Here is a 43,558-nt window from a genome sequence, read left to right on the forward strand (position 1 = left end):
CTGGGTTTGAAAGGGAAGCCCCGCCATAAGGTCCGCTGAAAAGGATGCGGGGAAATAGCGGGCCGTTTGCGCCAGGGCTATGCGGCATTGGGCTGCTGAACCGTTTCGGTGAACCGCTTGCCGAGCATCTTTCTCTAAAGATTGAATGCCCAGACTGATCCTGTTCACCCCCCTGTCCTTGAGCATGGCAAGCAAAGCATCATCCAACGATTCAGGGTTTGCCTCTACCGTGACCTCCATAGGCCATGATGGAAAAAGGCGGTTACAATGGTCAAGAATCATTTTTAGCCTTCGCCAGCCCAGCACCGAGGGGGTTCCGCCTCCGATATAAAGGGTTGGAACTGAACTAATGTTGTAATGATTACATACCCTCTCTAGCTCGGTTTGCAGAACTGCGGCAAATTGATCAAGAGCTGTTGACGGGGCAAGTTCTGAATAAAAATCACAGTAATCGCAATGGGAGATACAGAAGGGAATATGGATGTAGAGGGAAGCAGTCATTTCAAAGGGCTTTCTTACAATTTACCGATCCTGGGAAAAGGCCAGTATCGGAAAATAGGTTTGCCGCGAAGGTCTGTTATCGGAACAGGACCCCAGGTGCGTGAATCGTTGCAGTCCCTGCGATCGTCAGAAAGCACAAAGCATTCGCCTTCATTGAGGTGCAGCGGCCCGAACTGCGCAGAGAAAGGAAGTTCTTCTCCTGCGGCAGCTGTATTTTCAGGCACAATAATATCATAGGCAACCCCGCTGAGTTCAAACTCAGTTAAGGTATAGTTCTGTTTTGCAGGTTTTATACGGACCACATTGTTGATGATGGAGACTTCATCCCCGGGAAGGGCGATAATACGCTTTACAAACAGGCGTTTGGGATCTTCAGATGGATTAATTTGTTGGGCAGTAAAAAAGTCAATTATATTATCCCAGAGGCGAATATACCAACTCTGCCGCTCTGTAGTAAAGGATTTTTCAAGCACCACAAGGCTTCCGCGTTTATAGGGGAACCATGAATTTTCTTCATCCTTAGGGAAGAGACGGGTAGACAATGCAAAGCCTATATCACCGACCGTAAGGGCTTTTTCCATAGAACGGGATTCTATGCGAAAAGAAAACACCAGGTAGCTGGAAATAAAAAGATACAAAAAAAAGACCCCAATAATCCACGAAAGGGCTAACAATATCCGATGACGTTGATGCCGCTGTGCGGTGTAAGAATACCGCTGCCATTTCTTATAAATCATAGTAGACCTTTATTTTATAAGCCCAAAACGGGAGAGGGGCCAGTATTTTATTGCACCCTGCCCCAAGACTCTGCTCAAACGGACTGGGCCGAAATACCGCCCATCCCGCGAATTATCCCGGTTATCGCCCATGGGGAAAATACGGCCCTCCGGAACGTACCATCCAAGCCGAAACCGGGTAGACAGCATCGTGTAGCGCCGGTCCTGGGGATTTGCAGCCTGTAAAACCGAAATACGAGATCGTTCATGTTCTAGATAATCTGGGTAACTCATATTTGCAGCATTTTTTATCTGGTCCTGTAAATACTGGGGAACAGCAAGGCCAAGATCAGAAAAGGCTGCCATTCGCCCCGCGGCCTGAAGCGCTGGATAGGTCGATACATCCATCAACCTGTTAATAGGGTGTTCTGCATTGTTTGACTTAAGATACTCTCGTTCGGAAACCACCCTGGTCTCGCCGGGAAAGAGGAAATACATTTCGCCCTGCTTCATGGTTAGGGTATCACCGCTCATGCCGACTGCCCGTTTAATAAGGAAATGGGCTTTCGGAGAACCATTTTCATCACGGTCAATATCGACCAGCGAAAGGGTAAGCATATACAGAACCCTTTGAAGCACGTCAAAGGCCGGACCCCGTGAAATATATGAAGGGTTTTCGAAAATAATGACCTGGTTCCGCTGGGGCTTAAAAGGGCTGGGAAGCTTACCAAAACCAGGCAGCAATTCGGGGCCATAGACCAATTTGTTTACAAAAATGCGATCCCCAATCAGCAGTGTGTCTATCATGGAACCGGATGGAATCTGGTACGCTTGAAACAGATATTGATTGATGAGCAGTACCATCCCGGCGGCCCATAAAAAAGCTTCGATCCAGTCGAGTATGGGGTTTTTAGCCTTTTGTTTTTCCTTTTTTATCCGTAATTTTGCCTTCCGGACCGTAAGGACCCTTTCGGTAAACCGCTGCACAGTGATAAAAAAATCCTTGCCCTGTTCCATAGACAAAACCTACCATGAAGGGCCATCGTTGACAAGGTCTATCTGCCAACTTATAATTCGCCCATGTTTGGATTTAACAGAAAAAAAATTGAAATTACCCCCGAAGATCAGGTTTCGTTAAAACCCGTGTTTGGCATACAACCTGGAATATATCTTACAGGCCTCTATTTGATAGTTCTATTGGGACTGCTTTTTATGCTGCTTGTCTATCCAGGGCTCACCAAACGGGGTTCCTATTACACGATTCGTACCGAACCGTCCGGAGCTGCAATCAGAATTGATGATGTATACCAGGGAACCAGTCCCTGCACTATATTTGTTCCCCAGGGAAAACGGACTATAACTGCCGTGCTTCCCGGTTTTACCTCCGCAGAGTCTAAGGTAAATTCAGGTAACCGCCTCTTTGCTTCCCTTCTTTTCCCGATACGGAAGCAATTATTTGTAGAACTAAAAACAAACGACCCTCTAGAAACCGTACTTGAAGGGGCAAAGGCTTTCAGTGCCTGGAGTTTTGCGGGAGAACCCAGCGCTACCTACCAGGTGCCCATGGTACTTTCCGAAGCCATGTACCGCGGAGCACACTTAGCCGCAACAAGCGGCAAAGCCGAAGCACTAAAGGGGATCCTTGCTGCCTCTAGCCGCTTTGCAAACACTTCTGTTGCCTTGCGGGATCTTTCCCGGGCCATCTTTCTTGCCGCAGCTTCTGGCCAAGCTCCTTCGGGACTTGCACTGCTTTCGGCCATTCAGGATAGCCTCAGCTACCTTAATGACAATCCAAGTTCTGCCCGCTGGCTGGGAACCGTACTGCCCTCTAACAGCGCCAAGGTACTTACCGATTCTGCGTGGTATAAGCAAGCCGCATCGGACCCACAAATCTCTCTTGGTGTGTTAAAAAAGGAATCGGTGCGTTTAGGGAAAAAAATCAGCATTGGTCCAGTGCAGTTCTGGGAAATTAAAGGGGAAAATCAGATCTATTATATGGCTGAACGGGAAATAAGCCAAAAAGACTGGGACGCCTTTGTGGCAGAAAACCCCAAATGGGCAAAAAGCAATAAAAACAGCCTTGAATCCCAAGGTCTTGTGGGACCCGACTACCTTGAAACGCCAGAAGACAGCGCCTTCCCCGCCGGGGCCGCCCCTGGTGTTTCCCGCTTTGCCGCCGAGGCTTTCTGCAAGTGGCTCGATACTAAGGTGACGCAGGGAAACCGCCAAGTAAACGGCTCAGTATTTCGGGTAAGGCTTCCCACCGAAGCCGAATGGTATATCGCCGCAACCCAGTTCGGAAACCAGGCGTTTGCTCATATAAACGGCGGCCTTTGGGAATGGTGTGCTGATCCCTTCGTCCCCTTTCCGGACCTAAAGGCTCCAGAACTCTACCAGAAAAGCCTTGGGTCCCCTGAATATGTTGTTAAAGGCGGTTCGTGGGCTAATAAAACCCAGAGCATACAGCCTGAAACAAGGGCATCCCTTCCTCCAGACTCATCTTCTCCCTTTGTAGGGTTCCGGCCAGTGTTCGCAATCGAGGTTCTGAATGAGTGAGGCTGTTAAAATCATCGCGGTGAACCGCAAGGCCCGCCATGACTACTCGGTTGATGAAACCTATGAATGCGGTATTGTCCTCATGGGAACTGAAATTAAATCTATCCGGGATGGAAAAATTTCATTTCCCGATGCCTGGGCAGAAGTTGAAAATGGTGAAATATGGCTCCGTTCTTTTCGCATTGCAGAAAACCCTTTTTCATCCGTATTCAATCACGATCCGGACAGGAAAAAAAAGCTTTTACTTCATAAAGATGAAATTAAAAGGATAGCCCGCAAGGTAGAAGAAAAAGGTTATACTCTCATTCCTCTCTCATTCTATTTTAAAAACGGGAAAGTCAAGGTAGAATTAGGCTTATGCAAGGGGAAAAAAGCCTTTGACAAACGGGCGGATATACGTGAACGGGATATACAACGGGAAGTATCCAGGGAGTTCAGAGAGAAATTGCATTAACGAGGAGGGGCTTATAGCACAATGACCAAACGGAATGCTGCCCTGTGGGTTTTGTTTTTCAATATAAGCCTTTCCATTTTTGCTCAAAAAACGCTACCAGTGCTGGCTATTTTGCCCTTTACGGCCCCTTCAGAGCTGGCTCATGAAGGACAGCAAATCGAAAAATTGGTTCAAAGCTATACCACCCAGCTTGGGCTTTTCCGTCTTGTTGCCCCGAGCGATCGGGACAAAATACTGTCTGAATGGGAATTTTCTTTAAATATATCGGCCTCACAGAAAATCGGAGATCTACTTTCTGCTGATTTCCTTCTGCAGGGGAATCTCGGCACCCTTGGAAGCAACTACCTTCTGACCTTGGAAGTTATAAAAGTTAAAACGGGAGAGAAAATCAGTTTTTCTTCGATAGAACCGGATATAGATTCACTCTCTGCTAATCTAAAATCTCTGCTATTAAAAACCTATATGCAGCAAGCGGATACAACAAAGGCGAACTCAGTATCTGTACAAAAAGCGATAACCAGGGAATCTGATATTATTGGCACATGGCAGGGAGATAAAGGTATAGAAATAGTACGACTATTTCCCGGTGGGTATGGACAGGCTATTTTTACTTCTGGAGCCAAAATGGAGCTTCGCTATAAAATTGAAAACGGAAGCTTGATCGTAGTTCAGACATCGCCTAACATAGACCGATATTACCACCCGCTCCCCTATAAAATAGCAAGTCAAATGGTTAAACAGGCCCAACCCATGCGTTGGATCTTTTCTGAATATAATAATACATCTCTTATCGGCAAGAAGATGAGCACCGGTGTCCGTTATGATGGAGAAAAAATAATAGAAATTATCCATGATACGGAGCGCACCGCGGAATGGGTGCGTACCGCCAATTAAAACCGCTTTTTTCCAGCCTTCTTAGATCCAGCGCCAAATAAAAGACAGAAAAAGAATGTAATGAGTCCGCTTGCAAAACCAATTATGCGCAGTTGCGACTCACCCAGGATAGCCTCAGGGTTTTCCGATCGAACCAGACCGCCGACAACTACACGGCTTTTAAATACCGAATCAGCTCCTGAAATTCGGATAAAATATTCCCCCGGTTTACCATACCCTAAATCCCGAGCCAACACCTCTAGGGTTTCCCGGTCATATAACAATGAATTGACCGAATAACTTAGATTTTGCCGAATTTGTTCAAGTTCTTCTAAATTCTTTTCTAATCTTGCTTTTTGCAATTCCAAGCGCTTCATAGAAGAAAGACCTGTCGGTCCGTATAAGTAAGAGAAAGTAGAATATACCGCGACAGCCACCCAGAGGGAAAGCATGATGTATCGAAGCTTCATTACTTGATTTACGGATTTATACACATAAGACTTTAGCAGTCTCCATTGACAAGTACAGATAGGTTAGATACGATTAATGAATAGAGATGTATTAATTTTTTCATGCTAGTGTCGATATTTAGAAGTAAAAGGGCCCCTCTGGCCATTGGGCGAGAGAAACCTTTGTATCCTAAGGCGGGAGAAGGTAATGGCAATCGATAAAGATCCATCTATTTTTACAGATCGTTCAACTATAGGCTCATCTGAAGAACTGGACGAATACGGAGTCTGGGTAAAAAGCGAACCAAAGGATGTATCTGACACTATGAAAACCGAAAAAACTACAGAAATCGATTCTTTGTTGGACGATTCCTTTGAACCTTCTCTTCCGGACATCGAAGATCTGCCCGATCTGGAGATGGATACTTTTTCAGATCTGGACTTGCCCGAAGCTAAAGATACGGAAAAAGTATCAGAGAGCACCGAGGCAAAGGCTGAAACCTTGCCTGATTTCGGAGATCTGTCTGAACCGGAGGATTTTTCTGTTGAAGAATTGCCAAAGGCATCAGAATCTAATAGTCAATTTGAAGAATTAAGTTCCTTTGAAGACTTGGACTTTGCAAGTTTCGAAGAAGGTTCGTCTAAAGCAGAAGAAAAACAAGAAAGTTCTAAAAATATTGAATATAAAAAAGAAGAAAAAAAATCCTCGTCATCCGATGAATTTACTGAACTTTCAATGGATGATTTTCTCGACTCCGAAAGCTTTGAAACAGAAACTGTCTCTGAACAAAATGAAAGCGAAGAAGAACCGCTTGACATTGATCTCGAATTTAATGAGTCCGTAGACCTTAATATGATGAGCGCTGAACATGCTACGGATATTGGGACAGTCAGCGAAGCAAAGGATACAGATTTAAACCTTGAAACCGTTTCTGATTTTGATGATTTCTTAAGCGATTTGGGCGAAGAAAGCGAAGAGAGCGAAAAATCACAAGAAGTTCAGAGTCAAGAAGTGCTTTCGGAATCTGAACAAGAAGAAAAACCGAGTGATTTTAATGACATAGAGGCGGTTCATAAGGAACTTGAAGAAACCGCTGCGAGTATAGCGGAAAGACCGCAACATGAAAGGATTGTAGCAGCAGAGCCTAAACAGGGAACTACGGTTGATCTATCTACTCAGCTGCTCATGAAGATAGCCGATGAGCTTTCATCAATTAAAAAAGAACTCTTTACTTTGAAAGAAGAATTAGCTGTTTACAAGGGTAATGTTCCTCAAGCTGCTCCTGCCGAAGCAGAACAGGAAGAAAAAAGCAGCGGCTTTTTTGATGATGAAGAGGATGAAAAAATTGCCCTCACCGGTGATGAACTAGATAATATCCTTAATACTGCCGAGTTTACCGAAGAAGCCGGAGCTGTTATTACCGATGTGGAAGATACAGATTTAATTGATTCATCCGAAATTGAGCCAAAGGTAGAGGCTGAAACAGTTGAAAGTTTGGAATTACCCAAAACTCCAGAAACTGTTAATGAAACCCTTTCTGAATCCTTCCAATTGGATGACTCGGCGTTTCTCAGTGATAAGGAAGATCTAATTTCTGAAGACCTTTCCGATATTTCTGCAAGCATTTCCGAAAGTGCCCCTGTATCTGAAGTCGAAAAAACAGAACAGATAGAAGAAGAAATTGTTGAATTGCCAATGGATGAAAATCTAGCAACTCTCCAAGAAGAAGGGGTGAGACCAATAACCGAAGCGCCTGAAGATATCAGCTATCTCGAAGAGGAGCTAGAGTCAACCTCATTCGAAGATTCTTCTCAGCTTGATTTATCTGAGGCTGTTATAGAAGAACCCGATTTGAGCGGTATTGTTTTGGAAGAGCACCCCCTGGAAGAACCTTCTATTGAAGATATCCATATCGATCTTGATACTGAAGAAGTACTGCATGTGGAGGATCAGGGTTCTGATCTCACTGAAATCGAAGTCCCAGAAGAGGATAATATCGAACTCTTGGATCTTGAGACTCCAAGCATAGAAGAAGAGCCGCTTCCTGCAGAACCTACAATAGAAGAAACGCTGCCTCGCTTTGAAGATCTTGAAGAAATCTCTACCCCAGTACAGGAAGAAAGTTTCGAAGAAGTCATTCCTGAGGGTTTTGTAGTAGAAAGCGAAGAAGCTGAGCCAATTGAATTGTCACAGGCTCCCGCAGAAGAAGAGGTACTTGAAGAAATAGAAGAAGTAGCTCCGGCGGTTCAACAAGATAGCGCTCCCACTTCTACTGCAAAACCAGCTGTTTCACCGGATTTAACACAGGAAATAAGGGCAGTCCTTTCATATATGGATCAACTCCTTGAATCACTGCCTGAAGAAAAAATAGAAGAATTCGCAAAATCCGAGTATTTTGAGACCTATAAAAAGCTTTTTGAAGAATTAGGTTTGGCATAATGGGATTATTGCAACGGGCCGCAGGCGCTTCTGCCGTTTATAAACCGGATCCAATGGCAGAAGCGCTGGTGGAAAGAATTATACGCTTAGCTCCAGCTAACAACAGAATTTACACCGTATTATCTCTTTTAAAAACCTATACACCGTTTCAAGGTGCCATTGTGCTTGAACAAAGGGATAATATATGTACTGCCAAGGAAATTCTTGGGCTTGATATTCCCTCTTTTTCTGTACCGATGCCCGAGATTACTTCTCTTCTTCCTTCACAAGAAGGTGCTTGGTTTTCAGCGGATTTTATAAAAAATAAGGATATTTTTTCTCATACCTATATAAAATCCGCCCGGGCTTATTTATTGCATAGATCCTCCGAGAGGTCTCTCAGTATAGTATTTCTTGAAGATCCAGAAGAAAAAATTGCTTACGCTGACCTGTCATGGATACTGGAGCATATTCGCTCTCTTTTTTTAACCGATATAAAAAGCGAAGACAAGCGATGGAATCCTTCTGAATGGATACACACGGTATTTTCAGAACTACTCCAGCCGGGGGCCACCTTATCCTTTGGCATATTCGAAAAACCTCAGAATCTAGAAGCCCTCGAAAAAGCTCTTGGTAAAAAAGCCCGTCTTCATATGCTCGACGATCAAAGACTGCTCGTCGTTACAGAAAGCGCTATAGATCCGCAGCTATTATTTCATCGTATTCAAAACAGCTTTAATATCAAACTACTAGACTCCTTCGAAACTGCCGATAGCCTTGTGGCACTTGAACGTATTGCATGAACTTAAGTTTGGTACCAAGCCGCTCTGGCCCTCCAACGTTAATTTCAGAAAATAAATATATACATTCTCCCTATGATCCGCTGCATGAAGCGCAGCGGTTTGTAAGAGCACTTGAAATTCCTGAAAATACTGATTTCATTATTCTGTTAGAACCTGGGCTTGGTTATATTATTCCTTTTCTTCGTGAAACATATCCATATATAAAATTACTTGTCATACATATTTCTGATTTTTTTGTTTCATGCCCTCATACACATGACCGAGAAGGAACAGGGGTCTGGAATCCCTCATGCTATCTTGATGTAATTTCCTTTCTTGAAAAAGAAATACCTGAAGGATCTCAGACATATTTGTGTATATGGAAGCCCTCTGAAGCAGCTTTTGGATCCGCATATCAGGTATTGCTCAGGAAAATAAAACAATTTCTTGATCGAGAAACAGCAAACAATAGGACCACAAAGGCCTTTGGTAAAACCTGGCTCAAAAACAGCTTTAGGAATTTAACATACTTAAAAAATCCAATCTTTTTTGAACCTGGTTCAATACCTTGTATCGTAGCTGGCGCAGGGCCAAGCTTGGAGGAGGCTATACCGCTCATTGTCAAAGCGCTGCAGCAAGGCCCCCTTTTGATAGTAGCAGCCGCATCTGCAGTGCCAGCATTGCTTGAACATCGTATTGTACCCACTTTATCGGTTGCTACCGATGGGGGGACCTGGGCTGCCTTTCACTTGTTTGATCAATTACGCAGGGTCCGTCAAATTTCAACGCAACAGTCCAATTCCCTGCCCTTTTCTTTGGCGGTCATGTTGTACGCAAAAACCTGCTCCCAGGCAGCCCAGGTCCCCCAGATCATCATTAGCGACGGAAGCCAATGGCAACAGAGATTTCTGGCTCTGCTCGGAATACCTTTTTTGCAATTGCCGCAACGAGGTACCGTGTCTGCAACGCTTATCGATCTAGCTCTTTTTCTTACAACCGGAAAAATCTATATCACTGGTATGGATATGGGCATCCGGGATATTCAAACACATGCACGGCCCTATGGTCTTGATTTTTATCTCGAGGAAAGGGTCAACCACCTATCTCCACTCTATAGTATTAAATTCACAAGATTGCACAATGGTGCAAATACTCAAGCCTTGGATGTGTATGCCCACTGGTTCGATTGGTATTTTGCAAATAACCGGGATCGGATCTCCGTTCTCGGATCAAAACATCCCCGTTTCTCGATGCTGCCTGCTTCTGAGAACATTTATTGGGATGTATCTACTGAACCGGCATTCTATGGAATGTCAAGTAAAATACCAATAGAGCAGTATAGTCCCACATCCTTAGTATCCTTGTTCTGTTCAAACATTTTACATTCCGAAGATAATGAACAAATGCGACAGGAATTAAGCTATCTCATTACAGGAAGAAGAATACATTTATCTGTTCCAGAAATTGAAAAAGAATTGACAGAACTATTTACTTGAGGAGATCCTTATGAACAGGGCTGAACTCTTTGATCGGAATCTTTTGGCACTGCATCTGAAAGCCCCAGATTTATGTGCCAGGCTCAGCAATGCGGAGACAACATTAGGCTTTTATAATCTAGTTAATTCAAAAAGTAATCTTCCTGTACCTTTTATTAAAAGAGAGCGACCCCTTCACTCGTTGTTTGATCCCTCTAAAGAGGCCGAACGGCTCATTGCTACGGTACAAAATTCTGGCTTTCTTATTTTATTTGGTCTTGGCGGAGGCTACCATGCACAGGCAGCGCTTCAACGCAAAGATATTCAGTCTATTGTTATTATAGATTTTAATCTTAACGCCTGTGCAGAGCTCTTATCGCTCATCGATTATGTTTCTATTCTCAGTGATCCTCGTGTTACCCTCATTGTGGATCCAAACCCTGAGATGCTTTTTAATTACATAGTTTCCGTATATAAACCTGCACTGCACGGAGGAATACAGGTTATTCCCCTCCGATCCCGGGTAGATGCGGATCCAGAACCTTTTAGAGAAGCCTATGAAACGCTGCAAGACTGTATACATACGATTTCCGAAGATTATTCGGTACAGGCATATTTTGGCAGGCCCTGGTTTTCGAATACGGTAAGAAATATTTTTATTGCCGAAAAACATTCAAAAGCTATTTCCATGGGACGGGATGTTTCAGTTACCGCGGCGGGGCCTTCCCTTGAAATACAACTTCCTCACCTCTTGCAGAATCGCAAAAAGACATATATTCTTGCAACCGACACATCCTTGCCAGCCCTTTTAGAACATGGGATTGAACCGGATGCGGTGATATCTATTGATTGCCAGCATATCAGTTATTATCATTTTCTTTCTGGAATTCCTAAACATATTCCCCTCTTTCTTGACCTTTCAAGTCCTCCCGTGGTAGCCAGCGTTTCAGAAAATACCTGCTTTTTTTCTGGCGGGCATCCGTTTACTCGATATATTTCTGAATATTGGAGACCCTTTCCGCTGGTGGACACCTCGGGCGGTAATGTTACCTATGCCGCGGTAGCCCTGGCTAACCAGCTCGGTGCCAGCACTATAACACTGTACGGCGCAGATTTTTCCTATCCAGAAGGTGAATCCTATGTACGGGGCACATATATTCATAAACTCTTTGCTAACAAGCAGGATCGTCTGCATCCGGCTGAGTCATCATTCAGTGCCTTCTTATTTAGAAACATACTTCTTACCAAAGTTGATTCAGAAACATCATGGAGATATGAAACAAAACCGCTTATAAGCTATCGCAAAAAACTGGAAACCCTTGCAAACCACCTTGAAGCACAGCTTGTCATTATGGAAGGTAAGGGTGCGCCCATATCTGTTCCTCAGAAATTACATAGATCCAAAAGGGGGCTTATCAAAAGTGTGTTTACAGCAGGGGCAAGCCATACAACAGGCAGTGAGTTTTTGCATTCCTATGCCAAGATAGTAGAAAAAATGCCTGACCTTCTTGTACCGCTCCCACAGTATATGATGCAGCTTTCTGAAACAGAACGGGATGTTTTTACCACCCTACTCCCCCTTGCAGCCTTTCTCAGAAGAAAAAATCCGGATATCCCGCTTCATATGCTTTTTGCCAAAGTGAAGGATATGACGCTCCAGCAGCTTTCTCCGTTTTTATCTTTTAGTGCCAAATAATAGACGCATAACCAACAAAGGAATCAGAAGCATACACATCCCTGCTTGTTCCATAAGCCAGCAGTTCTGGCTTGAGGGTTTTATTCAGTTCACCAAACCCCATAATTCCGAGGACTGCCCCGACAGAACAGGCTGCTAAATCATTTGTAGCTTTCTGCAATACAGTTTCCCTGTCCATCGCTAAAATGGCTTTGATGAAGGATGCATCGTTTTCCTTAGTAACCCATTGGTAAGCAGTTTCACCGTCTCCCATGGGGGTAAAATCATAATTCGGCCCATAATGGGTGAGATCTGTGGAACCCACAACCCTAATATCTTTGTGGTGAGCGGCAGCTATGGCTGCAATAGTTTTTCCCAGTTCATAGGAAATCATATTAGCGGGCATACGCATCCATAGTAACTGAGATTCGGGAAACAAGTAGTGCAAAAAGGGTAATTGCACCTCTACGGTATTATCCTGAAACACATCGGCTTTACATTGAATTTTTTCTAAAAGAATATTCCTAAAACTTACATCGATGGGAAAAATTCCAAAAGGTGTTTCTGCACCGTCTTCCATAAGCATAAGCGGTTGCTGAGACGGGCCAAGATGTCCACCTAAAACAACAATAGTTTCTGGATCTTTTTTAAGGCTTAAAAGTGCGGATAGTGCTATAGAACCAGAAAAAGTCCACCCTGCGTGAGGTACAATACAAGCGATTGCATCTTGTTCATTGAATTTTTGAGATGAATAGCTAGCCCGTACACGAGAAATAAAGGTTTCTATAGATGCAGGCGTTTGCGGATACCAACCGGACGGAAGTACTGGTTTTCGTACCCTCATTGGATTCTCCTTTGCTCTATACTATTATTGTAGCATGAAATAACAAAAACGTATATAATATCTGTATGCGGACCAAGTATACTACCATTGTAGCCATAATATGTGGAATTTTGTATGTTTCAGCCCTGCTTTTTGCCATACTTACCATTAGCAATTCTATTAAAGAAAGAAAAGCTCAAGCACAACAGGATTTTCTTTCCCTCACCGATAAGGCTGCCGCCGCGGCAGTACTCGGCTTTATGGCAGACCCCTTCCGGGAATCGGTTAAAGATACCTTAGAATCATCCTCAGTATTGGCAGCCGTCATGATTTCAAATGGAGATGGAGTGGTATACGCGATTGAAAAAAAGCCTGGCTACCTGGTATGGATCGATGCAGAACCTCAATTTGTACAAAATTTTGGACTTACCAAACCTCCCTTTGTTCGTCCTATACCAGTGGAAGGTTACCGAAATGTCACCGTCAGCGCAGTGGCTGAAGAGATAGATTACAATTTGATTAAGAAAATTTTACTAAATAGCCTGCTTGCTATTCTCATTGCCTTGGTACTGGCTATAGGTACGGTAGCATTCTCAGGTACATCTGAAACAGCAGCCGAAACTGAGCCAATCTATGATAGTAAAGGTGTGAATAAGCAAACTAGTCCATCGAATCCTCTTATGGATGACCTCCCCTTTGAAATTCCAGATATGGATGCTACGGTTTTTAAGCCCGCGGTAGAGGAAGTAGCATCAGATTGTAATTGTAAAGACAGCCCGCGGGGGCTTTATACCCCACTGCTTTCAGTAAGTTGGGAAGATTACACAAAAGAACGGCTCGAAGCGGAACTGCATCGGAGCGCCTCTTTTGAACAGGATTTAACGGTATTGATTATTGCGTTTCCAGAACTTACGTATGCAGATTATCCAGACCTCTTTAAAATGATTGCCGATCATATTGTTGCATTTTTTACATTCCGGGATCTTATCTTTGAATGGAAAGGTAATGGTTTTTGTATCCTGCTACCAAATATCGATCTGGATCACAGTTTTAAAATGGCAGAAGAGTTCAGCAATAAGCTTTTTTCAAAAATAAACTCAGAAGTGCTGCGCCGCACGATATGGGGGATCGGTTTAAGTTCCCGATCGGGCAGGCTGCTCGATGCGGACCGGCTTTTGCTGGAAGCTTCCCGAGCTTTAGAAAAGGCCCTGGAAGATAAAAAATCACCTATTGTGGCCTTTAAAAGCGATCCTGAACGGTACCGGGCATATATTTCTTCAAAAACCTGAGCCAATTTCAAAAGTCTGTTACTACGCTTTGCGATTGCTTGCGGTTGCATACTGATTCACAGAGAAAGCATGCAACCGTTTTGAAAGAACTTCTATTGCTCTGTTTTTATAAAATATGCGCTCTCTTTTACAATTTTATTAAATTGCCATTCAGATAGCTGATACATATAGGGAGTGTCAGTAACGGTTGCCCAATGAGAACGGCTTTCATGGTCGGATATTATAGTTATCTTTTTAGTCCTTCCATCTCCTAGTTCTAGGGTGATGATTGTTTTGTCTACTCGAGCCTGTTCATTAATAGTGTCGACAAAATCATCGCCGCTGGCATTTATAAGGTCCTGGATATATGAATCAATTTTTTTTGTATCCAGTTCTTTAGAATTAAGGTTTCCTCCAGCACCGCTCCAAGATGCCTGGCCTGTCCTGCTAAGGCTAAAATTACCCGATGCATTTCCAGAACAGCTTATTTTTTGAACGAGTTCAGATTTTAAACCCTGTGTACCAGTTTGGGGGAAGAGACGTAAATCATACCAAGACTGGGGACTACTCTGTATGTAGGAGCTAAACTGGTCTTCTATAGATTTGACAACATCCGAGTTAGCGGAACGGAAATATATTTCTTTACCCGTTGCATCAGGATTACCAAAATAAAGATCCAAGACAGGCTTTTCTGTATTTTCATCCCACATGGTAATATGGCTCGCAGATGCCCCTAGACCGAGCCGCTCATGAGCCTGGGCAGTAGTTGCACGAACAGGAATAATAAATGAATTCCCAAAGGGTTTTAACATATCTTCGATACGCTGGTTTTTTACAGGATATTCTTTAGACTCTCGGCTCAGATACCATTGACCGGTTCTTTTAATAAACGTGAGTTCCTGCAAGTCAGCGTTTTTTATAGCAATTTTTGTTACTTTCTGAATAGTTTGCTTTTCTAGTAATCTGCTAGTAGACTGTCTGACAAATGTGGTATCTGGATTAAAAATAAAGGTGCCTATCAATAGTAACAACAGTACAACGCCCAGGGCACCAAGGATTTGAATCTTATGCTGATACTGCATGATGAGCCTCCTTGGATTGCAGCATACGTTTTCGTTTTACATTACGGTATACGCCAAGCCCAATTATAATCAGGGGTATAAAAATTATATTTATCAGCTGAGATAGAAGTGCTGCACGGGACCGCTCATCAGGATCGGTAATTTTGTTTAACCGGCTTGTGGCGGGCAACCTTGTACGTATAGATAGAATATCACTGTCATTCCCGAGCCAGTCCGCAGCCTGTACAAGAAACTCGAGATTGTTGCTGCTGTTTGTATATTGTACCAGTGTAGTCGGAAATTCGCTGTCTCCGATAACGATGAGTCTCCCTTCCTTAGAGTCTTGTGACATATCGGGGAGCATTTCCTTTGATCCCTGCTTAAGCGGTTTTGCTTTACCATTAAAATAGCTGGGAAACTTACCAACTAAGGCTGCCCCAAGGGTGTACTGGGACTTCGTTTTACCAGATTCACTGGTAAACAAGGACTCCATATCAGGGTTTGTTACAAAATCCTTTGTCATTAACCAGGCATCCTTAGTACTCGAGAAAAGAGTATCATAACTTATTCCAGCAGGAGGATTTACCGCGATCGGGCTCGCCCAAAAGAGGTCCAGTCCACCGAAGCGGGCCGTAAGCGGATGTTTACCGTTACTGTTTTGCGGAAGCACAACAACCCAGTGAGGATACCGTACGAGTTTTACCTGAACCACACCAGAAAGAGCCATAGATTGATAGGGAATCGTAAGGTTTGCTTTGTCAAGCACAAGCTGTTTTTCAATCCTCACTCCATAGGTTTCAAGCATTTTAAGGAGCCCCTTATCTTCCACAGCCCGAGCTTGCAGATTTGAACGGGAATCTACAAATACACCATCCACTGCATACAGAATCTTTCCTCCATTCTGTAAATAGTAATCCAGACGGTACAGGTCCCAGTCATCAAAATCTTCAGTGCCTCCAAATACAAAAATTCCTGAGAGGCTCTGAGGAATTTCATCTCCCTTGTAAAGCTGGCGGACCTTATAGCCTGCCTTTTGAAGCATCTTGTCTACATACTGATAATCGGTTGTCCAGCTTTTATCCGCGTCTCCGATGAGTACACCGATTTCCCGATCATAGTTTTTTACCATGCTGCGGATACGGGAAGTAATATCGTATTCCAACGTATCGGTAGAAAACACCACCGGTAGTACTTCAGTCTTATCAAGATATTCGATAACAATACCCGTATAAACCGTTGCTACGCTTGCCTGATCCTGTTCTACGGTCTGTATCTGCTGCGGTTGTATTCCAAGCCGTTCAACAGATACGGCCATGCTGGTTTTAACCGGGTCTTTTACAACAAACCTTATTTTTCCTTTTGACTGGGCTGCATATTCATGGAGCAGGTCCTTTATTTCGCCAGGAACCGGATGCATTTTAACCAATTTATCCGAAACAAAATAAGTTATGGTTACCCTTTCTGGTATTTCCTTATAAATATTCCGTGATACTTGAGAAAGTGTAAAAGATTTGTTTCTGGTTATATCAAACCGTACATAGATTCGCTGTGCATTGAGGAGTCCAAGTACAAGGACCGTTAATGTAAGGATGGTAATGATTATAGCTTGTTGTTTTTTCATGATTTAACTCCATTTTCTAAATTGCAGAATCCTTGTATTCACAAAAAGCAACAGCACTGTAACAAGCAGAAAAAACAACACATCTCTGCTATCAAGAATTCCCTTGGCAAAACTTTCAAAATGAAAGGCTAGTGAAAAATAATTCAGAAAATCTGCAAGCAACTTTGGTAAATCTATAAAACTCGTAAGCTGGTTAATAAGCATAATCGCCAAAAGAACTACCACACCGCCGAGAAAAGCACTAATCTGATTTTTTGCTAAAGAAGAAAAAAGGAGTCCGACGGAAATAGCGGCCATTCCAAGCAGCAGAGTTCCCACATATTCACTTATAAGGACACCTTTATCAAAGTCCCCAAGCGGAAAGAGGCTTAATGGCACACTGAGGGTTAACAAGAGGGCAATAATAAGAATGACGCAGGCGGATATGAATTTTCCAAGTACCAGATCCCATTCAGAAAAGGGCATGGTTAACAGAATTTCTGCCGTTCCAGTTTTTCGTTCCTCAGCCCAGCTTTTCATAGTAATGGCAGGGATTAAAAAGGTATAAACCAGGGGAATAATCTGAAAATAGGGACGCAGGGAGGCAGAATCAAGGCTGAAAAATCTTTGAAGATAAAAGAAACTTACATTGGTAAAAAAGATAAAAAACAACCAGACACCATAGGTTGCTGGACTATTTAAGGCTGATTGCAGCTCCTTTTTGGCGAGGGCTATTGTTTGATTGGAAAAGCAGTTCATTTTTCTTCTCCTTCTCGCGTAAGCTGTACAAAGATATCCTCAAGACTAAATTTTTGGTGTTCCATATGGATAATCTTATATCCACAGTCAACAGCCCAATCAAAAAGGGTTTCACCAAGTATAGGAGCAGTGACAGATGCTCCTTTATTTTCATCAACATGAACTACTTTTAACGAAAGTCCCCCATGGTCAAGCCTTGCTGAATCTTGAAGTCTAAAGGTATTACCTTTGAAAACAAATTGGGAGGGCAATACTTCTGGGAGCTTTCCCGTTAAAACCAGGTGCCAGCTTTCCTGGCCTTTGAGTTGTTTTCCGATTTCAGCACTGGTGCCTTGGGCTGCGATCTTTCCCTGGTGAATAATAATAACCTGGGAGCAAACCGCCTCGACTTCCTGGAGGATATGGGTAGAAAGGATAACGGTTTTACGCCTTCCCAATTCCCGGATGAGGTTTCGAATTTCTAGAATTTGGTTTGGGTCTAGCCCGGTGGTCGGTTCATCCAGAATAAGAATCGGTGGGTCATGGATAATAGCCTGGGCAAGCCCAAGGCGCTGACGATAGCCTTTGGAAAGCGTTTCTATGGGTTTGTTTTCCACGTCCTTAAGAGAACAGATATTAATTACTTCGTTGATACGGTTCGCCCTTTGTTGTTTTGGGATTTCCCGGGCCTCTGCCACAAAAGAAAGGTACTCAAGGGGCGTGAGATCCCCATAGGATGGGGCGTTTTCTGGAAGATACCCAATCCGTTTTTTGATTTCTTCTGGGTGTTCTTCCACAGATAGTCCATCGATTCGGGCTGTGCCTGAGCTTGGGTAATGATACCCTGTCAGAATTTTCATAATAGTGGTCTTTCCAGCCCCGTTTGGTCCTAATAAGCCAATAACCTGGCCGGTACCAACCTGGAAAGACACATTCCGAACAGCCTGAACCTTCCCGTACTGTTTTGAAAGTTGCTGCACTTCTATCATGTGTTTTCTCCTATCCTAAAAGATAAGAAAAAATAAGACACTTCGATGGTTACAATGATCAATCTTCGTATTCTATGGGAAACACAGCTCGATCTCGAGAAAGCACGGTTCTCGGGAAGATAGCTTGGGCTTCCTTGAGCAGCTGTTTCAGATTATGTTCCGTATATCGGGGACTGTAATGGATGAGGGCTAATTGCTTTATTCCTCCCGCCTGGGCTGCAATGTGGGCAGCCTGCTCTGCAGTCATATGCTTTTTTTCTTTTGCACTTTCAATCAGTTCTCGCTCAAACATTCCCTCGCAAACAAAAAGGTCTGAGTTAGCGACCTCTTGAGCTATTTCGGGGAATGCAAGCGTATCGGTTACATAGGAAAACTTCCGGCCCTTCCGTATTTCTCCGAGTACTTGTTCCGGGTAAACCATTATGCCATCACTTGAAAGCACCGGTTCCCCGTTCTGCAGTTTAGACCACAGCGGACCCCGCGGGACTTTAAGGGCCTCCGCCTTTTCTGGATGAAAAGCCCCCGGCCGTTCATCCTCTTCAAACACATAGCCTACACAGGGCTTAGTATGCCGTAAGGGGAATGCCCGTATATGAAATGAATCGCCCTCATATACGATGCCCGGCTCATTGATTTCCTTAACGACAATTTCATAGTTGATGTACATATCAAGAACCCTGCGGCTTGATTCAATGTATTCTGCGATTTTTGGCGGACCGATAATTGTTAAGGGATCATCCCTATCAACTTGAGAGGATAGCATAAGAATGCCTGGAAGACCCGTAACATGGTCCGCATGGGTATGGCTAATAAAAATGGCGGATATTTTTTTCCAGCGCAAATTGAGTTTTCGCAGAGAAACCTGGGTTCCCTCACCCCCATCAAATAGAAACAGTTCACCTTCCCGTCTTAACAGCACGGAGGTAAGAAATCGGTTGGGAAGGGGCATCATGCCACCGGTACCAAGGATAAAGGCTTCTAAGTTCATAGGATCCTCGTTTATTGTCCCCTGCTTAGGGCGCGCAAGGCCTTTCTGAAAGATCGGATATTTTTCCTGAAAGACTCAGCATATCGAAACATATTTGTAATAAGCGGTTTATACGCGTAATCCCAGCTGCCGCTCCGATGTATTATCTGCCCGCCGAATCCTGTTTTGAATCTATACAAACCAGCCATGGGATGCCGTGGATTTTCTTCCGGGGGAATCCCAAACAAGTCGTAGCGGAGACAGCCATTTTCATGGGCATCCTGTATAGCCTTCCATTGAAGCGCATAGGGCGCCATGAGGTTGCGTTTTACATCTGATGAAGCACCGTAGAGGTAGGTTGCTTCTTCTCCTCTGAATAAAACAATAATTGCCGCGAGGGCATCTCCCTCATGGGTGGCCACATAAAGCCTCAGGTCCTGACTTCCATCGCGATATTCTTTACCATGTTCAAATAGCGTTTTGTAGTAATTTATCCCATGAATGGCTATCTTATCGCGCCGCGCGGTGGTCTTATACAGTTCATAAAAAAGATCAAGCCCCGCTTCGTCCATACGGATTACCGTGACCCCTTTTTTTCCTGCGAGCTTTATATTGTACCGCCATTTTGGTTTCATAGAGGCAAGGATCTCTTCAGTAGATTTGCTTACATCAATGATAACCGTATCTGGAGGCTGTACATCCGCTCCAGAGCGGACAAAGGGGCCTGTTATGAGAGGGGGTACCGCATATTCTCCGATGGTAAACCAAGGCGGGTCAAAACGAATAAAAGCCGTATCATGGGGTAATGCATCCCGCAGGGCTTGGGCTAAATCAAGCAGGGCCTGATTCCTTTCCTCTTGCGAATCGGGAAATTGGGCAGGTAATTCCGGTCCCAGGGGTACATAGGCAAATGAGACTCCTGGACCAAGGCGGCGCCGAATTACCAACAGGGGCAGCTTTCCCCCTTCCCCCCAATCTACCAGGAATGAACGGGCGTTCCACCCAAAACGGGCCTTAAAGCTGCCCCAAAAGCCGGACTGTAAAAAACTTTTCGCCCCGTCACAACGACCTAATTCGGTTGGAACTACGGAACGAAGACTATAGGACGCCGTCTGGGGCATCAACCAACCTCGCCTTGGAGTACCCTTTGTGTGGCTAAAGGTTTGCCGTTACAGATCAGGGGCTCCTTATCCACTAAAATGGTGCCATTTTCAGCCACAATGGGCATAGAGAAGAAGGTATCAATATCAATTTCTGCAGGTGGAACCGGCAATGCTATGTGGCCAACCTGTATACGAGTTCCTGGTTCAGCAAAACCTGCATCCAGGACTTCTACAGACTCGGTGCCGTCACTGTTGTGGGCAGAAGCCGCAAGAAGCATGCCCTTGCTCTCGACACCCCGGAGTTTTGCAGGCTTGAGGTTATACACCAGCACAATGTGTTTGCCCAGCAGTTCCTCTTCTTTGTAATAAGGTACAAGACCAGACACAATCGTTCGGGTCTCTCCTCCTCCTACATCCAGCGTCTCTATATAGAGCTTATCCGCCTTTGGATGCCGTTCTATGCTGGTAATTTTTGCAACCCGGAGATCTACCATAGATGCAAATTTATGCGCCAGGTTTTCTGATATTTCGGGAAGCGGCTTATCAGCCTCACTGTGAGCTACTGTAGAAGTAATAGTGGCTTTTGATGTGGTATCCATGTTCTGTCCTTTTTCACGGTCATGTCTTTCTTTCTGGCTTCCTGAATATCGATCACGGAGGGTTTGCACTAAATCATCTTCCAGTTTGTTGAATAAGACTTCCGGATTATGTACCGCTTCTAGTCCAGTGAGGGTGCCAAGATCCTTACAGGAAAGGCCTCCTTTACCAATGGTAAGACCAAAGAAGGAAGCAAGCTTTTCCGCACTGCCCGGAATATAGGGATGAATGAGGATTGCCAAGTCCCGTACAACATAGCAAAGGTCGCGGATGAGACTTGCAGCCCGGGCAGGATCTTCCTTTCTAGTCTTCCAAGGCTCACCGTCCTGGAAGGTCTTATTGGCAAAAGATGAAAGCTCAAACACAGTGCGGAACGCATCCCGTAGTTCCGCCTTGTCAAGTTTCTCTAAGATCGTTTGTTCATAGGCCTGTACGGTTTTCCAAAATTCACTGTCCGGCTTTCCTTCAGGTACTTTTCCATCATAGTAACGGGAAACAAAGGACAGGGTCCGATTGACCAGGTTTCCAAGGTTACCGATCAACTCGCCATTAACCTTCTCTTGAAAATCTTTCCAGGTAAAAAGGGCATCTGCTTTTTCGGGCCGGTTGTAAAAAATATAGAATCTCCATACATCCGCAGGGATACCCGATTCCATTGCGTCTGAACCGAAAACACCAATACCCTTGGATTTAGAAAACTTGCCACTTTCATAATTAAGGTATTCAGTACTGGACATATGGTGCAGCATGGTCCATTTTTCCCCTGTTCCAAGAAGACTGGAGGGGAAAATAACCGTGTGGAAGGGTATATTATCTTTTCCGATAAACTGGAACAGTTCTACTTCATCGGGATTCTTCCACCAATCCTGGACAAAGGCTCGCCAGTCCTGCCCCCGATCAGCCGCAAGGTTACCCGTAATGGATATATAGCCGATAGGTGCATCAAACCATACATAAAACACCTTGTCTTCGAAACCTGCCTTAGGAACCGGTATACCCCATTTCAGATCCCGTGTAATTGCCCGTTCTTTAAGACCATCCCGTATCCAAGCATTGGTCATCTGAATTGCATTGTTAGCCCAGAACCCTTTAACCGAAGCCTCGGTAATCCAGGCTTCAAGCCGCTCTTTAATGCGAGGGAGGTCAATATAAAGATGTTTGGTAGACTTGAGTTTTGGCTGAGACCCACAGGTAGAACAGCGGCTTTCCTTGAGTTCCGTGGGTTCGAGCAGCTTCCCGCACTGTTCGCACTGGTCTCCTCGGGCATCGTTATACCCACAGTGAGGACATACGCCGCGGACATACCGGTCAGCCAAAAAGCGGCCGCATTGTTCGCAATAGAGCTGTTCAATGCTCCGTTCAACAATAAAACCTTGAGCATCTAGCTTCTTAAAGATATCTTGTACTACTTCAGTCTGAATAGGTGTTGAAGTCCGGCCAAATTTATCAAATGCAATATTAAACCACTGGTAAATATCCCGATGCAGCGCATGATACCGGTCACAGAGTTCCCGGGGGCTTATACCTTCTTCGGCGGCCCGAGTCTCTGTTGCAGTTCCATATTCATCGGTACCGCATACATACAGGGTGTCGTAGCCCCGAAGCCGGCAAAAACGGGCAAAAACATCGGCGGAAAGCACCTGAATGAGGTTTCCCAAATGGGGAACATTATTAACATAGGGCAATGCGGAGGTTACTAATCGTCGCTTCATAATTGTGTTACTATAGGGAGCAGTTACAGGTATGTCAAGCTAAGGCTGACTTTCCCTGTTTTTTTTCAAAACTCACATAAAAGCTTGTCTCCCATTGTTCTCCTGGAGTAAGCAGTATTTCCTGAATCGGCAGTATACAGGTAGATTGATAAACAGAGGGCGGTGAAAAGACCTGGTATTGCCAAGCATCAAAGGGAACCACAGATTTTATAGAAATGAGCACATCATTTTTGTTGTCCTTATAGATGACTTGTTCAGTATTCCGTACCTCATGGATATCCAAGTCCAATTCCTTGGTTTCTCCGCTTCTTGCAATAAACAATTGATAAGCCTTTGTAGAAAACTCACTAAAAGAAAACTCTAGGTGAGGTAAAAAAGTAAATCGTTCTGTTTCAGACCCCTTATTCATTAAGGTATAGGTCAGCATGAGTGTATTCTTTTTCAGCCCATACTGTTTTTTAATAGATATATTACCAAAGGGCTCAGCTTGATTGGCTTCGAGAATAAAGCTTATTGTATTGTGCGGCTTGTTTATAGATTCTTCCTGATACAATTCCCTTCCAGTAAAGCGGTTCCGGTGCTGACTATCGGATATAATCTCATGGAGCGAACATCCTGGAGGGCAAAGATATTCTACAAAAGAAGTCCGTTTTGGAACAGGATAGGGAAGCTCATCCTGCACATAGAATGTATCGGTATAATTAGTAGCAGCTGGCATATAATCAAGCTCAAAAATCGAGGCTCCCTGAAGACCCACATAACAATTTAATTCATTACCCTGTATTACATATTCAATCTTTCCGTCTAAATTGAAATCAAAGGCTAATATAGAGGGAATGAATACACCCTTTTCTCTCGTTATTTTTTCAGCTTCGATGAGAGCCCGGTACATAGCATTCCTGATAGAGTTGTTTTGTATCCCCTGGGCTGAATCGAGCGCAAAAGCATCTATTCCTTGGGCTTTCCATAGCTCTTCCCGGGCATTTTTCTTCCGTGCCTTGTCTCCCCTAAGCTGGTTAATGAGCGTATGGACATAAATCATTTTGCTATAAAGCCCATTAGCCTCGGAATGTTTAACCAGAGTCTTTCTGAGGTTTACTCCTGTTAAATAGGTTTTGGAAAATGTTAAATCCTGTTTTAAGTATTTAATCGGAAGGGTTAATTCAAAAGTATCGGAGTCATCTTTTAAATATTTAAAAATCTGGTTTATATAAATCTCTGGATTGTATTTCTCATGCCCATCCTCTGATTGAGTCTCTATATCTAAAAGCATTGAAAGGATAGATTCTTTTTGGTTTTTAAGTGCCGCCTTTTTTTTAAATTGTGCTAAATAGGCCAGCGCTTCATCGGGGGTCGTGACACGATATACAGGAAACAATGTGGTGAGCTTTCCCTGATCTTCGGTGATGAATGCCTGGGAAACAAAAGCACTATCCATGGACACTTCGGTGAACTGAGCGTGATTCACAAAAGTATAGTCAATACCACAGGCATTAAGTACGGATGCAAAGTTTTGTTCCCACACAAGGCCGGGAATCCAACAACCTCTGGGACGCTTACCAAAATGTTTTCTTATGTAAGTAGTAAGCAATTCAATCTGACCAATCTTATCGGTTACCGATATGAGGGGTAAAATTGGTTCATAAAACCCTCCCCCCAGCAGTTCGATCTGCTTTCGGTTTATCAGTTCCTCAAAAATCATAAAAAGTTCTGGATGACGCCGTTCTAACCATTCAAATAGCGTTCCAGAACAGTGCATTACCACAGAAAAATAAGGTATTTGATAAAGACTTGTAATGAGAGGTTTTAGGTTCTGGGAATAATATGTCTCAAATACATCTTCCGAAGAACCAAACGGTATATGATGATGACTGATAATAATTACTTTCACTTTATTCATGTATTGTTTCCACTTCTATCGCCGTTCGATTCTTTGAATACTATATAATAGACGATATTGTTCACTCTGAAAAGTAAGAATTCTCACAAATTATTAAAAAATCCGCCCAGCGAGCCTATATAAACCATTGAGTATGAGGCCCTATCTGCTAAAAAGATGTATTACTAAAGGAACGAGGGCTGAAAATAGCATAGACAAAAGACCTGTAGAGATGAGCAATAGGGGCTGACCCTTAAAAAACATCGGAACCCCCTCTATTTCTGATCGTTTTTGTATACCATTTAAAATCATTAATACAAACATAAAACCAAGGGCGCCGCCTAATGCAAATAAAAAGGCCTGCGATAACGATTGGGCAAACATAAGGGTCTGAAACGCACCATAAAAGGCTATACCCTCATAGCCGCTGAATACAGATTTGTCTAAAACATTATCTTTTGTATGTTGAATGACCGCACTGAGTCTATCAACCACCACACAACATAAGACAGTGACTGGAAATAAAAAAAATATTCCATATTCTCCAAAACCAATGGGATTAAACACGTATGTATATATAAGCCAGCCCATCACGCCCGATAAAAACAGGGAAATAAGAGGAGCCAAAGCCTTTTTTGGATCTTCGGCATACATAATACCAAAACCATTTTGGATAATGCCATTAAACATGAAAAATGCAGCAAAAATAGAGAGCAAAATCTGCATTACCTGTTCTCCTTTTGAGCATAATAATTCACAAACATTGCTCTAAAGATACGGTAAAACCCCACGACAAATCCGAGGAGTATCAATCCACCACCGGTAGTAGCAAATATTCTTACCGACATATCTGCAGCAATTTCTGAAGTTAAAATTGCTGTAATACCTTCTTTGGTTGGCAAACTAATCGATCCAAAACCAAGGGGTTCACGAATCAAAGAAAGTAGGAGCATGATACCTGAGAGCACCAGGGCACGAATGATGACCTGATTCAGTGTATCTTTGAACGATTTTTCGGTATTTTTTTCTTCCAGTTCTGAAAATATATAAACAACCGGAACAAGGGAGAGGGGAAACAAAAGTTCATGAAATAAGAGCGGAGAAAACAAATTTACCAGAAAACCAAAAAGAAAGGACCAGAAGCTGCTGATTAACACAGAGATAATTGTCTTGTATGTTTTTGGAATCCATAGATCTGCCGCAAGACAGGTTAAACTTGAAAGTAAATAGGTCCAAATAAGAGCGAGGGTCCCTATAATAGCTATAGAAAAACGGGTAGAAGAAACGAGCAGGAACGGAACATATGAAAAATCTGCTAAAGGAGATCGGGTTCCCCAAAAAGGATGAGATTCTAAACGATCCATTTATTTGCTCCTTTGCTCTGTTAAAAGAGGGTTAGAAATCCATAAATTTACATAAAAATCCATCATCCCATTAGATATACGATGATTAATAAAACGAGAGTTCATACTCGCAGGATAGAGCGCATCAATATTATTTTTATCATTGATGAAAGCTAAATTAAGAGATAAACCATAGGGTGTGTATATTGGAAAAAGTAAGACCCTTCGATTGTTCTTATTGCCCGAAAACAATACTGTCTGGGAAGTCATATCAATAGTGTTTTTTACTATTTCCTTAGTTTCTTGTTTATTGAGTTCCGCATTACAGGCAGCAACCAGAGCAGTGCTGCGGACCGTCCCTGTAAACCTAACAAGGGACCATGATAAACTTAATAAAACAAGAATCCATACCAACAATATCACTATATCCTGAAATAATTGTTTCATGCTCATCTCCGGTTAGTGTATAAAAACTTTATTTCAAGATGACGAATAGCTGGGACAAGGGCATTGGCAACCATAATCCCATAGAGTGCGCCAAAAGGAGCGCCGCCAAAAAAACGAAACAAAAATCCGAGAATTGCAGCTATTGCGGCTGTAAGAATACCCGCCTGATATGATTTCGTTCCGGTAGCAGGATCTGCTGCAAGGATAAAGGCAGACAAAATAATGCCGCCATTCAAAAGAGCAAAGAGCATATCACCATTGCCAAAGGCACCGCCGAATGGGATAGCCCCAAACAGGCGGACGAGCAATACATATACACCTATATAAACAGCCGGAATAATGGGCTTATTGATCCGGGTTGCGGTTATGATAATCGTGCCAATAATTAAAAATCCGATCCCTCTATCAGCGATAATTCCCGGACCGGTAAATGCAAAGAAGTCCAAATATCCTGCAGGAAGCTCCGCATTTATTCGAGAAAAAAGAACATTATTAAACAAATTGGTTAAAAAACTATCCTGTGTGCTGACTTTATAGCCAGCTATTTTTAATATTGCAAGCGGAGATCCAGATGGATCAATGAGCCCCCGCTCTACAGCCTGATATAACCGCTGCAAGGCTGAACCATCCAGGGCCTGTTCAAAATTAGGAGGCCAAGAAAGGGATGCAAAAAGCCATCCACCCAATGCGGGATTCAACCAGTTTGACCCAAGCCCTCCATAAGCATGTTTTACAATACCTATGGCAAAGAGGGCGCTTAAAACCGCAATAACCGGATGCACCGAATTAGGGAGCAAAAGGGTCAATACTAGCGCGGTGGTAACTGCGCTCCCGTCATGGAGCGTGAAATTGCCGCGGGCACCATTTATTGCCAGTTCCATCAGGATTGCAGCAAGAAGGGCTGAAACAGCAATCAGGAGACTATACCAATTATCACTTATGGCCGATTGCAGTATGACCAATCCGGCCATTGACGACACGAGCCACATTCTTTGGCTTGTAGAATCAGTGATATGAATCAAAGGCTTGCGGGCAACATGAATGGAGTTCATAGGATCTACTTTTTTCCTCTTTTTATAGAAACCCTAATTGTCGAACTTAAGGGCAACCGGGATGGACAAACCACTTCGCAGCATCCGCAACCGTGACAACTGTTGGCTCGATGGGCCAATGCTTCAGCATCACGTTCTAGCAATGCCAATTTAAATAAGTATTCCGGATCGAGCCCGACCGGACAAACAGAACGGCATTCACCGCAGTTGGTACAATCATGGATAATTTCACCGCCAATTTGGTCTTCTGTAAGGGCCACAACCGCAATGGTAGTCTTTGTAACCGGTTCATCCAGGTCCTGCACAGCCATTCCTTTAAGAGGCGAACCGGTTGCAATTTTCTTGGGCTGTACAAGGAAACCACCGCATTGGGATATCACATCCCCAATTCTGGTTCCAATACGAACCCGGAGCACCTGCGGATGTTTTATGGAACCGCCGCCGACGGCCACATACCGCTCAAGAATGGGCTTATTCTGAACGACCGCATCAAAAACTGCGGCTAAGGTTGCAGGGCCGCAAATACACCAGGAACCGAGGTCTATATTTTCGTTCTTCTGATAACTTTTAAGGACCGTTTCAAGTTCCCGCCGGTTCCTTTGGGGATATCGGGATCCGGTAACAATGAGCTTTATCTGTATTCCCAGTTCTACAGACCTAATTCTAATTCGCTCCGCAAGCTCCATCTCCTGGTTCGATACTGCAAACACAATATGGGTTGCACTTGCGGCCTTTGCTGCAATGGAAGCACCAATTAATATTTCATCAAGCCGTTCCAAAGATAGCACATAATCTGCTACGAGCCAGGGATCATCAAATATCATCCGCACCACAAGACTGACAGTTTTTGACTGGTTAGCAGCATCCCGGATTATTTCTATAAAGGGCCGGCCAGGTTCTTCCATCTCAACAATGCCCTTTTCTGATAAAATCCGCTGCAGATCGAAACCAGATAGGCCTTGCCAGATAAAATTTTCCTTTTTTTTCCCTAGTTTATCAAAGGAACCTTCGAGCCGTATTAAAAAACCTTTAGTTGATCTACCATCAGCCAGTTTCCAAGAAACAATCTTAACGACAGTTCCCGGAATTGAAGCGTGTATATTCGCGGATCCGAGACCATAACCGCGGCCAATGAGCATGCCCTCACGGACTTGGCTACCGGCCTCTACAAGGGGCACGGCTTCCGCACCGGGATGCTGGATCAACGGTATTAATGCAAGAGTAGGAAGATATGCAATCCTACTGGCTTGAACCGGAGGAACCGTAAGGTCCTCTAATTCAAGGCCCCCCTTAGGAAACTGGTAAATTTTCATGCTGCAATCCGTTTATCTAAATATCCAGATTTATATAGGGCTAACAATTGACCATGCGACGCACGGAATAATATAAAAAGAATTCCACTAATAAATATCACAAGATATAGCCCTTGTCCTATAGAATGGGAACGAATAATTGGAGCATTTCCCGAGAGAAGAAGGGATTCTAAAGGGGGCAGTGAAAGGGTTTGGTAAACATTATCAATGGCAACTTCATGAGTCTTAGCTGAAATAAGCCCGTCTGCATCCAGCACATAGGTGTAATAACCGCCATTATTCGAACTATCAGGATACAGTGAATCTATGGAAAAACGATATTGCCTTTCCATATGGGCTTGATAGTTATCAAAAGAAAGCGGGATAAGATTTGCATCGGTTTTACCTGAAACGCTTTTTGAGCCCTGTATCAGGATCGAAAGCACAAAAAACGCCGCCGCACAACTTACAAAGGGCAGTAAAACCCTCAATGGTTCGGCAAAACTTTTAACCGATCGAATCAATTGTATTGGAAGAAAAAAACGATGTTCAATTTTTGATGCGGATTCAAAATAAAGAAGAGAAAATAACGTGTCAGTAGATATCAGCACCACAAGGCCTGCAAGGGCTATTGTCCATGGAATGGTAAGCACAAAACAGCTTAATACATAGAGAATTAAAAAAATTAAACCGTTTATCAGGTCTGTTTTGTACCAATGAAAAAAGGCAGGAACATGAACCGGTTCTTTTTTATATAATCGGAACATAAAATCCTGCATAGATTGCTCAAGTGCGGTTTTCATAGCTATCAACAAACCGGCCGCAACCAAACCGCCAAAGCCTGCATTTAGAAATACCAGCATCGTTGGTAATGCTGTCACTATATGTGTCTTCCTGCGGGAAATCAGGGCAAAATAGATTAAAATACCGGCAAAAACAAGGCCATTTAACCACCAGGGCAACTGAACCTGATTTGATCCAGATACCTGAATAGTTGGCCCATATTCTGAAAGGCTTTTTTCTATTTTACGGATAAGAGTATCCATTCTTGTCCAAGGAGAATAGAACGAAAGGGGAATAAAAAAGCGACGTTGACCGCCAGAAACAAAAACGTTTTTTAGCTTATCAACATAGCCATCGTTTCGCGGGTCAAGGGGTTCAATATATTTATCAAATTCCTTAAGCGGAATTGAACGGGGCTTTTCAAAATCATCAATGTAAACAAATTGGGTTGACTCAGATACAACAGGAGACAAATTGAGTTTATCTAGCCGTTCAAAAACCAGCTGTTCTTCAACGTTATCCGGCAGGCTCAATACCAGCAATGCAGCATTTTTTGTATTGCTGCTACTTTTAAAGCTATACCCAATAAAACCGGCAACACCCAGCATCCAAAGAATGGTATAAAACCATAGGATTCGGCGGCGTTTCATAGCATCTCCCCCTACAGGAGGGCAAAAGCAGCCGCAATCAGGATACCCAAAAGAGCGCCAACGAGAACTTCAAGAGGTGCGTGTCCCTGAATTTCCTTAACCTGATGATAGGGCACATTCAGCCGGTCTGAAACCTCTTTCCCAAGCAAATTGAGAGCCCGGGCCTGAAGTCCTGCGGATCTGCGCACACCCATAGAATCCCGAATCACGATAAGTGCAAGACAGAGGGTAACAATAAAGATAGTGGATCCCAGGCCTTCTTTAAAACCCACCGAGGTAGCAAGGGCAGTTACAAGGGATGAGTGGCTGGATGGCATCCCCCCTGTTTTCCAGAGCAATGTAGAGACAATTTCCTTTGCGGACTTTTTCGTACTTTTAAGCAACACAATGACGGCTTTCAGCAACTGCGCAAAAATAAGACTGGTTACGGCTGAAAGAAATACAGGGTTTTCAATGAAAGCCGAAAAATCTTTAGAACGTAACGGAATTAATGAAACCATTGCCTTACAATCCCCTATGTGGGCTCTTTTGTCAAGAACCAGCTTCTGATAGAATACCATATATGGCCTATACTGCGCAAATCACCCCCGATGACCAAAACAGGCGGCTGGATCGCATTTTGCGGAAAGCATTTCCCAGCCTGCCCTTATCGGCAATTCATAAAATGATTAGAAAAGGCCAGGTTCATATTGATGGAAAGCCGGTTTCTGCGTCCTTTAAGCCCCAAGCAGGTTCGGTGCTCGAAATTCAGGTCTTGGATATTGCTCAGAAAGAGAATACAGCTCCAAGACAGCAGAAAGAACGGGGTCTATCCCTTTCGATACTATTCGAAAATGAAGCGCTCTTGTGCATCAACAAAAAACGGGGCATCCCGGTGCATGGGAAAAAGAGCGTAGATGAGGCAGTACAGGCATATTTGATACCCAAACTACCGCTTTCCCTCTCATTCAAACCGGGGCCCTTGCATCGGATCGACCAAGGGACAAGCGGAATCTTGTTCTTTTCCAAAAACATCCGCGGGGCCCAAGCCTTTAGTGAAGGGCTTCGGGAACATCGCTTTGCAAAATGGTACCTGGCGGTCCTCCAGGGCCATATTACCGAAGCGGCCCAATGGGATGATGTAATCCTGCGAAATCGGGAACAGGGTTTAAGTCATATTGATAAAGATGCAATGGAAGGGAAAAGAGCAACGACCACAATGTATCCCATTTTACACAATAGAGATTCCCATACTGCGGCGACACTGGTATGCATCAAACTGGGGACAGGACGGACCCATCAGATTAGGGTGCAAGCGGCACATCATGGTTCTCCGCTCCTTGGTGATATAAAATATGGCGCAAAGAAACAGCCCTTTCCATGGCTACTTCATGCCTATGAAATGGATGGGCTCGATACATTAAACCTTTCAATACCAGCGGATCTCCGGGCACCGCTCTGGCCAGATCAGCTCGCCCTGCTGCAGCGTCTCTTTCCTGCAAAGGAACAGCATCTTTTTTTTCAAAGACTAGAGCAAACCCCTCCCCTTTTATCGCTCCTTGATGCTATAATTACCTAATGTTTCGTGTACTGAGTGATTTATTTTGGTTCTTCAAAGGTGTAAAAGTGTATGCCCTGGTAGGCGAGAGCGGTACAGGCAAGAGTTTCCGTGCCAAGCTGGTAGCCCAAAAATACGGAATAGATTTAATTATCGATGACGGCCTTTTGATCCGGGACAACCGGATCCTGGCGGGACATTCTGCAAAAAAGGAAAAAACCTTTCTGGCTGCGGTAAAGGTAGCCCTCTTCGATGATAAAGCCCATCGGGACGAGGTAGCCCGAAAGCTGCAAACTGAGAAATTTAAAAAAATACTCATTCTCGGTACATCCATTAAAATGGTGAATAAAATTGCAGCCCGCCTGCAGCTTTCTCAGCCATCTAAAATCATCAAAATAGAAGACATCGCAACTCAGGAAGAAATAGAAAAGGCGATCCGGACCAGAAAAATTGAAGGGAAGCATGTAATTCCGGTTCCCTCCATCGAAGTAAAACGGAACTATCCGAATATTTTCTATGATGCCATCCGGGTCTTTCTAAAACGGGGCGTCCTGCCGCCGGTTGGAACAAGCACCAAGGTTCACGAAAAATCGGTGGTACGGCCTGAATATTCCAAACGGGGCAAGGTTATCATTTCTGAAGCAGCCCTGAGCCAGATGGTAATTCATTGTGTTGATGAATTTAACCCCAGCATCAGAATTAAAAAGATTGTGGTCAAGGAGGACGGACAGGGCTATCGGCTCGTGATTACGATCGATGTACCCTACGGAACCCAGCTTGCAGGCAACATTCACGAGTTACAGCAGTACCTTATTGATAACATTGAGCGGTATACGGGTATACTTATTGAAGAGGTCAATATTATAATTGACAAAATCACCCAATAAACGGAGGTAATCATGACAAAAAAAGGGATAATGCTGGCACTCTTTGCCATGCTGAGCATGTTGAGCATAGCAGCACAGACTAATGATATCAATTTCTCTGATGCTTCGGGTACCTACTACCAGGTGTTTGCAGAAAAAGGGAAAGATGCGGCCCTTGCATTGGCCAAAGAAATGGACGCTCGTTTCGCTGTGTATAATCGATTGTTCCGCTTTCCCCTCTCCCGGCTCACGAAACCACTGACTGTCCGTTCATTTGCCACCAAAGCAGCTTATGATACCTATGTAAATGCAAAGCTGGGAAACACGAGAAATGGAGCGGTATACCTGCATTACAGCAACCGACCTGACCTAAATGAGCTTGTCGTCCTTGATGGTTCAGAAGAGGCAAAAATGGTGTTTCCCCACCAGGCATTTATCCAATTTCTGCGGGCCTTTGTACAAAATCCACCGACGTGGTTACAGGAAGGACTGGCAATTTACTTTACAACCCTCGGATATGACAGCAAAAATGGAGAGCCAACCTATGAAGAAAATCTTTCCTGGCTTGAAATGGTAAAAAGCTGGGGCAATACAGCACCAAACCCGGAAGCTGTAATTATGTCGGATATACAGAACCCGCTTGCATCGCCTCAAATTCAGGGGGCTTCCTGGGCGTTTGTCTCATTTTTACTCAATACGGATAATGAAGAATATCGCCGCTCTCTCTATGAAATCTTTATGGTCCTTTCTCCTACCGAATCCCGGGAGACAAACAGCAAGATCGCCATGGACCGAATTGTTCCCTGGATATCGATAGAAGAATTAACCATGGAATACCAGAGTTATATAAAAGAACGAAAAACCTTTAGCGAGCTCATAGAAGCGGGACGGCAGGCCTATGCAGCAAAAGATCTAGCCAAAGCAGAAGTACTTTTCCTTTCTGCCATGAATCTACAGCCCACCCACTACGCAAGCCATTATTATCTGGGGCTCCTCTCTTATGAACAAAAAAAGTATGATATGGCGGAAAACTATTATCGATCTGCGCTGCTATACGGAGCCGATGAAGCCCTGGTCAACTATGCTTTAGGACTAAACGCTGGGGCTGCAGGACGCAAGGCTGATGCGGTACAATACCTAGAGAAAGCCGCTGCGTCTGCCCCAGATCGTTATAAGGCTAAAGTGCAAGAGCTTTTACCCCGCTTTAAATAAACCTGCACGCGGCCAATGCTATTCCCTGCGAATACCTGCAGGGATAGCTCAGTTTGCCGCGCTGCAGGAAAACCAAACAAATCGTTTATTGAATAGGTTCTGCCCCGGGCCCTGTTTTCTTACTGCGTCTGCGGCGTCTTTTTTTTGCCCGTGGTTCAACTCCGGGCAGTTTTTCTTCCGCTGCCGGTTCAGGAACAGACTCTTTATTTTTGCCTTTTTCAAAGGTTCGCGCCTTTTTAATGCCAATCCCATGTTCACGAAACAGCATACGGACAGCATTTTCTAGTTCAATCCGGGGAGGATTCATCGGCAGAATATAGGACCGGCATGAAGTCAAGGCTGACCGGTAGGCTTCGAGCGGTTCCTGTTTCCAATCAACAATGGTATTAAGATAATCCCTAATAAAGTAGCTTATAACTTCGCCGCTTCGCAGTTCTTTTTTAGATTGTATTAACCCATCTAACTTAGAAAGGCTCTCAAGATAGCTTTGCTTAAAACCTGGCCTCGTCTGCATGAGGCGTACCGCTTCAGGCTGTAAATATTGATACAATGAATAGGCAAGCAGCTTTTCCACTATCTGTCTTGAATAACCAGAATTGATTATTTTAAAGATTTCTTCTGTTCTTCTAGATGGGGATACTGAATCAAGCAGTGGGGCACTCTTTTTAATTTTCCATGCTACAACAAGAGGGATCCTGAAGCCCGTCGTGGCTGCATATTTGACCGCCCTGATCATACGCACCGGATCGTCTTTAAATATGAGATTGAGCGGAATAATCGGACGAATAATTTTAGATTTTATATCCTTTAGGCCTCCCACATAATCCACAACAACCTGCTCTCTCGGATCGTAGAACAACGCATTTAATGTAAAATCCCGGCGCAGTACATCTTCTTCTATGGTACCAAAGGTATTTCCTGTGTGTCCGTCCTTTATGGATCGAAAGGTGGCAACTTCAAAAATATTATCTCCAACATAGATATGTACAAGCCGGAAACGGCGGCCGATGATCCGAGAATTACGGAAAAGACGCTTAATTTGCGATGGGCTTGCGCTGGTTACAATATCAAAATCTTTAGGTTTCTTTCCAACCATAAGGTCCCGTACTGCGCCGCCTACAATGTAGCTTTCATGTCCTGCCTGTTTAAGGCGGCTTACGATACGTACAGCCTCATAGTCAACATTGGAGCTTTTAATATTATGTTCTTCTGCAGTATATACAATAGCTTTCTTTACTGGCCGCCCCTGCTGATCGGTAGAATATCTGATACGCAAATGTTGCCTCGTCTGAAAAAAGAATTACCTTTAGAGCCAATTATAAAAGTCGGGCGCAATAACATCTCATTTACAGATGTCTATTAATCCACGCAAGAAGGTTCTGAATTACCTCTTCCCGATTAATTTCATTCAGCATTTCATGCCGGCCTTCGGGATACAAGATAAACTCAAGATCCTTTATGCCCTGCTGCTTATAGGCTTCTACCAGCTTAGTCGGGCTTTTTCCCATATCTCCGACCGGATCTGCGGAGCCTGCAAAGACAAATAGTGGCAGATTTTTAGGGATTCTGTCCAGAGCTTCCTTACGATGAATACTCTGTAAACCCCGGGCCAGATCCCGGTAAAAAGCTACCGAACAGGGGAAACCGCAGAGCGGATCGGCCACATAAGCATCCACTTCCCGCTCATCCCGGGAAAGCCAGTCGAAATTGGTGCGATTAGGCTTGAACGCCTTGTTGTAAGGACCGTCTGCTAAATTGTAAACCAGGGGAGAAAATTTCCTGCATCCCCGAATAAGCGCAATAAGGCTTGCCAAAGCAGCACCAACTGGGACTTCAGGACCGCCGGGGCCGCGGGTACCGGAGAGTATACAACCGGCTAAATTATGTCCTGATCGCTCAATATAAGCTTGAGCGAGGAAGGATCCCCATGAATGGCCGAATAGGAACAGGGGCAGATTTGGTCGTTCCTGTTTTATAGAGGCGCTTATCATTTCCAGATCCGCTACAACCTTGTTGAAACCATCCTTGTCAGCACAATGCCCCAAAAGTCCGCCAGATTCGGGAGCATTTTTGCCACCCTGGACAGTCTGTCCATGCCCTCGATGATCATCAGCCCAGACCTCATAACCGGCCTTACAAAGCGCTTCTGCCAGCCGCCCATACCGCTGTGAATGTTCAGCCATACCATGAACAACCTGCACAACCGCCTTTGGCGCTGCTTCCGGGCTCCAAATACGTACAAACAGTTGAATTCCATCTTTTGCGGTAATATATCTTGTGAGTTCTTTCATCATGAGAACATTGTAAACCCTATACCATCGTTCTGGCAATCATGATATATTCTGCTTATGGCGATTGGAGAAAAAGTTTATGGTCACATTGAATCAATAGCAGCCGGTGGCGCAGGAATTCTTCGCTGGCAAGGTAAAACAGTCTTTGTAGATTATACCGCACCGGGGGACTATATACAGGGTGTCATTTTTGATGAAAGTCCTTCCTGGGCGCGGGCATCGCTGCAAAAAATTGAAAATTATTCATCTCTTAGAACAGAAAGTCCCTGTCCTCATTATGGCCGCTGCGGAGGCTGCAGTCTCCAACATATCTCGTATGAAGCTCAATTGGATATAAAAAGGAAGCTTATCGCAGACCTTTTTGAAAGAATCGGTGCTGTAAAAGATTTGCCTCCCATTACAGCAGTCCCCTCTGAACCCTATGGATACCGGAATAGGATGCAATTTCACCGGCTACCAAAACCAAAAACGGGGCAGAGCCGGGTAGGACTTAAAGAACGAGGCAGTGAACATGTCATTTCCATTGATTCTTGCCCTATTGCAGACTTAGGCATACAGCGGGCACTTCAGAACAAAGAACTGGTACCACCGCCATCTCTCGATCGTTTTACGGTCTACTCCCGGGGGCCAACTTTTTTACAAGAGGGAAAACAAGAGCGGGGTACGGTAAACCTTCTGGATGCACGTATTAAAATGGATGCGAGTGTATTTTTCCAAAGCAACGGCCAGGTACTGGAAATCCTCCTCAAAAAAATTCGTTCATTGGCTCACGAAGCAGACCGAAGTCTTCCTGCAGCGGACCTTTACTGCGGCGTCGGGACCTTTGCCCTGTTTATCCAGGATCTGTTCCCTGCCCTGGACCTCATGGAAGAGAACCCTCGAGCCCTTGCCCTGGCAAAAGAAAACATCACAAATACCGCGGCCCGTTTTTTTTCTTATAGCGACGAACAATGGGCAAGACAGGCCGAAAAAATGGCTCATGAGCACCGGTATGGTTTTATCGTGCTGGATCCTCCCAGACAGGGACTTTCCGCTCCGCTGAGAAATTTTTTAAGTAAATCAGGCTCCCCGCTTGTAGCCTATGTATCATGTGATCCGGTTACTCAAGCCCGGGATTGCAAAACCCTTATCCAGGCTGGTTACCAACTAGAGAGTCTCGACCTCTATGACTTTTATCCGCAAACCGCCCATATGGAAAGCCTCGCGGTCTTAAGGAAAAGCTGATGCACGGGTCCGCTTTTGTTAAACCAACAAAAAAGGTTTTGTTCAGAGTGAGGCTATTCATTTTTTTATTACTAACAATAAGTAGTCCAATATTACTCACCGCCCAAGTGGAAAACTCTGAGGCAAAATGGCGCCAAGCACTCGGAGGCAAGGTACTCAGTATACCGGCCGCTCAAGCAGAATCGGTGGTGATGGTTACCGATGACGGTATGCTCCGCTGCTACAGTTACGCAGGCCGGCTGCTCTGGCAATTTGATGCTCAAGGGAAATTAACACCCTTTGTAAGCCGTTCTCAGGAAGGTACGAGTTATATTTGCAAAATCGACGGCACCTTAATGGCAATAAACCGATCAGGAAGGCTGCTTTGGACAAAAAAACTGTCTGATCCCCTTGCGGCCACTCCCCTCATTGGTTGGGACGGTCGCATCTTTATTCCCCAGGAACAAGAAGTCCTCTGTATCAGTGCCGCAGGGGACCAGCGATGGATCCTCAAACTCGACGCGCCCCTTGCATTGCCCCCAGTTCAGGACAGCAAGGGTGGAATACTTATAGCCCTAAAATCTGGCCAGGTACTGAATATTTCAGCTATCGGCGACATACAAAGCATTACCGTAAAAGAAGCTCCTGCTGTGCTCGTCGATTTTTCTGAATCTGTCGGTATTGGTCCAGGCGTTATAGTCTATTACCGGAACGGAAACGGAGAAATAATACCTTTTTCTGGCCCCTCAAAGCCGCTTCCAAGCATTTCAGGTTTACCCATCGCAGCAGGCCGACATGGTTCACAGTTAGCAATCCTCCTTGAATCGGGGTCACTGGTCTCCATTTCTCTTGAAACGATGCAAATTATTTGGCAAGGGACGGGGCCAGTAAAATCAAATAGCGAAAATATGGCCTTTCCTCTTTCCGGAAAGACCAATACCCGTCCTTCCATTCTTTTTGATGAACGAGGTATTTATGCCCTCAGGTTGTCCGGTGCTGCGGGCTTTACCGCCGATGGCAGACGACTTTGGTCCATTGCAATACAGGGAGCCGCATCAAGCCCCAGCTTTTCCGACGAAGGAATCCTCTATTCGGGGGGCAATGACTGGATACTCTATGCCTACAAGCTTGAGGATCGAGTTCGCCTCGTTTCACGCTCGCTCTACGGCCCCGCACCTGATGGAACCTATCAATTTGAAAAACGTGCAGATCCTCAGATCGTCTCTGATCCATTCTTTTTTGAAGAAACTAATATCATTCGTATCCTTTCTCAGATTGAATCACTGCTCAACAAAGGCACAGTAGGCCCAGAAGAGCCTGCAAGTTTATTGATGTTAATGCATATTGCATCCGGAGGGATGCATAGTTCTAGTATACCATTCCGCTTACAGCCCCTCGTACAAGCCAATTACCGAGTATGGGCCATACAGCTCCTTGCGCGGCTGGGGTCCCGGGAAACCATTCCTTTTTTTACAAACCTTGCGCGGAATGAACAGGATAGCCTTATCGTCTCAGAAATCGCCGCAGCAATTGGCCATATCGGTGTTGATCCCGAAGGGCTCGCTCTTGCAGTCTATGAACGGATCATGCATTCTGGCCAATATCGCCAGGATGAACGGGTACTCACCGCCATAGCCCAATCAATTGGAGCTCTCTGCCGTTTTTCTGGACCACCCTTAAGCAGCGCAGGTATTCCTTATCTCATCAAATTATCTGAAACAGACAAGCCTCCGGTGGTTCGACATAACGCGCAACAAGCACTTCAGCGTTTGCTTAATTAGAAAAAAGTTGCTTTTTTCTATTAGCTCATCAATATTTTATAAAAATAGAGTATAATGCTTTTAGCAGGAGAACCAATTAATGAATGTTATACGTAAGTTTTTAGCGGCTTTAGTATTTTTTGCTTTTGCTGTCTACAGTTTTTCCATCGAAGTAGACAAAGCAGAACTTGAGTCCACTCGAAACAGCAATATTATTTTTATTAATTATGAAGGTCCCCATGCCCGCATTGAAACAAGAGAAGATATCCGCGGTATAGGTTATGCCCTGGGACGAGTTATTAAAGCTGGGGCCCTTCGGGCTGGAAACACGAACCGCTATTTTGCGGTCCATTCAGTCTCCTCCAACAAAGCATTGCTGGATGCAGACATTTTTGGTCTTGGAATTGATGTTGGTGTGGATCATATACGAAACCTGCGCCTTATTTTACAGGGTTATCTTGAAGGAGCCTACGATTACAGTGCCGCCGATGCAGCCCTGCTTGCCCAATTCATCACTATTTACAACGCAGTGTATCGGGGAAACTGGAACTATTTTACGACCCGCTATGCCCCGAATGTCGTAGCTGAATTAACAAAAGAAAAAGCTGGTCTTTCTATTCGTTTTGATGAATGGCCTGGGAAAGCGTTGATTATTATTCCCCTCGCTACAGGACAAGCCGGATCTCTCAGCGCGGTAGATACAAGTAAAATTACCGAAAAACCAGTCATTGAGCAGCTAAAAAAAGATGAAAATCTTGGGCTCGATGCTAGGAAAGACATGGTAGATCTTAAGGAACGGGAAGCCCAGGAGGCAAAACAGACTGCCCAGGTACAAAAGGAAGCCATAGCCCAGGAAGAGGCAAAACTGGCGGCGGAAAAGGCAGCCCTTGAAGCGGAAAAAGCCCGCCTGGCGGAGGAAAAAGCTCAGGCAGCAAAGGCTGAAGCTGCACAAACGGGCAGCTCAGCGACCGGAGCAGCCGCTGAAGGACAAGCAGCCACCGGCAGCACGGCTCAAGGAAGCGCCGCTCAAGCCGGAACTGAAAAGACCGCAACAAGCCAAGAAATAACAGCAAAAGAAGAGGCTATAAAAGCCCAAGAGCAGGCTATAGCACAAAAAGAACAGGCCCTGGAAGCACAGAAACAGGATGCTGCCGCTGCGGAAGAGCGGGCCCAGCAAAAAGAAGCGGAAGCTAAGGCCGAACGAGCAGAGATTGCTAAGGACCAACAGCAGGTCATTAAGGCCCAGGAGGCAGCAAAAACCGAACCGGAAGGGATTCTAGGCATTAGCTTATTGCAGAATACCAATGCCCTAGGCCGACTCGTACTAGTAAATCCTGCAAATGGATCAGTGTTAAAGCAATCCACACTGAACACCATTAACAGCAGAGCTATGGTAATAGTGGCGGATAAAATCATCGCTATCGCTGGCCAGGCTCAGGGGACCGGAGCGGTTCGTCTTGTCCAGATAGACTCTAAGAGCCTCGAAATGCTCAAACAAGGCGATGTAGACATCGGCTCTTCTAGCCTTCTCTGGCTCCAAGACAATGACCTGTACGCTCTATCGAATACGGCTGGAAAATTATACCTCGCCCGGTTTGATCCGAATTTGCAGCTGCAAAGCAAATCTGCAGTCGAAGTACATCCCTTTGCTTCAGTACTCTTCTATGGGGAAACCCTTCTCACCCAGAGACTCGACGGATCACCCTTAGTTCTTAACAGCAAGGACCTCACAGAAAAGAAAGGCCAATAAGCCAATTTCATCAAATAAAAAAAGGGGATGTCCACGAATACTTATAGGACATCCCCCAATTGTTTACTTAAAGCGTGCGAGGGTTTTTTCGTATACTTCTATATATTTTCTTGCGGACTGTTCCCATGAAAAGTTTTTCTGCATCCCCCGTTTTCTCATGGCTACAATATGTTCATGGCGGTTATAATAAGCCCAGAGGGCCCATCCAACCGTATCATAGATAGACCGCGGGGTCAGGTCATCGAACATGAAACCTGTTCCCTCTCCAGTATCCTGGTTGTAGTTTTCTACCGTGTCTGCAAGACCTCCTGTACGATGCACAATGGGAGGCGTTCCATAGGCTAGGGAATACATTTGGTTAAGGCCGCAGGGTTCGTAGCGGCTTGGCATAAGGAAGAAATCGCTCCCTGCTTCGATAAGGTGGCTCAGCCGTTCGGAGTATCCAATCTGCACCTTAAAATTAGGAAGCTGGCTGCTTAAGCTGCGAACCTCCTGCTCGCACCATTTTTCGCCGGAACCTAATAATACAAATTGCAATTTCATGTCATGGCAAATAGACCAGGCAGAACCATAGGCCGGACCAAAGAGCTCGCCGATACCCTTTTGTTCAGTCAGCCTTGTTACCATGCCAATAACGGGAATTCCCGGATCCACCGGAAGACCATATTCTTTCTGGAGTGCTGCTTTTGCGACCTTCTTCCCTTCCAAATTTTTATAGCTATAGTGTTCTGGTATATAGGGATCCTTTTCAGGATTCCAAACATCGGTGTCGATACCGTTTAAAATACCCACATAATCTGATGCTCGCTGGCGAAGTACACCGTCTAACCTGAATCCATAGGCCTGAGTCTTTGTCTCCTCCGCATAGGTGGGTGAAACGGTAGTAAGGAAGTCAGCGCTGGTCAGCCCCGCTTTAAGGAGGTTCATCCGGTCCCAATCATCGAAACCCGCTTGTACAAACAAATCCCATCCTAACTGGGTATAGGGATAAAAATCCTTGCTGTAGACACCTTGATATCCAAGGTTGTGTATCGTAAAGACCGATGCTGTATGAGAAAACTCATTCTGCCGTTCTCTATATTTGAGGTATACCGGCACAAGAGCTGTAGGCCAGTCATGGGCATGCATTATGTCAGGGTACCATGCAAGTTTTCTACAAAGTTGGAAGGCTCCGCGGCTTAAAAAGGTGAAGCGGCGAGGATTATCTGAAAAATCGGGCTCAAAAGGAGTCCCATAGACACCATCCCGGCCAAAAAAACCTTCATGATCTAAAAAATACACATGGACTGGATTCTTTTCATCCGAACCGGGAAGTGGCGCCTCATACACGGCACACCATTCTTCACCATAACCGACGGGCACCCCTAGGGGACCTTCCAGCTTAGATAGCTTGTCCCGGGAAATTGCATAATACCGTGGCAATACAAGGCGAACATCATGGCCAAGTTTTGAAAGGGCGATTGCGAGAGCTGAGACAGCATCTGCGAGCCCTCCGGTTTTTGCGAAGGGCACCGCTTCGCTGGTTGTCATAAGTATTTTCATAGGAAACTATTCTATGCTTTTTTTAAAATTTTTCCAGTACCGATAGTCCATGTTCCTGGACAATACGAAGACCATGCTGTATGTCTTCTACCTTAAAGATTACAACCGCCTTACCAGGAGATCCTTCAAGAGATGCATAAAGGTATTCAATGTTTACCTTTGTGGACTGAAAGAGTTCCATAACTTTTGCAAGGCTTCCTGGCTTGTCATCAATTTCCACGGCAAGGACATCGGTCGTTCGGGCGGTAAGGCCCGCCTTAGACAGGGCTTCCATGGCAGTATCGACTTGATCTACGATAAGCCTTAAGATACCAAAGTCGGCGGTATCTGCAATTGAAATAGCCCTGATATTCACTTTTGCATTTGCAAGAACCTTTGTAACCTCAGCAAGCCGACCCGCCGTATTTTCTAAAAAAACCGATATCTGCTTAATCTGCATACCTACCTCCTACAGGGTCCGTCTATCGATAACCCGTTTTGCCTTACCGATGGAACGTTCGATGGTTTTCGGTTCCACCAGTTTAACCCGCAATGCTATTCCCAGTTTGGACTTCATGACATTTTCGATCTTGGTTTTAAGAGATTCAAGGCTCTTTGTTTCGTCTCCAAAGAGTTCTTTCTTAACCTCCACCTGCAATTCTACTTCATCCAGGTGGCTCGGTCCACGATCTACGATAATGAGATAGTGAGGATCGGTCCCTTCAATTTCGATGAGGGCATGCTCAATCTGGCTGGGGAACACGTTCACCCCTCGAATGATCAGCATGTCATCGGTGCGACCGAAGAGCCTGTTCATTTTCACTGTGGTCCGTCCACAGGAACAGAATTCTCTGCGAAGAAAGGTAACATCTCGGGTTCTATACCGTATGAGAGGAGTTCCTTCTTTTACCAAAGTGGTAAAGACTAATTCACCCTTTTCACCATCCGGAAGAACTTTTCCCGTAGTGGGATCTATAACTTCAGGATAAAAGAAATCTTCGTTAATGTGGAGGCCATTTTTTGCTTCGCATTCAAAGGCTACACCGGGACCGGTGATCTCTGTAAGGCCGTAAATATCATAAGCATCGATACCATATTTAGCTTCGATCTCCTTGCGCATGTTTTCGCTCCAGGGTTCGGCACCAAAGCAGCCTGCCCTAAGCTTCATGGCCTTAATATCGATCCCTGATTCGGCAGCTTCTTCGGCCATATAC

General features: G+C 44.5%; 39 protein-coding genes. 14 read left to right on the forward strand and 25 right to left on the reverse strand.

What is annotated here, in order from left to right:
* The 3 genes from Q7P68_RS08795 to lepB (Q7P68_RS08805) form a co-directional block, all read right to left on the reverse strand.
* The coding region (locus tag Q7P68_RS08795) for a radical SAM protein (RefSeq protein ID WP_304224854.1) at positions 1-501 on the reverse strand (501 nt) is incomplete at its 3' end.
* A 14-nt stretch (positions 502-515) separates the two neighbouring features.
* The gene (gene lepB, locus Q7P68_RS08800) at positions 516-1,238 is read right to left on the reverse strand and encodes a signal peptidase I (RefSeq protein ID WP_304224855.1); all 723 of its coding nucleotides are present in this window, start codon (positions 1,236-1,238) and stop codon (positions 516-518) included.
* A gap of 9 nt (positions 1,239-1,247) precedes the next feature.
* A complete protein-coding gene (lepB, locus tag Q7P68_RS08805; protein WP_304224857.1) occupies positions 1,248-2,234 on the reverse strand; it encodes a signal peptidase I in 987 nt (328 codons plus the stop codon).
* A 63-nt stretch (positions 2,235-2,297) separates the two neighbouring features.
* Here lepB (Q7P68_RS08805) and Q7P68_RS08810 point away from each other — a divergent pair, with 63 nt between their 5' ends.
* Genes Q7P68_RS08810 through Q7P68_RS08820 form a run of 3 tightly spaced genes read left to right on the forward strand, consistent with a single transcriptional unit; the run spans position 2,298 to position 5,121 of the window.
* Positions 2,298-3,773 carry an SUMF1/EgtB/PvdO family nonheme iron enzyme gene (locus Q7P68_RS08810; RefSeq protein WP_304224859.1) on the forward strand — a complete coding sequence of 492 codons (1,476 nt, stop codon included), beginning with the start codon at positions 2,298-2,300 and terminating at the stop codon, positions 3,771-3,773.
* A complete protein-coding gene (gene smpB / locus Q7P68_RS08815; protein WP_304224861.1) occupies positions 3,766-4,227 on the forward strand; it encodes an SsrA-binding protein SmpB in 462 nt (153 codons plus the stop codon). The genes Q7P68_RS08810 and smpB overlap by 8 nt, the downstream gene beginning before the upstream one ends.
* 21 nt (positions 4,228-4,248) lie before the next feature.
* Entirely contained in the window at positions 4,249-5,121 is an 873-nt protein-coding gene (locus Q7P68_RS08820; RefSeq protein ID WP_304224863.1) for a TP0183 family DNA metabolism protein, read from the forward strand.
* On the opposite strand, the gene Q7P68_RS08825 is transcribed toward Q7P68_RS08820, so the two are convergent.
* Complete coding sequence (locus tag Q7P68_RS08825) at positions 5,118-5,570, reverse strand: FtsB family cell division protein (protein WP_304224865.1); 453 nt, start codon at positions 5,568-5,570, stop codon at positions 5,118-5,120. The two genes, Q7P68_RS08820 and Q7P68_RS08825, sit on opposite strands and share 4 nt — an antisense overlap.
* A gap of 304 nt (positions 5,571-5,874) precedes the next feature.
* On the opposite strand from Q7P68_RS08825, the gene Q7P68_RS08830 reads away from it, so the two are divergent.
* From Q7P68_RS08830 to Q7P68_RS08845, 4 genes are all read left to right on the forward strand, one after another.
* Positions 5,875-7,989, forward strand: coding sequence for a hypothetical protein (locus tag Q7P68_RS08830; RefSeq protein WP_304224867.1), 2,115 nt, complete (start codon positions 5,875-5,877; stop codon positions 7,987-7,989).
* Complete coding sequence (locus Q7P68_RS08835; RefSeq protein WP_304224868.1) at positions 7,989-8,771, forward strand: hypothetical protein; 783 nt, start codon at positions 7,989-7,991, stop codon at positions 8,769-8,771. Before Q7P68_RS08830 ends, Q7P68_RS08835 begins: the two co-directional genes overlap by 1 nt.
* A gap of 350 nt (positions 8,772-9,121) precedes the next feature.
* Entirely contained in the window at positions 9,122-10,246 is a 1,125-nt protein-coding gene (locus tag Q7P68_RS08840; RefSeq protein WP_304224870.1) for a 6-hydroxymethylpterin diphosphokinase MptE-like protein, read from the forward strand.
* Between the two features lie 10 nt (positions 10,247-10,256).
* Entirely contained in the window at positions 10,257-11,921 is a 1,665-nt protein-coding gene (locus Q7P68_RS08845; protein WP_304224871.1) for a motility associated factor glycosyltransferase family protein, read from the forward strand.
* Here Q7P68_RS08845 and amrB read toward each other — a convergent pair.
* The gene (amrB, locus tag Q7P68_RS08850; RefSeq protein WP_304224872.1) at positions 11,908-12,744 is read right to left on the reverse strand and encodes an AmmeMemoRadiSam system protein B; all 837 of its coding nucleotides are present in this window, start codon (positions 12,742-12,744) and stop codon (positions 11,908-11,910) included. The genes Q7P68_RS08845 and amrB overlap by 14 nt on opposite strands.
* A gap of 65 nt (positions 12,745-12,809) precedes the next feature.
* Here amrB and Q7P68_RS08855 point away from each other — a divergent pair, with 65 nt between their 5' ends.
* Positions 12,810-14,012 carry a GGDEF domain-containing protein gene (locus tag Q7P68_RS08855; protein ID WP_304224873.1) on the forward strand — a complete coding sequence of 401 codons (1,203 nt, stop codon included), beginning with the start codon at positions 12,810-12,812 and terminating at the stop codon, positions 14,010-14,012.
* A gap of 92 nt (positions 14,013-14,104) precedes the next feature.
* Here Q7P68_RS08855 and Q7P68_RS08860 read toward each other — a convergent pair whose 3' ends face one another.
* The 15 genes from Q7P68_RS08860 to Q7P68_RS08930 form a co-directional block, all read right to left on the reverse strand.
* Positions 14,105-15,073, reverse strand: coding sequence for a DUF4340 domain-containing protein (locus tag Q7P68_RS08860; RefSeq protein ID WP_304224874.1), 969 nt, complete (start codon positions 15,071-15,073; stop codon positions 14,105-14,107).
* Positions 15,057-16,673 carry a GldG family protein gene (locus tag Q7P68_RS08865; protein WP_304224875.1) on the reverse strand — a complete coding sequence of 539 codons (1,617 nt, stop codon included), beginning with the start codon at positions 16,671-16,673 and terminating at the stop codon, positions 15,057-15,059. Before Q7P68_RS08865 ends, Q7P68_RS08860 begins: the two co-directional genes overlap by 17 nt.
* A gap of 3 nt (positions 16,674-16,676) precedes the next feature.
* Positions 16,677-17,411, reverse strand: a complete 735-nt coding sequence (locus tag Q7P68_RS08870; RefSeq protein ID WP_304224876.1) for an ABC transporter permease subunit — start codon at positions 17,409-17,411, stop codon at positions 16,677-16,679.
* Positions 17,408-18,379 carry an ABC transporter ATP-binding protein gene (locus Q7P68_RS08875; RefSeq protein ID WP_304224877.1) on the reverse strand — a complete coding sequence of 324 codons (972 nt, stop codon included), beginning with the start codon at positions 18,377-18,379 and terminating at the stop codon, positions 17,408-17,410. The genes Q7P68_RS08870 and Q7P68_RS08875 overlap by 4 nt, the downstream gene beginning before the upstream one ends.
* A 58-nt stretch (positions 18,380-18,437) precedes the next feature.
* Positions 18,438-19,367 (reverse strand): ribonuclease Z, encoded by a 930-nt coding sequence (locus Q7P68_RS08880; protein ID WP_304224878.1) that lies wholly within the window; start codon positions 19,365-19,367, stop codon positions 18,438-18,440.
* Positions 19,368-19,378: 11 nt separating this feature from the next.
* Complete coding sequence (locus Q7P68_RS08885) at positions 19,379-20,467, reverse strand: lipid II:glycine glycyltransferase FemX (RefSeq protein ID WP_304224879.1); 1,089 nt, start codon at positions 20,465-20,467, stop codon at positions 19,379-19,381.
* Positions 20,467-22,758, reverse strand: coding sequence for a methionine--tRNA ligase (metG, locus tag Q7P68_RS08890; protein WP_304224880.1), 2,292 nt, complete (start codon positions 22,756-22,758; stop codon positions 20,467-20,469). The genes Q7P68_RS08885 and metG overlap by 1 nt, the downstream gene beginning before the upstream one ends.
* Before the next feature lie 34 nt (positions 22,759-22,792).
* Complete coding sequence (locus tag Q7P68_RS08895; protein WP_304224881.1) at positions 22,793-24,658, reverse strand: alpha-amylase/4-alpha-glucanotransferase domain-containing protein; 1,866 nt, start codon at positions 24,656-24,658, stop codon at positions 22,793-22,795.
* Positions 24,659-24,799: 141 nt separating this feature from the next.
* Positions 24,800-25,363 (reverse strand): hypothetical protein, encoded by a 564-nt coding sequence (locus Q7P68_RS08900; protein WP_304224882.1) that lies wholly within the window; start codon positions 25,361-25,363, stop codon positions 24,800-24,802.
* Positions 25,363-26,001, reverse strand: a complete 639-nt coding sequence (locus Q7P68_RS08905; RefSeq protein ID WP_304224883.1) for an Rnf-Nqr domain containing protein — start codon at positions 25,999-26,001, stop codon at positions 25,363-25,365. Before Q7P68_RS08905 ends, Q7P68_RS08900 begins: the two co-directional genes overlap by 1 nt.
* A complete protein-coding gene (locus Q7P68_RS08910; protein WP_304224884.1) occupies positions 26,002-26,427 on the reverse strand; it encodes a hypothetical protein in 426 nt (141 codons plus the stop codon).
* Between the two features lie 2 nt (positions 26,428-26,429).
* Positions 26,430-27,479 carry an RnfABCDGE type electron transport complex subunit D gene (locus Q7P68_RS08915; RefSeq protein WP_304224885.1) on the reverse strand — a complete coding sequence of 350 codons (1,050 nt, stop codon included), beginning with the start codon at positions 27,477-27,479 and terminating at the stop codon, positions 26,430-26,432.
* Between the two features lie 5 nt (positions 27,480-27,484).
* Complete coding sequence (locus tag Q7P68_RS08920) at positions 27,485-28,792, reverse strand: SLBB domain-containing protein (RefSeq protein ID WP_304224886.1); 1,308 nt, start codon at positions 28,790-28,792, stop codon at positions 27,485-27,487.
* The gene (locus Q7P68_RS08925) at positions 28,789-30,162 is read right to left on the reverse strand and encodes a hypothetical protein (RefSeq protein ID WP_304224887.1); all 1,374 of its coding nucleotides are present in this window, start codon (positions 30,160-30,162) and stop codon (positions 28,789-28,791) included. The genes Q7P68_RS08920 and Q7P68_RS08925 overlap by 4 nt, the downstream gene beginning before the upstream one ends.
* 53 nt (positions 30,163-30,215) lie before the next feature.
* A complete protein-coding gene (locus tag Q7P68_RS08930) occupies positions 30,216-30,704 on the reverse strand; it encodes a divergent PAP2 family protein (protein WP_304224888.1) in 489 nt (162 codons plus the stop codon).
* Between the two features lie 62 nt (positions 30,705-30,766).
* On the opposite strand from Q7P68_RS08930, the gene Q7P68_RS08935 reads away from it, so the two are divergent.
* Genes Q7P68_RS08935 through Q7P68_RS08945 form a run of 3 tightly spaced genes read left to right on the forward strand, consistent with a single transcriptional unit; the run spans position 30,767 to position 33,819 of the window.
* Positions 30,767-31,762 carry a pseudouridine synthase gene (locus Q7P68_RS08935; RefSeq protein ID WP_304224890.1) on the forward strand — a complete coding sequence of 332 codons (996 nt, stop codon included), beginning with the start codon at positions 30,767-30,769 and terminating at the stop codon, positions 31,760-31,762.
* Entirely contained in the window at positions 31,762-32,628 is an 867-nt protein-coding gene (locus tag Q7P68_RS08940) for a hypothetical protein (RefSeq protein WP_304224892.1), read from the forward strand. The genes Q7P68_RS08935 and Q7P68_RS08940 overlap by 1 nt, the downstream gene beginning before the upstream one ends.
* A gap of 12 nt (positions 32,629-32,640) precedes the next feature.
* Positions 32,641-33,819 carry a tetratricopeptide repeat protein gene (locus Q7P68_RS08945; protein WP_304224893.1) on the forward strand — a complete coding sequence of 393 codons (1,179 nt, stop codon included), beginning with the start codon at positions 32,641-32,643 and terminating at the stop codon, positions 33,817-33,819.
* A gap of 85 nt (positions 33,820-33,904) precedes the next feature.
* Here the strand turns inward: Q7P68_RS08945 and pcnB are convergent, their stop codons facing one another.
* Entirely contained in the window at positions 33,905-35,095 is a 1,191-nt protein-coding gene (pcnB, locus tag Q7P68_RS08950; RefSeq protein ID WP_304224895.1) for a polynucleotide adenylyltransferase PcnB, read from the reverse strand.
* A gap of 70 nt (positions 35,096-35,165) precedes the next feature.
* Positions 35,166-36,113: an alpha/beta hydrolase gene (locus Q7P68_RS08955; RefSeq protein ID WP_304224896.1), complete on the reverse strand. Its 948-nt coding sequence runs from the start codon at positions 36,111-36,113 to the stop codon at positions 35,166-35,168.
* A 54-nt stretch (positions 36,114-36,167) separates the two neighbouring features.
* Here Q7P68_RS08955 and Q7P68_RS08960 point away from each other — a divergent pair, with 54 nt between their 5' ends.
* The 3 genes from Q7P68_RS08960 (at position 36,168) to Q7P68_RS08970 (ending at position 40,823) form a co-directional block, all read left to right on the forward strand.
* Positions 36,168-37,334, forward strand: a complete 1,167-nt coding sequence (locus Q7P68_RS08960; RefSeq protein WP_304224898.1) for a class I SAM-dependent RNA methyltransferase — start codon at positions 36,168-36,170, stop codon at positions 37,332-37,334.
* Positions 37,335-37,441: 107 nt separating this feature from the next.
* The gene (locus tag Q7P68_RS08965) at positions 37,442-39,094 is read left to right on the forward strand and encodes an outer membrane protein assembly factor BamB family protein (protein ID WP_304224899.1); all 1,653 of its coding nucleotides are present in this window, start codon (positions 37,442-37,444) and stop codon (positions 39,092-39,094) included.
* Between the two features lie 79 nt (positions 39,095-39,173).
* Positions 39,174-40,823, forward strand: a complete 1,650-nt coding sequence (locus Q7P68_RS08970; protein WP_304224900.1) for a P83/100 family protein — start codon at positions 39,174-39,176, stop codon at positions 40,821-40,823.
* Positions 40,824-40,886: 63 nt separating this feature from the next.
* Here Q7P68_RS08970 and glgA read toward each other — a convergent pair whose 3' ends face one another.
* The 3 genes from glgA to Q7P68_RS08985 all read right to left on the reverse strand — a co-directional run.
* Positions 40,887-42,365, reverse strand: coding sequence for a glycogen synthase GlgA (gene glgA / locus Q7P68_RS08975; protein ID WP_304224901.1), 1,479 nt, complete (start codon positions 42,363-42,365; stop codon positions 40,887-40,889).
* Between the two features lie 22 nt (positions 42,366-42,387).
* Positions 42,388-42,804, reverse strand: coding sequence for an ACT domain-containing protein (locus Q7P68_RS08980; RefSeq protein WP_304224902.1), 417 nt, complete (start codon positions 42,802-42,804; stop codon positions 42,388-42,390).
* A 9-nt stretch (positions 42,805-42,813) separates the two neighbouring features.
* Positions 42,814-43,558 (reverse strand): phenylacetate--CoA ligase family protein (locus Q7P68_RS08985; protein ID WP_369695318.1); only part of this gene is annotated, 745 nt, incomplete at its 5' end.

Origin of the sequence: Gracilinema caldarium (assembly GCF_029265695.1) — a bacterium.
Classification (GTDB): domain Bacteria; phylum Spirochaetota; class Spirochaetia; order Treponematales; family Breznakiellaceae; genus Gracilinema; species Gracilinema caldarium_A.

Coding starts and splice junctions, on each gene's coding strand:
- Q7P68_RS08860 (WP_304224874.1), bottom strand. CDS start 15,073: ATGCAGTATCAGCATAAGATTCAAATCCTTGGTGCCCTGGGCGTTGTA.
- Q7P68_RS08855 (WP_304224873.1), top strand. CDS start 12,810: ATGCGGACCAAGTATACTACCATTGTAGCCATAATATGTGGAATTTTG.
- Q7P68_RS08910 (WP_304224884.1), bottom strand. CDS start 26,427: ATGAAACAATTATTTCAGGATATAGTGATATTGTTGGTATGGATTCTT.
- glgA (WP_304224901.1), bottom strand. CDS start 42,365: ATGAAAATACTTATGACAACCAGCGAAGCGGTGCCCTTCGCAAAAACC.
- Q7P68_RS08900 (WP_304224882.1), bottom strand. CDS start 25,363: ATGCAGATTTTGCTCTCTATTTTTGCTGCATTTTTCATGTTTAATGGC.
- Q7P68_RS08960 (WP_304224898.1), top strand. CDS start 36,168: ATGGCGATTGGAGAAAAAGTTTATGGTCACATTGAATCAATAGCAGCC.
- Q7P68_RS08880 (WP_304224878.1), bottom strand. CDS start 19,367: ATGAACTTAGAAGCCTTTATCCTTGGTACCGGTGGCATGATGCCCCTT.
- Q7P68_RS08895 (WP_304224881.1), bottom strand. CDS start 24,658: ATGAATAAAGTGAAAGTAATTATTATCAGTCATCATCATATACCGTTT.
- Q7P68_RS08845 (WP_304224871.1), top strand. CDS start 10,257: ATGAACAGGGCTGAACTCTTTGATCGGAATCTTTTGGCACTGCATCTG.
- Q7P68_RS08810 (WP_304224859.1), top strand. CDS start 2,298: ATGTTTGGATTTAACAGAAAAAAAATTGAAATTACCCCCGAAGATCAG.
- smpB (WP_304224861.1), top strand. CDS start 3,766: ATGAGTGAGGCTGTTAAAATCATCGCGGTGAACCGCAAGGCCCGCCAT.
- Q7P68_RS08820 (WP_304224863.1), top strand. CDS start 4,249: ATGACCAAACGGAATGCTGCCCTGTGGGTTTTGTTTTTCAATATAAGC.
- Q7P68_RS08925 (WP_304224887.1), bottom strand. CDS start 30,162: ATGCTGGGTGTTGCCGGTTTTATTGGGTATAGCTTTAAAAGTAGCAGC.
- Q7P68_RS08920 (WP_304224886.1), bottom strand. CDS start 28,792: ATGAAAATTTACCAGTTTCCTAAGGGGGGCCTTGAATTAGAGGACCTT.
- Q7P68_RS08970 (WP_304224900.1), top strand. CDS start 39,174: ATGAATGTTATACGTAAGTTTTTAGCGGCTTTAGTATTTTTTGCTTTT.
- Q7P68_RS08835 (WP_304224868.1), top strand. CDS start 7,989: ATGGGATTATTGCAACGGGCCGCAGGCGCTTCTGCCGTTTATAAACCG.
- Q7P68_RS08870 (WP_304224876.1), bottom strand. CDS start 17,411: ATGAACTGCTTTTCCAATCAAACAATAGCCCTCGCCAAAAAGGAGCTG.
- Q7P68_RS08905 (WP_304224883.1), bottom strand. CDS start 26,001: ATGGATCGTTTAGAATCTCATCCTTTTTGGGGAACCCGATCTCCTTTA.
- lepB (WP_304224855.1), bottom strand. CDS start 1,238: ATGATTTATAAGAAATGGCAGCGGTATTCTTACACCGCACAGCGGCAT.
- Q7P68_RS08930 (WP_304224888.1), bottom strand. CDS start 30,704: ATGGTTTCATTAATTCCGTTACGTTCTAAAGATTTTTCGGCTTTCATT.
- lepB (WP_304224857.1), bottom strand. CDS start 2,234: ATGGAACAGGGCAAGGATTTTTTTATCACTGTGCAGCGGTTTACCGAA.
- Q7P68_RS08875 (WP_304224877.1), bottom strand. CDS start 18,379: ATGATAGAAGTGCAGCAACTTTCAAAACAGTACGGGAAGGTTCAGGCT.
- Q7P68_RS08940 (WP_304224892.1), top strand. CDS start 31,762: ATGTTTCGTGTACTGAGTGATTTATTTTGGTTCTTCAAAGGTGTAAAA.
- Q7P68_RS08955 (WP_304224896.1), bottom strand. CDS start 36,113: ATGATGAAAGAACTCACAAGATATATTACCGCAAAAGATGGAATTCAA.
- Q7P68_RS08885 (WP_304224879.1), bottom strand. CDS start 20,467: ATGCCCCAGACGGCGTCCTATAGTCTTCGTTCCGTAGTTCCAACCGAA.
- Q7P68_RS08865 (WP_304224875.1), bottom strand. CDS start 16,673: ATGAAAAAACAACAAGCTATAATCATTACCATCCTTACATTAACGGTC.
- Q7P68_RS08830 (WP_304224867.1), top strand. CDS start 5,875: ATGAAAACCGAAAAAACTACAGAAATCGATTCTTTGTTGGACGATTCC.
- Q7P68_RS08945 (WP_304224893.1), top strand. CDS start 32,641: ATGACAAAAAAAGGGATAATGCTGGCACTCTTTGCCATGCTGAGCATG.
- Q7P68_RS08825 (WP_304224865.1), bottom strand. CDS start 5,570: ATGAAGCTTCGATACATCATGCTTTCCCTCTGGGTGGCTGTCGCGGTA.
- Q7P68_RS08915 (WP_304224885.1), bottom strand. CDS start 27,479: ATGAACTCCATTCATGTTGCCCGCAAGCCTTTGATTCATATCACTGAT.
- amrB (WP_304224872.1), bottom strand. CDS start 12,744: ATGAGGGTACGAAAACCAGTACTTCCGTCCGGTTGGTATCCGCAAACG.
- metG (WP_304224880.1), bottom strand. CDS start 22,758: ATGAAGCGACGATTAGTAACCTCCGCATTGCCCTATGTTAATAATGTT.
- Q7P68_RS08980 (WP_304224902.1), bottom strand. CDS start 42,804: ATGCAGATTAAGCAGATATCGGTTTTTTTAGAAAATACGGCGGGTCGG.
- Q7P68_RS08935 (WP_304224890.1), top strand. CDS start 30,767: ATGGCCTATACTGCGCAAATCACCCCCGATGACCAAAACAGGCGGCTG.